We start from the raw sequence: 57,671 nt of genomic DNA on the forward strand, positions 1-57,671 counted from the left end.
CGTCACAGTTACACCGATGGCGATTCTCCGGTAGAGTTCGAAAAGAAGTATTTCAACCGGCTCGAAAGTGTCTAGTGGAGCGGGGCGATTCATTCCCACTCCATGCGCAGGCCAACATCTTTGTTCACGTTGTACTGCACGCCCAGACCGTAAGTAGAATCAAAGCCATCAGCACCATTGGTAGCACCTACGCCACTTCTGGTAGTGGCATCATTCACGCCCCAACGATGCATACCCAACTTCCCTAACAGGGAAAAGCTTTCATTGAAGTCGTAGTTGCCGACCAGATCAAAGAGGTACGCCGTGCTGGTCGCTTTGGAGGAGGCGGTAGCGCTACTTATGGTTTGATCACCCAGCTTTGCATAGCCAAGTTCCAGGCCCAGATATTTGTTAAACGGGATACCCAGATATATTTTCCAGGCGCTATCGGAGTTTTCTGTTGATGTAGCGCTAGTAATTCCACTGAGGGTGTTGCTGGAGTTGAAATTGTTGTTGCCGTTGCTGAACCGGGTATTGCCGACCGAAACACCAATCCAGTTGGGCACATCCTGGGCTACTGTGGTAGTGACTGCTCCGGCAGTCAGACTGGCAGCAAGCGCTGCTATGGCAAGGCCCTTGATCTTAACAACATCCTCCAAGTAGGTTAAATTTAAAGCAATTTTATTAATTATTTTGCCACGACAGATTTGCGGTGAAACCCGTGCGCAGAATGGGTAATGCTTTCGGAAAAAGCCTGCCTGTCAAGAAGAATCAATCCCAGTCCCAATCCTGGAATATTTATCCACCTATAACAACTTCCAGCGGCCCACCACTTCGTAGGACGACCCGCTCTCGCCCGGCACCGACCTGACAAGGACAAAATCCTCGGCGCGCCATTCGATTTCCCCGACCAGGAGCTGGCTTTTCCTGCAATCGGCCTTACGTAGCAGAGTGATGTGAGGCACAAAGGGCTTGGTGTCGAAGTGGAACCCCGCGCCAAGTAACTTTTCCCGCAACGCATCGACCAGCTGCATCAGTTCCACAGGCGTCTCACCGGGTGCAGCCCAGACTATCCGGTTGTGGGGCCACCAGCCGATGCGCGTAAAGCAGACACTGAACGCGGGAACCCTAATCTCCCCGGCCAGTTCGAGCAGATCGCCAATCCGCTCAGGCCCGACCTCGCCGAGAAACACCAAGGTAAGGTGGATCGTTTCCATACGGGTAAGCCGCCCGCCACAAATCCCGTGCAAACGCTGCCCCGCCATGACCAACTCGGCAGAGGCCGCCGCACTGGGCCAGAGGGCGAAAAACAGGCGCGCCGAAGCGGGAGCGGCCTGATTCTGTTTTATCTCCATGATTCAGCGCTGAGGTTCCTCAAAGGTGATCCAAGGGACTTTCCACCCCCTGCCGCCATGATTGAGAAAGTGGTTATAAATCATCGTCGTGCATACATCCGAATGGCCGAGCAACTCATGCACGGTGCGGATATCGTAGCTGATCTCCAACTACATCACCACAGAAAACAATATTATTAGGTATATTAAAAGATGCTAATATTATATTAAATAAAATGCATTTAAACTGCGTCTAGCTTTCACAGACCCAACCATGTGAAAATTGACCTCGGCAACAACGATTGGATAACAGACCCCACCCATGAGCCAAACCGTAAAATGCTTGGGCTCTGTAGCGTGCGAAGGCCTCTTTTAGTCCAAAAACCACACAATATATAATGGAGACACCATGTCGCCTAAAGTCAAATCCGTTCTTTATGTACGTCTACCCTGCTGGAAAATCTATCCTGGCGGCGTCATCTATGTCGCCGACTATGTTCACAAGCAACGCCCGGACATTCATCAGCATCTCCTAGATCTGGCGTTGGTTGAGCCATCCGACCGCAAGCGTATCTTAATGGAACATCTGCGCACGCTGCGTCCGGACGTGGTGGCTTTTTCATGGCGCAACATGCAGTCCTTCGGCCCCCACCCTGAAGACGATGCACTCGGCGTGGTGATGAACTTCGACCATTCCCCGAAGTTGTATCGAAGACTGAAAGCGGCCAAAGATTCGTTGACCATCATCTATGACTATGTGGCCAGCCGGCTGCGCAACTTCGGCTACATGAAGCTGGTCAAGCGGATGCTGCCTGACACGCGTGTTGTGGTAGGGGGGACGGCCGTGTCGATATTCGGCAAGTATGTCGCCGAGAAATGCCCGCCCGATACGGTGATCGTCATTGGTGAAGGCGAGGACACCATGCTGTCGATTGTCGATGGTTTCACCCAGCCGGTCGGCGAGTATTACTACAAGAACCGCTCCGGCCAGGTCGATCATCGCGTCCGCACAGAAACCTTCGATTTGCGCCAGCTTACGGCAGTCGATTTCACTTATGTCGAATCAATTTTTCCCGACTTCCACCGTTACATCGGCGATGACATCGGCGTGCATACCAAGCGGGGATGCCCTCTTCAATGTCATTTCTGCCTGTACAACAAAATCGAGGGCGCCATGCAACGCTACCGCGAGCCGGCCGAGATCGCCAATGAGGTGGAAGCACTGCAAAAGCGATACGGCGTCAAGCGAATCTGGTTCACCGATGCGCAGTTCTGTTCGACGAAAAGGAGCACCCAGCATGTCGAACATATTCTGGACGAATTGCTGGCAAGAAAAATCGATATCAACTGGTCGGGGTATCTGCGGCTGAACCATCTGACACCCGAAATCGCGCGGAAAATGCTGGCAACGGGAATGAGCAGCGTTGATCTATCTTTCGCCGGATCGCAGGAGATCATCGACAAGCTGACCCTGGGCTATTCGCTGGAGCAGCAGATGGATGCCTTCCGCATGTTCCAGGCGAACGGGCACACCGATCAAAAGATCAAACTTTACATGCCCTTGAACGCCCCCGGTGAAACAGTCCAAACCCTGCTGAAGACCGTCGAGAAGATCAAGGAACTGTATGAGATGTTCGGCCGTGACAACGTGCTGCCTTTCATTTTTTTCATCGGCGTTCAACCCGGTACACCGGTGGAACGTCTGCTGATCAGCGAGGGCTATCTCAAGCCGGGCTACAACCCGCTCACCTTCAATCCATTTCTCATCAAAAAGCTGCTATACAATCCGCAACCGCTCGGCCGCCTGATCGGTCGCGCCTACCTCGAAGCAATCGAAACATCCGATCCGAACAGCGAGTATATTGGCCGTGCCACGATGGATATCATCGAACGGGAGTTGTCCAAGCCGGAGGTGGTGGCAGCTTGCGGGGGTGATTCTTCACGCCATCCCACCGATGAGCTTGCTTCATGTTCATGCAAGGCATAAATATGCGCGCCTATCGCCTCTGAAAAAAACGCTGTGTTGCCTGTTGCGCTGGTGCCGATTTTTGTCAACAATGGTGCCATGCTCAACACGGTAACTTCCATGCTCGACCGACCCGTTTCAAATTTTGAACTTCCCTCGACCGGAGGCAAGCCATTCCGCTTATCCACGGCCAAAGGAAACCCCGTAGTACTGTACTTCTATCCCAAAGACTCCACTCCCGGCTGCACTACCGAAGCGCAACAGTTCCGCGATCTTTACCCGGAACTCCAAGCCCTCGGCTGCCAAATTTATGGCATCTCGCGCGACAGTCTGAAGTCCCACGAGAATTTCAAGTCGAAACAGAATCTGCCGTTCGAGTTGCTCAGCGACAAGGAAGAAACCGCCTGCAATCTGTTCGGCGTCATCAAAATGAAAAATATGTATGGTAAACAGGTCAGGGGCATCGAACGCAGCACCTTTGTCATCGATGGCGAAGGCGTGCTGCGGCGCGAGTGGCGCGGCGTAAAGGTCGCCGGCCATGCCCAGGAAGTGATTGATTTCATCGAGACGCTTAAATAAGGGGTTCCCAATGGCACGAAAGTCACACATCCATTCCAAGATATTTGTTCTCGATACCAACGTGCTGATGCACGATCCGTCTAGCCTGTTCCATTTCGAGGAACACGACATCTTCCTGCCGATGATCACCCTGGAAGAACTGGACAACAACAAGAAGGGCATGACCGAGGTTGCTCGCAATGCACGCCAGGCCAGCCGCTTCCTGGATGAAATCGTCACCGGCGCCCAGACCGCGATGGAGGATGGCTTCCCCCTCTCCATCAACGATCGCAATTGTAGCGGGCGCCTGTTTCTGCAAACCAAGCAGATGAACGGCGAGCTACCCGCTGGCATGCCGACCAGCAAAGCAGACAACCAGATCATCAGCGTGGTGATGCACCTGCAGCAGCAATATCCCAAACGCGAGGTTATCCTGGTGTCGAAGGACATCAACATGCGCATCAAAGCCCGCGCCTTGGGCTATGCCGCGGAGGATTACTTCAACGACAAGGTGCTGGAAGACACCGATCTGCTTTATACCGGGCTCAAGGCGCTACCGCAGGATTTCTGGGAACACCACGGCAAGGGCATGGAATCCTGGCAGGAAGCCGGCCATACCTTTTACCGCATCAAGGGGCCACTTTGTTCCAGCCTGATGATCAACGAATTTGTCTATTTTGAATACGACAACCCGTTCCACGCCATCGTCAGGGAATTAAACGGCAACACTGCCGTGCTGGAAACGGTCAAGGATTTTACTCATCTCAAACACAGCGTCTGGGGCATCACCGCGCGCAACCGCGAACAGAATTTCGCCCTTAACCTGCTGATGAACCCGGATGTGGATTTCATCACCCTGCTCGGCCAGGCTGGTACCGGCAAGACACTGCTCACCCTGGCCTCCGCCCTGACACAGACGCTGGACCATAAGCTTTACAGCGAAATCATCATGACCCGTGTCACCGTCCCGGTCGGGGAGGACATCGGTTTCCTGCCCGGCACCGAGGAAGAAAAAATGGCGCCGTGGATGGGCGCGCTGGAAGACAACCTGGACGTGCTCAACAAGACCGACGACAATGCCGGCGACTGGGGACGTGCCGCGACGCAGGACCTGATTCGCTCGCGGGTCAAAATCAAGTCGCTCAACTTCATGCGTGGCCGCACCTTCCTGAACAAATTCCTGATCATCGACGAGGCGCAGAACCTGACGCCCAAGCAGATGAAAACCCTGGTCACCCGCGCAGGGCCCGGCACCAAGGTGGTCTGTCTGGGCAATATCGCGCAGATCGACACACCCTACCTGACCGAGGGCAGTTCCGGGCTGACTTACGTAGTGGACCGCTTCAAGGGGTGGGAACACTCCGGCCACGTCACGCTGATGCGTGGTGAACGTTCAAGGCTGGCGGATTATGCAGCGGAGGTACTTTAACCACAATCCGGTCTTGAATGCTTGGGTCTGTTGGGTTACGCGATAAGGCCGCTAACCCAACCTACATTTTGTGCGATTCATAATACCGGGCAAACAAGGCTTCCAGTTCGTCGATCGCCTCGACGGCTGGCTTGCCGTGCATAACATGCTTCATCATGAAACTTGAAGCTTCGTGCAGCAGCTTGTCAGTATTCAGCATTGGATAGGTTTCCCGCAGACGCTTGATCGCCTTGACCACAGACTCTTCAGCAGGGCGGGGAATAGCCAGGGGTTCCTGGGGAACAGAAACATCGACAGCCGGATTACGGGCGGCAAGAAATTCGACGAAGGCAAACACGGTATCCTGCTGCTCTGCGGAAAGCGTCTCTAACAGGCGCAGCAGTTTCTTCTCTTCAGGTTTCATGGATAAAGTTATTTCAGTGCTGCGGTCGTGAAGTCCAGGAAAGACTGCAACAATTTGGAGCGGAATTTTTCCGTGGCATAAACCACCGACAGCGGCCGGATCAGGCGCGGTTCCAATGGCACTGCGACCAGATCGCCAAGTTTGACTTCCTTGAGGATGGTGACACGCGAAACAATCGCAATACCCAGCCCTGCCTCAACCGCCCCCTTGATCGCTTCCGGGCTACCCAGTTCCATCGCGATATTCAGGTCATCCGGCGAGATGCCGGCGCGCTTGAAATAATCGTCCACCACCTCGCGCGTGCCTGAACCGGCTTCGCGGCTGATGTAGGGCTGAACGGCAAGTTTCTCGGCCGATACCGAGGAAAGCTTGGACAGTTCGTGCTGAGCCGAGCAGATTAGCACCAGTTCATCTTCGCAGCAGACCTCCGATTTCAGGCTGGGATGATGGGAAGGCGCCTCGATTAGGCCGATATCGAGGGTATGGTCAGCGACCTTGGATTCGACTGTTTCCGAGTTTGCAACAGTGAGCCGTGCCTGGACTTGGGGGTAGCGCGCCTTGAAATCTCCCAGCATGCGCGGCAGCATGTATTCCGCGATGGTCGTGCTGGCACCGATCATCAGCGTGCCACCGACCTCCCCCGTCATTTCCGTCAAACGGGTTTCCATTTCCGCAGTCAGGCTCAGGATGCGCTCGGCGTATTCCATCGCCAGACGCCCTGCCGGCGTCAGAGTAATCTTGCTGTGACTGCGCTCGAACAAACGGGTATTGAAATGCTCTTCCAGCTGCTTGACTTGGAACGTGACTGCAGGCTGGGTCATGAACAATATCTCGGCCGCTTTGGTGAAACTCAATTGTTTAGCAACGGTGTAAAACACCTGAAGTCGTCGGTCTGCCATAGGTGCTCATAAAGGAATTTAATGGATGCATATTCAATCACAAATTGAGTAGCAAAGATAGGGCAAACCCTAACTTTGATTGGCCGCATGGCACCCCGCATGGTTTCATGGTATAAAGCGGAGGGCTTACTTTCTGTCCCTGAAAAACGAACGGAAACTCACCAAAAAAAGCAGATGAAGCGCGGCTTTTATACAATTCTGTCGGCACAGTTTTTTTCCGCATTGGCCGATAACGCTCTGCTGATCGTCGCCATCTTCGCCCTGCGCGACATGCATGCCCCGCAGGAATACGAACCCCTGCTCAAGCTGTTTTTCACCGTTTCCTACGTCTTGCTCGCCGCATTTGTCGGCGCTTTTGCCGACTCGATGCCCAAAGGCAGGGTGATGCTGATCAGCAACGGCGTCAAAATCATCGGCTGCCTGATGATGTTCTCCGGCGTGCACCCGCTGGCCGCCTACGCGGTCGTCGGCCTGGGCGCCGCCGCTTATTCCCCCGCCAAGTACGGCATCCTCACTGAACTGCTGCCGCATCGCCTGCTGGTGGTCGCCAACGGCTGGATCGAAGGGCTGACGGTGATGGCTATCATACTCGGCACCGTGGTAGGGGGTCTGCTGGTCAAAACAGACATCGCTCTAACCCTGTTGAACTTCGATTTCCCGATGATTGACACCGGCATCGACACGATCCCGGAAATGAGTATAGGCATCATCGGCAGCATTTACCTGATTGCCGCAGCTTTCAACCTGTACATCCCAGATACCGGAGTGGACCACCGGATCCTGAAAAAAAACCCGCTCTTTCTGTTACACGATTTCAACCACTGCCTGAAGTTGCTGTGGCGCGACAAGCTGGGCCAGGTGTCGCTTGGTGTCACCACCCTGTTCTGGGGCGCAGGCGCAACCCTGCAATTCATCGTCCTGAAGTGGGCAGAGGTGGCGCTGAATATGGACCTGTCCAAAGCCAGCATGCTACAGGGTGTGGTGGCAGTAGGTGTCGCAATTGGTGCGGTACTGGCAGCAAAAATGGTCACGATGCGCAAATCGGTGAAAGTCATTCCACTTGGCATCGCCATGGGACTGATCGTTCTCGGCATGAATTTCGTACACGACCTGTGGATTGCCGTGCCGCTCCTGGTTCTCATCGGTGCTCTGTCGGGCTTTTTTGTGGTGCCGATGAATGCACTATTGCAACATCGCGGCCACATCCTGATGGGCGCAGGCCATTCGATTGCGGTGCAGAATTTCAACGAAAATCTGTCGATCCTCGCCATGACCGGCCTCTATGCGTTGCTGATCCATTTGAATTTGTCAGTCTATGCAATCATCGCACTATTTGGACTATTCGTGAGCGGCATGATGTATTACCTGAAAAAGCGGCACGAGAACAATCAGCGCCAGTTTGATGATGTCGCGCTGCTCGACAACACCCGGAACTAAAGACCTGTTCTTTATAGCACGATGGGCTTGTCCGGCAGTTCGTTCTCATTGACCCCGCTCGCCGGATAATGACGAACCAGATGGCTGGCCACTGCACGAATCCCCTCCACCACGCCTTGCTCGAAAAGCCCCTGACGGAACGAATGCTCCATCTCCCGACAAATCGCTTCCCAGCCCGGCTGCCCCACATCGCGATGGATGCCTCTGTCGGCAACAATTTCCACGCGGTGGTCAGCAAGCAGAAGATAAATCAGCACGCCATTATTACGCTCGGTATCCCACACCCGTAGCTGCGAAAACACCTCGACGGCGCGCTCTCGGGCGCTGCGACCATAAAGAAGCGCCATTGGGTCGAGCGCCGCCTCGACGGCGAAGCGAATCTCCCCATAATGGGTCGTTTCGGATTCCCTGATCGCCGCTTCGATGGCTCGCATCGTGTCCGGAGGAAATGCCCGCTTCATCCGCCATGGGGGTGTCAACAAATGCCTGACTAGCCGTTTGATCTTCATTTTTTCACCAATTTCCCGATGCGCCGCCGCCACCAAAACCACCGCCGCCGCTAAAACCTCCACCGCCACCACCCGACCAGCCGCCACCGCCGCTGGACCAACCCCCGCCACCGTGACGACCGAGTAGTGTAAAGATGAAAACGAACAAACCGGCCACAAGCGCCATCATCAGCGAGGCGAACAATAGCCAGGCGATGACGACTGCGATCGAACCGGCAACAAGCCCACCGACAAACGGGCCGAGCAGGGCGCGCATTGCGCCCCCCACAACAACTGCAAGAACGAAACCGATGGCCAGCCAATCTCCCCCGCTTCCGTCTTGTGACCGAGAAGGTTTCTTCTCCGGCAAAGGCTCGCCTTCGATGACCTTGATGATGCGATCTACCCCGGCCTGGATGCCGCCAAAGTAGTCTTCCTGCTTGAAGTGGGGCGTGATGATTTCACTGACGATGCGCTTCGCCACCGCATCGGGAATCGCCCCCTCCAGACCGTACCCCACTTCGACGCGCAATTTTCGATCGTTCCTGGCGATCAGGAGCAGCACACCATCATCCACGCCCTTGCGCCCGAGCTTCCAGGCATCGGCCACGCGGATGGCGTATTGCTCGATGGTTTCAGGCTGGGTAGTGGGAACGATCAGAACGGCAATCTGGCTGCCTTTGCTATTTTCAAAGGCTTGCAGGGTTTGCTCCAGTGCTGCCTGCTGGCCGGGTTGAAGTGTTCCGGTCAGATCGGTGACACGCGCCTTGAGGGGCGGCACCGCCACCTCTGCCGCCGCCCATGGTGCGCAAAGCAGCCACAGGACGGCGAGCAGGCCGATCAGCCAGGTTTTACTTGACGGCCGGTGCAGCACCAAAATCCACCTTGGGTGCGGTGGAAATTTCTTTCTCATTTTCCACGCTGAAGTTGGGCTTGGTCTTGAAACCGAACATCATCGCTGTGAGATTGCTGGGGAAGGAGCGCACCGTCACGTTGTACTCCTGCACCGCCTTGATATAGCGGTTGCGTGCGACGGTGATGCGGTTTTCCGTGCCCTCGAGCTGAGCCTGCAAGTCGCGGAACACCCCATCGGCCTTGAGCTGCGGGTAGTTCTCCGACACCGCCAGCAGGCGGGATAAGGCGCTCGTCATCTGGGCCTGCACCTGCTGGAATTTGGCAAAAGCCTGCTCGTCGTTAATCAACTCGGGTGTCGCCTGAATCGAACCCACCCTGGCACGCGCCTCGGTCACCTGAGTCAGCACCTCTTTCTCGTGCGCGGCATAGCCCTTGACCACGTTCACCAGGTTGGGCACCAGATCCGCTCGGCGTTGGTACTGGTTGACCACCTCGGACCAGCTCGCCTTGATCTGCTCGTCAGTGGATTGCAGCGTGTTGTAGCCGCAACCGCTCAGGGACATGGACAGCAACAGCATCACGATTAACAGCCAGTTACGCATAACGATCTCCTGAGTGGACAACAATGCTTATTTATATAGTAGCTGATTCCTTGGAGCACAAGTCCTGCATGGTCTGTTTCGCCAGGCACAAATCTTCCCACGCCTTGGCCTTGTCTTGCAGTGTACGCAGCAAGTACGCGGGATGATAGGTCACGATCAACGGAATTCCCTGGTAGGCGTGCACCTTGCCGCGCAGGCTGGCGATTGTCGCCTCGCGCCCGAGCAGCGTTTCGGAGGCGACTTTCCCCAGTGTAATAATCAGCTTCGGCTGAATCAGTTCGATCTGGCGCCGCAGGTAGGGCAAGCATGCAGCAATCTCATCGGGTAGAGGATTACGGTTGTTGGGCGGGCGAGACTTCACCACGTTGGCGATATACACGTTATCGCCCCGCTTCAGTCCAATGCTTCTCAGCATGTTATCGAGCAGCTTGCCCGCCTGGCCGACGAAGGGTTCCCCCTGGGCATCCTCGTCCACGCCGGGCGCCTCGCCGATAAACAGCCAGTCGGCATTCTCGTCGCCGACGCCGAACACGCCCTGAGTGCGGCTCTTGTGGAGTTCACAGGCGGTGCAGCCTGCCACTGCGGCTTTAAGCTCGGCCCAATCCATGGCTCCTGCATCACCCAGGCCAGGCGCATCTGCCGGCACCCCGCGAGCACGCCACACCGGCCCCAATCCCATTTCCTGAAGATAGAGCTCGCGCCTGCTCGTCATAACGACAACTCCATCAGAACCGCATCCTCGCGCCCATCTTCAGCCGGATAGTATTTCTTGCGCACGGCGATTTCGGAGAAACCCGTGCTCAGATAAAGCCGACGCGCCGCAGTATTGGAAGGGCGCACCTCCAGCAACATGATTTCGGCATGATAATCGCGCGCCCGATTGATCAGTTGGTGAAGGAAGCGCCTCCCCAGCCCTCTGCCCTGCCAATCCGGTGCAATGCCCAGGTTGAGCAGATGCGCTTCGCCCACGGCCACCATCATCACGCTGTAGCCGATCACGAACCCGCTGAGTTCGTACACCCAGCAACTGTAGCCGGCATTGAGCGAATCGCGAAAGTTGCCATAGGTCCACGGGAAAGGATAAATCTCGTATTCGATAGCAACCACCGCCTCGAGATCTTCGTGGCACATTGGGCGGATAGAGACGATTTCCTGCAGTTGGGCGCTCATCGTTCGCTCGTCTTCAACGCGACTTTATTGCGAATATATAGTGGAGCAGCTTCAGCCGCATCCATGCCCAAGCCGCGTTTGAACTGCGCGGCACCCAGCACAGCGATCTGCGCCGCATGGGGCAAGACATCGGGCATCACCTCGACAAGCTGCCCGGCATAACGACTGCGCAATATCTCGCCATGAGCCGCAAAGCCATTCCCGCAACCGGTCCAGTGTTCGCCTGCGACGTCCGGCGTCTGCTGCGGTAAGCTCAATCCGGGCGCACTCAAGGTACGCCACTCGCCTTCTATTTTTTCGTACACACCATGGTAAACCTCACCCATGCGCGCATCCAGGCAGGCGATCACGCGGCTTGCGCCCGAAGCTTCGGCCAGCGCCAGCAGGGTACACACCCCCGCCACCGACAAATCCGCACCGAACGCCAAACCCTGCGCCACCCCACAACCGATGCGCAGACCTGTGAACGACCCTGGCCCCTCGCCAAAAGCGATACCATCCAGAGCCTTCAAATCCAGCCCCGCCTCAGTGAGCAATTCCTGCACCATCGGCAGCAGCAGCTCGGAGTGGCGTTGACCGGCCAATTCCTCGCGCACGAGCGTATCGCCGTCGAGCCACAAGGCGACGGAACACAGTTCGGTAGAAGTATCCAGAGAGAGGAGTTTCATGGGCACATTATATCCCAAGGCCGGGGCTGCAATCTTGCCCGCATTACACCAGTGGCCTCAAGATGGTAGGGTCTGTTCTAGAATATCGCGCTGCTCAGCAAGACCTGCGCCCGATGCACTGGCATCCGAATAGCTGCGATCCTGATGTGAAGAAACCCACTGCTTAGAAAGCCTTACGATCCTTGCGCTATAGTGGATAGCAGCTGTTCAAGTTGTTTAATTATCTCTCTGCTACAAAGAGGAAACCATGAGCAAAACGCAAACACACCAACACATCTGCACCGTATGCGGCAAAAGCTTTCCGGCAAAAGAGGCCATCTCCGGCGCAACCGTCCGTGATACGCTCTCAGAACTGATTTTACGCGATCATCCTGACTGGTCTCCTGATGCGTTTATTTGCCGGGCCGATCTATCGCGATACAACACGGACTACGTCGAATCGATCCTCGAATCGGAGCGAGGCGAACTGACCTCACTAGAGAAAGAAGTGGTCGATAGCCTGCGGCAGCACGAAATCCTTTCGACGAACGTGGATGCGGAGTCGGAAAAAACCTGGACATTCGGTGAGCGGCTTGCGGACAAGGTAGCGACGTTCGGTGGAAGCTGGACCTTCCTCATTTGCTTTGCTGCATTCCTGGCAGCTTGGGTAGTTATGAACTCCGCAGTTCTCTATTGGCATCCCATCGATCCGTACCCCTTCATTTTTCTCAACCTCATGCTTTCTTGCCTTGCCGCCATTCAGGCGCCAATTATCATGATGAGCCAGAACCGACAGGAAGCAAAAGACCGCCTCAGGTCTGAACACGACTATCAGGTAAACCTGAAGGCAGAACTGGAAATCCGCCACCTGAATGAAAAACTCGACCATCTGCTATCGCACCAGTGGGAGCGTCTGGTGCAGATTCAGCAAGTGCAGATTCAGATGCTCGCGCAACTGGAAAGGCGGTAGCGCCGTTATACTGATGCAAACTAACCACACATTTCCGTGAACGAACCACAAGTCAAGAATATAGCGCTGCTTAGCCAGATCCCGATGCTCCACTCTTCACGGTAATCAGCTCCTGTCACCGCTTTCCTGCCCTACAAATCCAGATACACCTCAAACTCGATCCGCTGCCATGGGTTGCGGCTTTTCTTCAGGCGGGTGATGCGCGCTTCCGCCTTCGAGCCGCGATCCATGAAACGCGCCAGCGCCTCGTTGTCGGCGCGTGGCACGTAGCCGAGCTTGTGGCCTTGCCACTCGACGCGCACGGCTTTGGTGTCGTGGGAATTGTCTGGTTCACGGACGAGTTGAAGGGTGTCGCCCACCTTCATTTCACTCCATAATTGCTTGCCTTCGTAGTAGCGGAAGCCGGCCAGGGGCGAATTTTGCAGCAGGATTTTGGCGTTTGTGGCGGGCTCGGCGGCACTTGCCGGTAGGGAGAAAGTAAGCGCAAGCAACAGCGCCGCGATCAAACGTAACTGCATGAATTTTACCCCTCTCCCCAACCCTCTCCCCGAAGGGGCGAGGGGGTTATACCGCTCGCTGTTCGAAAAATTTCTCCACATCCACCACTTCACGCGTCCGTTTCATCGGCGGCAGGCTCTGCCAGATGCGCTTGCCGTATTGCTTGGTCAGCAGGCGCGGGTCGCAGATCATCAGCACGCCGCGATCGGTTTCGTCGCGGATCAGGCGCCCTGCGCCCTGCTTGAGGGTGATGACGGCGTGGGGAAGCTGGTATTCCATGAAGGCATTGCGCCCTTCCTGGTTGATCTTCTCGATGCGCGCCGCCAGCACCGGATCGTCCGGCGGAGAAAACGGGAGTTTGTCGATGATCACCAGCGACAGGGCCGAGCCGCGCACGTCGACGCCTTCCCAGAAGCTCTGGCTGGCCACCAGCACAGCGTTGCCGAGGCGGCGAAAGCGCTCCAGCAGTTCGGTGCGGGTGCCCTCCCCTTGCAGCAGCAGGGGGAATTCCAGCCCTTCTTTATCGAAGGCCTCCTTCAGCAGTTCGTGCGCCTCGCGCATGGCGCGCAGGCTGGTGCAGAGCAGGAAAGCGCGGCCGCCGCTAGCGCGGATCACCGGCAGTGCTGCCGCCACTACCGCCTCGGTGTAGCCACGGCTGTTTGGCTCCGGCATGCCCTGGGGCGAGTAGAGCACCGCCTGGTTTTCGTAGTCGAACGGGCTGTCCCAGAAGGCTGTGGTGGCTTCGAGCAGACCCATCTGGCTTTGGTAGTGGCTGAAATCTTTTTTCACGGCGAGCGTGGCGGAGGTGAAAATCCAGGCGCGGGTATGATCGTCGATCTGCTTGCGAAAAATCTCGGCGATGGAAAGCGGCGTGGCGTTGAGCTGCATCGCGCGGTTGAACACTTCCACCCAGCGCACGCTGCCGTTGTTCTCCTCGTCCATCCAGCGCTTCAGTTGCGCCGCGAACTGGGTGCCTCGCTGCCAGCAGTTTTCCAGGCCGGGGCTGCGCGCGGCTTGGGATTCGAGCAGTTTGTTCAGTGCGTCAAGCATGGTCTTGACTTCGGTCAGGGCGTCCGCGAAGCCACGCATCCCCTGCGCACCGGTCAGCGGCAGGCGTACGCTATCCTGCGGGAACACCAGACGCAGGTCGCGTGCTGCCTTCTCCAGAGCCGCAGCGCCCTCGGGCAACTGGGCGAAATCCTTGGCCGAAACCATGCCTTCGGCGTGGGCGTCGTGAGCCAGTTCGAGTAGTTGCGAAGTACTCAGGTTCTCGCCGAAGAACAGACTGGCGGTTTCCGGCAGCTGGTGCGCCTCGTCGAAAATCACCGTGTTGCTGGCCGGCAGGAGTTCGGCCACTCCCTCGTCGCGCAGCATCACGTCGGCGAAGAACAGATGATGGTTAACCACCACCACGTCCGCACCTTGCGCGCGCTTGCGCGCCTCCATCACGAAACACTCCTTGTGCTGCGGGCAATCCTGTCCAAGGCAGTTTTCCCGCGTCGAGGTGACATAAGACCAGATGCCGGCATTCTCCGGCACCTCACTCAAAGCGCTCTTGTCGCCGCTATCGCTAGCCTTGGCGAACATCTCGATTTTCGCCAGGTAAACCGAATCGTCGCGGGTCATGAAGCGCCCTTCGTTCTTGGCGCGTTCGAGGTGGAAATGACAGACGTAATTGGCGCGGCCCTTGAGCATCGCTATCGTCACCGGCACCCTCAGCGCCTCGCGCATCGCCGGGATGTCACGAAAAAAAAGCTGATCCTGCAGGGTCTTGGTGCCGGTGGAAATGATCACCTTGCCGCCGGCGAGCAGTGCCGGAGCCAGATAGGCGTAGGTCTTGCCGGTACCGGTACCCGCTTCAGCCACCAGGATTTCGTGCTTTTCGATTGCCGCAGAAATGGTCCGCGCCATCTCAAGCTGCTGACTGCGAACGCGGTAATCCTTGAAGGAGCGCGCAAGAATGCCGCCTTCGGCGAAAATGGAATCAAGATCAAGCATGAAGAAGCAGGGTTTGCCAAACGTTGAGGTTAGGTTGAGAACACAATTGTACCAGCAACGCCAAAGCGGCATCCCGGTTCTCAACCGCCGCTGGGCTCAGCGGTTCGCCCAGGTTGAAACTTTCCCCACGCACCGACAGCAGGAATGAAGGAGGGGCAGGCCGTTGGTAAACCTGCTCGAACACATGCAGCACGGCTTGCGGCGACATTTCGTGAGTAGTGTATCGGGCATCCTGCGCCGACTGAAGAGGGTAAAACAGAAATGGGCGCGGACAAGACACGCTGCCGTCGATGAACAGGACGAGATCGCGCCCGTCCATATCCACCGAGTGCTCAACCTGGAGCTGAAAATCAGTGACCAGCTCGAATTCGGGCCACTCTGGATGCATCGCCCGGTTCTCGGCAAGCAGATCAAGCAACTGCGGCCCAAGGGCATCGTCGCCCCGGCTCGGATTGCCGTAAGCGAAGATGAGCAGCGGCGCCGTCAAGCGTCGCACCGGCCGTCTGAGTTCTTGTTCAAGCGGTCGATTACGTTGCCTCCCGCATCCACCAGTTCCACTTCCAGCGGCATTTTTCCCACGGCGTGGGTGGCGCAGGACAGGCACGGATCGAAGGCGCGGATCGCCACTTCGATGTGGTTGAGCAGGCCTTCGGTCAGTTGCTGGCCATCCAGGTACTGCAGGGCCACTTGCCGCACCGCTTCATTCATGGCGTGGTTGTTGTGGGTGGTGGAAACGATCAGGTTGGCGCGGACTATCAGTTCGTCTTCGTTGATGCGGTAGTGGTGGATCAGAGTACCGCGCGGCGCCTCGATCACGCCAACGCCCCGCAATGCCCGCTCGCCGCGGTTGACCAGGTCGCTGCCCAGTAAATCATTGTCGTGCAGCAGTTCCTGAATACCCTCGGCGCAGTGCAGCATCTCGATCATGCGCGCCCAGTGGTACGCCAGCGTGGCTTGGGTAGCGCTGCCGCCGCCAAATGCCTTGAAAACCTTCCTTTCGGTCTCGGCCAGAGGCGTCGGGATGAAGTCGCAATTATTGATCCGTGCAAGCGGACCGACCCGGTACCAGCCTTCTTCCCTGCCCCTCGAGCGGATGAACGGGAATTTCATGTAGGACCAGGATTTCACTTCCTCGTGGACATAATCCCAGTAATGACTGTAATCCAGATGGTCGAATATCGCCTGCCCATGCTCGTCCCTGGCCCTTAAACCGCCGTGGTAAAGATCCAGGGCGCCGTCGTCCCGAACCAGGCTCATGAAGCAGGATTTGAAGTAGCCGAATCCGTTATAGAAATCCGGCCGATCACAGTAGATCTTCTTGATCAGTTCCACCGCATCGCGGCTCCAGGCAATCATCTGGTCGATGTCCTTCAGCAGGGAGTCCCGCTCTTCCATCGACAGGTTTTTGTTCACGCCGCCGGGGATTGCCCCGGTGCCGTGAATCCGCTTGCCGGACGTGAGCCGGATCACTTCCTGCCCGTACTTGCGCAGGGCCACGCCCTGTCGGGCGACATCCGGATAGGCGGCAGCCACGCCGACAATATTGCGTTTGGCCACGTCGCTGTCGAAACCGAACAGCAGGTCGGGCGAAGCCAGATAATAAAAATGCAGCGCATGGGACTGGAGTACCTGGCCAAGGTGCATGAGACGGCGCAGCTTCTCGGCGCTAGGCGTCAACTGCGCACCAACGATCATGTCCATCGCCTTGGCAGCCCCCAGGTTATGGCTCACCGGGCAGATACCACACAAGCGCTGCACGATCACCGGCACTTCCCAGTAAGGCCGGCCCTGAATGAATTTCTCGAAGCCGCGGAATTCGACAATATGGAACCGCGCCTGGTGCACGCGATTGTCATCGTCGAGCAAGAGCGTGACCTTGCCGTGGCCTTCCACCCGGGAGACCGGCTCGATCACCACACGCTTGAGCCCTTCAGGATTTGCGGCGGTTTCAAGTTCAAAAGTCATGTAATCAAAACCTCATTAACCGCGAAGGACGCAAAGGTACGCGAAGGAAAGACAAAAAAAGGGTTTACCTTGCGATCCTTTGCGTCCTTTGTGGTAAAGAAATCAATCAAAATGCAGCATCTCATAATCCAGTTTCGGCTCCCTACCGCTCAACAAATCGGTCAGGAAATTCCAGATCGCGTCGCCTGACGGCGGGCAGCCAGGCAGGAAATAGTCCACCTTCACCACCTCGTAAATCGGGTGGACCTTGTCGAAAGGCAGAGGCAGTTCGGGATCGTTGGGTATCTGGCCGCACTCCAGCCCGCCCTCGTAGCAGTACACTTCCTGGAAGCAATCCCACAGGTCAATGTTGTTGCGCATCGCGGGAACACCGCCGTTGATGGCGCACGCGCCGATCGCCACCAGCACCTTGCAGTTCTTGCGGAACTCCTTGAGCACGTGGACGTTTTCAGCATTGCACACGCCCCCTTCTACAAGGCCGATGTCGCACGGTCCGCAGTGCTTGATATCGGTCAGCGGTGAGCGGTCGAATTCGACCAACTCGATCAGGCCGAACAGGCGCTCGTCGATGTCGAGAAACGACATGTGGCAGCCGAAGCAGCCAGCCAAGGAGCAGGTGGCGATGCGAGTCTTTTTTAAAGCGTCGCAAGCAGGCGACACCGCAGCCCCCTCGCCCGCTTGCGGGAGAGGGTTGGGGAGAGGGGAACGATCGCTGTTCTCACTCATCGCTGCCTCCAGTCTGCACTTCCTTGATGGTGATGTGGTCAAAAACACGCTGGCCAATCGGTACGGCGTAGCCATGGCGTTTGATCAGAATCGCCCCGGTCGGGCACACATGGGCAGCCTTGTCGGTGACGGCGAGATCGGTATCGCCCAGCAGGCCACTAGCCGAATTGACCACCAGAAGAGTTTTAATTCCGCGTCCGGAAAGACCAAACACATTCTTGCCGTCAACCTCGCGGCTGGCGCGCACACAGAGTTCGCAGTAAATGCAGCGGTTGCGGTCGAGCATCACGTCGGGATGGGAAGCGTCCGCCTCGCGCTGGGGATAGAAATGGTTGTAATGCGGACTCATCATGCCGAGATAGTAGGCTACGGCCTGGAGCTGGCAGTTGCCGGTTTTCTCGCAAGCCGGGCAGAGGTGGTTGCCCTCGACAAACAGCATTTGCGTCAGGGCAAGCCGGTCCGCATTGAGTTCCGCGATGTCGCTCAGCACTTGTTGTCCTTCCACCGCAGGCATGGTGCAGGATGCGACATTGCGCCCATTGACGTTGACGGTGCACAGTTTGCAGCTACCGTGGGGCTTGAATTCCGGGTTGTGACACAAGTGCGGGATATAGACCCCGGATACCAGCGCCGCGTCCATGATAGTCTGGCCTTCCTGGAACGGCACCGCTAGTCCGTCTATCGTAATCGTTTTGCTCATAGGTGCGCCCAATCGTCATCCCGCCCGGTGATCGTACGCGCCGTCGCCAGCGCCCCATCCAGGTCGAAGGCCGGTTTGAAGGCAAATGCCTTGAGTTTGCTCTCGACCATATCGGGAAATTTTTCCAGGATATCCAGCACCGGGTTGGCGGCGCTGCTGCCCAGCCCGCAATGGCTCATGGTCTTGAGAATATGGCCGAGACGCTTCAGTTCTTCCAGATCGGAAGCGGTGCCGTACCCGCTCGCGATCTTGCTCATGATCTTCTTCTGCAGTTCGGTGCCAACTCGGCACGGGGTGCAGAAGCCACAGCTCTCGTGGGCGAAAAAATCCGCAAAATTCTGCGCTGCCTGAAACAGGTCGCGCTTGCGCCGAAACACCATTAAAGCGCCCGCCGTAGGCAAATCTTCGAAGGCGATTTTGCGCTCGAACTCCTTCCACGAGATGGTGGTGCCGGAAGGGCCGCTTACCTGCACTGCGTAGGAACGCCCCTCTGCACCGCAATCGTCAAGAATCTGGCTCACCGTGACACCGAACGGGTATTCGTAGATACCTGGACGGGCAACATCGCCGGAAACGGAAATCAACTTGGTGCCGGTCGACTGCGCCGTACCTATTGCCGCGAACCAGGCACCGCCTTTTTCCGCGATTTTAGCAGCACAGGCGAAAGTTTCGACGTTGTCCACCACGGTCGGCCTCCCCTTGTAACCGTACGTCACCGGGAACGGCGGACGGTTGCGCGGGCGGCCGCGTTTGCCTTCGAGCGATTCGATCAGCGCCGACTCTTCGCCGCAAATGTAGGCGCCGGCACCCAGGTGGATTTCGATATCGAATGAAAAATCCGTCTGACCGAGGATATTCTCACCCAACAGCCCGGCCTCGCGGCGGCGTTTCAGCACTGCTTCCAGCTGCTGCAGCAGGTAACGATACTCGCCGCGCAGGTAGAGAAAGCCCTTGCTGGCCCCGACCACCCGCGCACCCACGGTCATGCCCTCGAACACCAGATCGGCGTAGCTGTTAAGCAGGACGCGGTCCTTGAAAGTACCCGGTTCACCTTCGTCGGCATTGCAGACGATGAAGCGCTCTGGGTGGCCGCCGACGTCGCAGATTATGCCGCCTTCTTCCTCGGCGATGGCGGCATGACAGAATGACCATTTCGAAGCGGTCTTGAAACCCGCGCCACCGCGGCCACGCAGGTTGGATTTATCCACCTCGGCCAGGGTTTCCTTTGCACCGCGCGCCAGCGTGGCGCGAATCGCCGCTCCCGGCTCGGACGGCTGCCCCAGCAGGACGTCGCCGCGGTGGATATTGTCCGCCACTTCGAACAGCATGGCCGGCCAATCCGCCACCGGCTTGCGCGAGCGGATCAGTTCCGCAATCAAATCCAGCCGGTTGTGATCCAGTTTGGTCAGTGGCCAGCCGTTGATCAGCGCTGCCGGTCCCTGGTCGCACATTCCCGTGCAGGAAGTACTGGCTATGCTGACAAGGCCATCCTCCGACACCTTGCCCGGCTCGACCCAGAGCTTGTTGCACAAATACTGCATAAGCTCGTCCTTGCCGAGCATCTGGTCAGTGATGTTGCCGGAGAAAAGAAGCCGGTATTCTCCGACCGGGTGAGTGGAAAGGAATGAATAGAAACCGACCACGCCTTCCACGTTGACCCGTGGCACGCCAAAATGCGCGGCGATGAGATCGATGGCCTTGGAGGGAATAAAATGGCAGACATCCTGAACTTCGAGCAAAACCTGCAGAAGACGAGATGCATCGCCCCCATGCCGTGCAAGAATCGGCGTCAAAATTCGGGAAATGTCAGAGAACTCGAACTGTTGCATGTGGACGATCCTCCTGCTTGTAACTCATCTCAAACTAATCGCGGCCGGAATGCCAGATCGAAAGTATCAGCCAGAGACTGTTGAAGAACGCCACCATGAAGCCGATCAGGCCGAACAACGGTAAGCCGAACAGGGTAGGCCCGCCTTGCACCGTCATCACGATCGAAGAGCCGATCACCAGCGAGGCAGTCAGGATGCCCAGGGTCAACCGGTTGACACTCGAATCCAGCTGGTGGGAAAAACGTTCCAGGCGCTTGAGATCAAGGTCGATCTTGAACTTTCCGCGCCGCGCTTCCTTGATCAGGTGAGCCACCTCACGCGGCAGTGTGGAGACGATGGAAAAAATGTCATGGAGGTTGCGCTTACCGCGTTTGAATAGTGCATCCGGCATGTAGCGCTCGGCGATCACCCGCCGCACGAATGGATCGAGGTGCGCCACCATATCGAAATCCGGGTCGAGCTGACGGCCCAGACCTTCCAGGGTAATCAGCGCCTTGAATAGCATGGCCAAGTCAGCGGGCATCACCAGAAAGTGGTCGCGCATGATCACGGTCAGGTCGCCCAGCAGCTTGCCGAGGCGCAGATCCTTGAGCGGCACGTTGGCATAATTGAAGACGAATTCGTTTACGTCCGCCGCCAGCTTCGACTCATCCACCGTCGCATCGCCGGTCCATTCCAATAATACGTCGAGCATCCCTTCATCATCCTTGCCCGCCAAGGCGGCGAGCAGGTCGACAATCTGGTTGCGGCGCCCATCCATCAACCGGCCCACCATGCCAAAATCGATCATGGCGATGCGGTTGCCAGGCAGGTAGAACACGTTGCCGGGATGCGGATCGGCATGATAAAAGCCATCGACCATGATCATCTTGAGCACCGCATCGGCCCCATGTGCAGCGAGCACTTTGCGGTTCAGCCCGGCAGCTTCGACCGCCGCCAGATTGTTGCCGGGGATGCCATCCACCCACTGCTGCACGTTCATGACTTCGCTGGTCCACTCCCAGTACACCCTGGGGATCACGACAGTATCGGAGCCGGCAAAATTCTCGGCGAATCGGTCGATGTTGCGCGCCTCGGCCACAAAATCGAGTTCACGCCGCAGAGAGCGAGCGAATTGCATGACGATCTGAATAGGCTGATAGCGACGCATTTCCGGCATCTCGAACTCGATCAGGCGTGCGAGGTGCATCAGGATACGCAGATCGGCCTCGATCTTGGTGCGAATGCCGGGACGGCGAATTTTCAGGATCACCGGAGTGCCATCCTGAAGCTTGGCATGGTGTACCTGGGCGATGGAGGCAGCAGCGACCGCCTCGGTCTGCAACTCCTGGAAAATTTCGTGAGGGGAGCAACCCAGGGCAGCTTCAAGCTGCGGCATCAGGCTTTCGAAAGGGACCGGAGGTACGCCGCTTTGAAGCTTTTCAAACTCGGCGATCCAGTTAGGCGGAAACACGTCCACCCGGGTCGCCATCACCTGCCCGAGCTTGACGAACGTCGGCCCCAGATCCTCAAGCGCACATCGCACCCTCACTGGCGTATCGAGGTGCATGGCATCACCCTGTTCCTTCCAGTGGAGGATGCGCCCCGCCCGTTCGAGCAGGGTGGCGATTCCCAGCTTGCGCACGAGATCCGCCATGCCATAGCGGATCAGGGTAGTGGTAATTTCATGCAGGCGCGGCAGGTCACGCACGACGTTGATGGTTTCCCAGATCATTGTCTGTTTTCTTATTATCCTAGAAAAAGCATTGAACCGCAGAGGACGCGGAGGAATTCAAAAGCACTTGTCCGCGGGTGATTTGGCGAGGGTACGCACCGTCAAGCGCACACCCAAACAGAGTTCCTGTGCAAGCCGATAAACTCTTGCCTTTCCTCTGTGTCATCCGTGTCCTCTGCGGTGAATTGCTGCTTTTATTTCTATTTGACCTTTTTCAGTTTTTCGGCCTTTTCGTGCAGCGCGTCCGCCATGCCGGCGAGAATGCCGCTTGCCAGCGACGCCAGGCGCGCACTCATCTCGCGTGCCGCGTCCTTGCCGGCAGCTTTGCCTTCATGCAGCGTTGCGGAAACCTTGTTGTTGAGGGTGCCTACCGTTTCGGCGACCTTGGCGCCGGTATCCGTACCGGCGCGCCGGGCATGACCAATCAAATCCTTCATTTCCTGCTTGATTTTGCCTGCAGCAGAATCGGCTACCAGGCTGACGGTGTCGAGAAATTCCTCCTCCAGTCGCTTAAGGTTGACCAGTGCCCAGTTCAGGTCGGTTTGGGAAAAATCCTTGGCCTGCGAAGTCAGTTGCTCCAGCGCCAGGCGCGTCGCCTCGGCCGCCTTGGTCAACGCCTCGTCCAACCCGGCCAGACCCTCCGAAAGCGCAGCTTTCACTTCGCCAGCATGCTTCGCCGCGCCCATACTGATACCCTCGCTCACTGCGGTAATCACCGGTTTGATCTCATCGTAGTCGAGCCTGCGTGTTCTCAGCGCCTGCAGCGTCAAATCACGAACCCTGGCGCGAACATCCACGCCAGCCTCAACCGACGAGCTTACTGCTTGTTTGATTTCTTCGGAGGAAAGCATATTCGGGCTGTTGTCACTCATGACGATCTCCTTCTCATTATTCGAATTGTCTTACTCTAAAATCTAGCAGAAATTGCTTTATAATGCGTGGTTTTCGTTGCCATTCCATGCTATCAGGCCAACCCCTTCCCGCTCCAGGATCGCGCAAGCGCTACGCTAGCCTTCAAGGTTCTAGCGATGCCCTTGCGCTGGCGCAACTGGCGATACAAAAACGGCCTCTGATCATCCTGACAGAAACGGCTGCGGATGCCCAGCGCCTGCACGATGAAATCCCTTATTTCGCGCCGGATCTTTCGGTTCACCTGCTGCCGGACTGGGAAACCCTGCCCTATGACCAGCTGTCCCCGCATCAGGACCTGATTTCGGAGCGTCTGGCCACACTCTACCAGATTTCGCAAAACGCCTGCGATGTCGCCATCATACCCGCCACCACTGCACTTTACCGCCTGCCACCGCGCGAATTTCTGGCGGCGCACACTTTTTTCCTGAAGCAGGGCACCCAGCTCGATCTGGATGCTCTGCGCGGCCAGTTGACCCTGGCTGGCTATACCCACGTCACCCAGGTAATAAGCCCCGGCGAATACAGCGTGCGCGGCGGCATCGTCGACCTGTTCCCGATGGGCAGTCCGCTACCCTACCGCATCGACCTGTTCGACAACGAGATCGAGAGCATACGTACCTTCGACGCGGACACTCAGCGCAGCATCTACCCGGTCAAGGATGTCCGCCTGCTGCCGGCGCGAGAGTTTCCACTGGACAAAATCGGCCAGGACACTTTCCGCCGCAACTTCCGCGAAAAATTCGAGGGCGACCCTTCCAAGAGCCGCCTCTACAAGGATGTCAGCCAAGGTTTGGCTCCACACGGCATCGAATATTATTTACCACTGTTTTTCGAGCGCACCGCCACGCTGTTCGATTACCTGCCGCAGGATGCCCTGATCTGCCAGTACCATGGGCTTGAAATAGCAGCACAGAATTTCTGGCGCGACACCCAGTCGCGCTATCAACTGCTGCGCGGCGACCGCGACCGGCCACTGTTGCCGCCGCAGGAGCTGTTCCTCACGGTGGAAGCTCTTTTCGCGGCGCTCAAGCCCTACCCTCGCATCGAGCTGGGTACTGAAGAAGTCACAACCAAACCCGTCAGCGAGCCGCTGCCCTCGGTTCAGGTGGACCGCCGCGCCGATAACCCGGTCAGCAAGCTGCAGCAGTTCGTTGCCGAGTTCGACGGCCGCATCCTGATCCTGGCAGAAAGCCTGGGGCGGCGCGAAACCATGTTGCAATACCTGATGGAGCATGGCCTCAAGCCGGTGCCCTGCGAAACCTATGCCGATTTCCTGGGAAGCCAGGAAAAGTTCATGCTCGGCACGGGTCCATTGAGCACCGGTTTTGTTCTTCCCGCCTCACCGACTCACCCCTCACTCGCTTTCATCACGGAAAGCGAGCTGTATGCCACCCAGGTGCGCCAGATCCGGCGCCGCGATGCAGCGCGCAAATCGACCGTGGAAAACATGCTGCGCGACCTGTCCGAGGTCAAGGTGGGCGATCCGGTGGTGCATGAACAACACGGCATCGGCCGCTACCTGGGGCTGGTCAGCCTGGATCTGGGCGAAGGCGAGACCGAGTTCCTGCTCCTCGAGTATGCCGCTGGCGACAAACTTTACGTGCCGGTTTCCCATCTCTACCTGATCGGCCGCTACAGCGGCGCATCGCCGGAATCCGCGCCGCTGCACAAACTAGGCAGCGGCCAGTGGGAAAAAGCCAAGAAGAAGGCGCTCAAGCAGGCACGCGATACTGCCGCCGAACTGCTCAATCTCTACGCCCAGCGCGCCGCACGACAGGGACATGTGTTCCAGATCAAGCCGCAGGATTACGAGGCGTTCTCCGCCAGTTTCGAGTTCGAGGAAACCCCGGACCAGGCCGCCGCGATCCTGGCCGTGATCGAGGACATGACCTCCGGCAAACCGATGGACCGGCTGGTCTGCGGCGACGTCGGCTTCGGCAAGACCGAGGTTGCCCTGCGCGCCGCCTTCGTTGCCGTGGCCGACGGCAAGCAGGTGGCTATCCTGGTGCCCACCACCCTGCTCGCCGAGCAGCACTTCCAGAACTTTTCCGACCGCTTCGCCGAGTGGCCGATCAAAATCGCCGAACTGTCGCGCTTCCGTTCCGCCAAAGAACAGACCGAAGCTCTCAAGGGCATGGCAGAAGGCAAGATCGACATCGTCATCGGCACCCACAAGCTGATCCAGAAAGACATCAAATTCAAAAACCTGGGCCTGGTGATCGTCGACGAGGAGCACCGCTTCGGCGTGCGCCAGAAGGAGCAACTCAAAGCCCTGCGCGCCGAGGTCGACGTGCTGACCCTGACCGCCACGCCCATCCCTCGCTCCCTGTCGATGTCGCTGGAAGGACTGCGCGATTTTTCCGTCATCGCCACCGCGCCGCAGCGGCGCCTGTCCATCAAGACCTTCGTCAGCCCCGACAGCGACGGCATCATCCGCGAGGCAGTGCTACGCGAACTCAAGCGCGGCGGGCAAATATATTTCCTCCACAACGAGGTCGAAACCATCCTCAACGTGCAGGAAAAACTCACCCAGCTCTTGCCCGAAGCGCGCATCGCAGTGGCTCACGGCCAACTGCGCGAGCGCGAGCTGGAACATGTGATGCGCGACTTCTACCAGCAGCGCTTCAACCTGCTGCTGTGCACCACTATCATCGAAACCGGCATCGACATTCCCACCGCAAACACCATCATCATCCACCGCGCCGACAAGTTTGGCCTCGCCCAGCTTCACCAGTTGCGCGGGCGCGTCGGGCGCTCCCACCATCAGGCCTACGCCTATCTGCTCACGCCTCCCGGCGAGGATGGCATCACGCCGCAGGCGAGAAAGCGCCTGGACGCGATCCAGTCTCTGGAAGACCTGGGCGCGGGCTTCTATCTTTCCATGCACGACCTGGAAATCCGCGGCGCGGGCGAAATTCTGGGCGAATCGCAGAGCGGGGATATGCAGGAGATCGGCTTCAACCTCTACGCCGACATGCTCAACAGGGCGGTAAAAGCGCTCAAGGCGGGCAAGGAACCGGACATTGCCGAGCCGCTCGGCATCACCACCGAAATCAACCTGCACAGCCCGGCATTGCTGCCCAACGACTATTGCGGCGACGTCAACGAGCGCCTGACCCTGTACAAGCGCCTGGCGAACTGCGCCACCCTCGATGAACTGGATCAGCTCCACGAGGAACTGATCGATCGCTTCGGTCTGTTGCCGTCGCAGGCCAGCGCCTTGCTCGACACCCACCGCCTGCGCATCCTCGCCAAACCGCTCGGCATTGCCAAGATCGATGCGAGCAGCAACGGCATCCTGCTGCAATTCATCCCCAATCCGCCGATCGACCCGGTTAAAATCATCCAGATGATCCAGACCAAGCCCGGCTGCAAACTGGCCGGACCGGACCGGCTTAAAGTCAGCCGCGAAATGCCGGAAGTGAAAAACAGGGTGGAAGAGGTTGTGCGGTTGCTGAAGGAGCTGGGGTAATCTGTAGAAATTCAGACTTGATCTTACCTGCTACGCAGGACCAAGTCTGAATCTGTAAGGTCTGCCTCGCGCCACAAGCGACCAGATGAACGCCTAAAATGACCGGCAGAAATATCGCGAACAGCGTTCATTCAGTGATGTGATTGGCGGGGATTTTCTACAGCGTCAACGTTTGAGTTGAGCCGCCGCTGATGAGCCTACGCCTTTGGCAGTGAAATATCTAACGGTGATAAGTTAAGTTTGGTTGTCACGTTTCTTCCAAAAGCTTTTGCATTTTGGACATTGAAAGCCAATATAAACTCCATCGCGCGCCGTGACTTGGCCTATGCCACCACACTTCAGACAAGTGCTATTGATTTCATTACCTTGAATATATTCACCATCCTTTTGGTTTATGGCTAGATATACAAATAATCCCGAAGAAACAACGGCGCAAGCTATGGTTAGAAGCCATCCACCACCAAACGCAAAGTATCCAACAATGAGTCCGATGAACCCACCAGCGATGATGGCATTAGGAACGCTCAAATATGATGAGTTTTTATAATATCTATAAGTTGGTGTTCCGTAATATGGTTTTTCGTATCTGGTATTGATGCGGGGACCCTTATCCGCAACTGGCTCACCATCTGAAATGAACATGATCGTGAGAGCACGTGGTCGACCATCATTTCCTTCGCTTAGCTCGAATGTGACCAAATCTCCTGGCATAGGGCGCCGACCACCTTGCACTTGGGTGATGTGGAAGAAGTAGTCCTTGTCTTCGGGCACGTGGATGAATCCATAGCTGTGCTCAGCCTTGAAGAACTTGATGTAGCCAGCTTGACGGCGTGCCATGGTTTTTGTGATGCCTAACGTTTGACATGAGCGGCGGTCAGCGGGCGCAGCCCGTTGAACAGAATCTTCCCCTGATTTAATTGACACCTGATTAAGCCAACTGATTTTCATACTTTGCTGGCGACACGTAATTTAATGATGAATGGATTCTACTGTGATTATAGAAAGGAATATAGCTCCTCAGGACTGAAAGCATTTGGCTGTCTTCGGTAAAAACACAGCCATGAATCACATCGGACTTCATGGAATGGAAGAAGGACTCCATGAATGCATTGTCAGTCACCTTGCCCGGGCGATTCATGCTCTGGGTAATCCGTAGTTGTGACAGCCGTTCACGGAAAGCATTAGCCGCATATTCAATGCCGCGATCTGTGTGGAAGATCAGTCCTGGTGGAGGGCGTCGCTTACCCACTGCGTGGTTGAGCGCACGCAATGTCAGCGCAACATTCTTCTGCTGGCCAAAGGCCCAGCCAATAACCCGCCGTGAGCACCGATCCATTACCACCGCCAGATAGCGGTAGATCGTCCCCACCTTGAGATAAGTGATATCGCCCACCCAGACCTGATTGAGCGCATCAGCCGGGTGCTCATGCTGTTGATTGGGCAGGCTGCCGAAGAATCGTTTGAGATTGGGAGAGGTGTATCGCAGTGTCGCCACTCGTGCCTTGATTCCGCAACGACGCATCAGCCTGGCCACGCGGTTCTTGCTCACCGCCACGCCTTGTTCCTGCAACTGGCGATACACCCTGGGGCTCCCATAAAGGCCACGGCTGGCCTGATGAACTTGCCTGATTTGCTGGGTTAAAGTTGCGTTCTCCCGTACCCGTGAGCTGGGACTACGGCTGAGCCAGGCATAGTAACCGGCACGGGTGACGCCATACACACGGCACATCAGCGCGATGGTGTTGTTTTCCCGGTTTGCTTCGATGAACTCGAAGATTTCCGTTTTTGATCGGAAGCAAACCGGATGGCTTTTTTTAGGAGTTCATGCTCCTGCTGCAACACTTTGTACTTCTTCTCCAGTTCACGCAGACGCTTGAGTTCGGCAGTAGTCTCGTCATCCAGCTTGATCCCTTTAGTCACAATCAATCCCTCCCTGGCTTGTTTACGCCAGCGTGACAGCATGAAGGGGTGGATGTCCAGCGCTCCGGCAACATCCTGAATCAGGACGTCGGGAAGCTCGCTTAAACGTACTGCGGTAGCCTTGAATTGCATGCTGTAGCGATGCACTTTTGGCGACTTTGATTTGCCCATGAAACACCTCCGTTTTGTTAGGTGGAGGTGTCAACTATTTTGGGGGAAGGTTAACATCCGCTCGATGGATTGGTTAGGCTTCCCTCGCACTCGGATGCACTTGCGCGTTCAAGATAGTTGCTAGTTCACCTATAGATAGGGATCGGAAACCAAGGCCCTTTCGAATCGGCTCGAACACTTCCAGCATCCGCCGATGCATTTCAATCGAGGGATGGTGGCAGTTGAAGCTGCGTCCCTTGAATTCCTCAAACCGTTCGAGTTCGTTGACCAAGAAAAGGGCTGTTCCCATGTACTCCCCCTCATTGTTTCCGTCAAATCCGTGAAACTTCGGGTCTTTGCCGAAGTGCGGCACATGAGTTGCAAGCTCTGCTTTCTGCGCCTCGTTCAGTTCGGCATAGGACCTTTCGATAAAGCTCCACATGTCAAGGATGTCCACGACCACCCTGACGACAGCGGGATCGTCGGCCTCTGAAAATGGTATGCCTGTGTACTTCCATCTGATGCCCCAAAGCTTGTCATTAAAAATAGCAGACCGGAGAAAGTCTGGGTCCATCTCGCCATCAATACCAAGCTTCTCGTACAACTCAGTCAACATCAGAACAATAATCTTCTCGCCATCGGACAGCTTCATTTCTTACCTCTCATAGATCTTTGGGTGTTTGTTCGCGCCGGTCGTCGGCATGTTGCTTCGCTATCGGCATGAAAGCTTGAATCTTGTAGTAAATGCTCTTGCCGTGCGCTTTCATGTCCTCTGGCGTGACAGCCTCCGCTAAAGCCTCTATGTCCGACCTGAGATCGTCGCAAAGCGAACGTGCCTCATTGCCAAAGATGTCGGTGAAGTTACTGCTCTGTTCAAGTAGTGATCGAGCGTACTCTTCAATCTCCCTGGCGATCTTTGCGCAGTTGACGCCTCGTAGGAGCTTAGCGTTAGATGAAGGCCCCACCTCGGATGCGACGGCAAGAATTCGCTTGGTGTCTGCGTAGACCTGCGACACCTCGAGCATCTTTCTGCGATGGACTATTTCATCTCGAAGCGATTCTGCCTTCGTCGCCGCTTGAGCGGACTTCCTTGCCTCATAGAGTGCCCAGACAGCGCCGGCTATAGAGGCTACGGAGCCAAGTATTGAGAGTGTGCTATCCATGTGGGCGCAAATGTGGGTTCTTGGGAAGCCAAACAGTTATTATACGGACACACAGGTCAGTTCTATTGTTAATAATTAAGACGTGCTGTTTTTTTGTAAGCTGTTGATTCATAGCAACTCGATAAATCCACCTGTCCGCATATGATGTAATAATACTGCACATCAATTGTGCTGGCGCATATGACAATTAATTTAAATGGTTTTGCCAAGCTGGATAGCCGTTATATGGCATTGAGCAGACCGTAACTAGGGAGGTGGCGACCGGCTAATTTGGGTCGGGAGCGCGACCGTTCGGGATGATTCCCGCACCTTATGGCCGGTGACGATTTCATACCAGCCGTTGGCGCCTCTGGATGCCACCGGCAGCAATGGCCGAGGAGAGGTCATACACATCGGATAATCTGAGCGACTGCTCATGGCACGGTCCCGCGCAAGGCAGGCACACGAGCTACCACATCAAGTCGTCCGGGATCTGGAAGGCGGCATACGGATCGTTCGCATCGATCTCGGTGCTGGCCTTGTTCACCCGAACGACGAGCGAGGCATCGCGCTCGGCGATCTTGTCGGCGATAACCCTGGGTACCAATTCGGTGGCGCCGCCCTGGCAGACGATCACCAGGCGACCGGCCGTTAAATGCGCCTGGACCGTGGCCGACACATACAGCCGTTCGATCTTATTGTCGCGGGTAAAATTGTAGGCAATATCGCCATTGCCCTTGCTCTGGCGATTCTCTTGCACCATCTGTGCAATTTGAGCCACGATCGCCTTTTGGGTGGCGGCCGCATCGCGCTGGGCATTGAGTTCGCGGGCCCGCTCGGCATTCTTGCGTTGCGTTTCGAGTGCAGCCAGGCGCACTTCATCGACACTCTGCGTACCGGTCCGGCGCTCGACCTTATTCTGCTTGCTCTTGTCATGATTGGCCTGTTTGACTTTGTTTTTGTCGACCAGGCCGGCTTTCAAAAACTGATCTTGGAAGGAAGCCATATGTGCTACTCCGTAGAGGGTCCGCTGGCCCAGGCAGCGGCGCCGGCCTGGTCAGTGAAAAGACGCTATCATAGCAAAAGTCGACTCCGCATACCCGCGATCAAAACCTTGCAGGCGCTCATGGCCAATATCCGGCAAGGCCCTGGGTGCAGACAACCCGAAAGTGGGCTAGGGGCACCTCCGGCATGTAGCGTTGATGAAAGCAACCGCTTCACTCCTCCAGGATATAAACCCCTCAGGATTTTGAACGAAAAAAATCCCGCCTCCTGCTGAGTGGACAGGCATTCCGCCTTGTTGCGGTGATTGGGTGAAACAGCGACATGGATGTCGGTATAATTCATGTATTCAGCGCAGTCCGTCTCGCTCAATTGTTCACTATGGAGTTTTCACCTTGTTTAAGTTCATCGGCGTCATTGCAGGTTTTCTCTTGTTCGGATTTTTCGGTTCGGTTCTTGGTTATATCGTCGGGGCTATTATTGATCGCGCGAGAGCCCTGGGCGCCGGCGGGATGAACCCCCTGACGAATGCACTTCGCCAAGCCGTATTCCTGGAAACAGTGTTCCTTTTGATGGGCAAACTGGCCAAGGCTGACGGGCAGATCTCACAAGTCGAGATCGACCATGTCGAGCAGTTCATACAGAAACTGGGCATGACAACAGATCACCGCACGCAGGCGATCACATGGTTCAACAAGGGGGCTGACCAGGCATTCGAAATTGAGCCGACGTGCAGGCGTTTCATGTCTATTTGCGGCCAGACCAGGGATCTGAAGCAAGTACTGCTAGTTTATCTCATCGTCATCGCACTGGCGGATGGGGATTTCCATCCGGCTGAAGAAGCTCTGCTCACTGCGACCGCAAGTCGCCTTGGCTACGACCAGGCCGCGTTCAAGCAGTTGATGGACATGGTGCTGAATCAATCCCGCTTCGGCAGTCATCAAATCAATCCAGCAGAAGCATTAGATGATGCCTATAAAGCGTTGGGGGTTACCAAAGACAGTACGGATCAGGAAATCAAGCGCGCCTATCGCAAGTTGATGAGTCAATACCACCCCGACAAATTGATGGGGCAGGGTGTGCCGGAAGATATGATCGCCGTTGCAACTGAGCAAGCAAAAGAGATTCAGCTTGCGTACGACTTGATCAAGAAGATCAGAAATATCTGACCTGCCGAATATCGAACCTATGGCACGCACAGCACTCATACAGCAGATTGCATCCAGGCATTCCCAACTTACAACCCAGGACTTAGTTAAAATAATTGGTGCATGCCCCGTTTATCAATCGATTTTTTTCGAAGATGAGGCCGGATGAGAAAAATTAATATAGGTATGGTCGCGAAAGCGGCCACATTATTGTTTGCGCTGACAACCTTCGGTTGTGCGACAAATGTGCGAGAGGTCGACACATCCGCCGCCCAAAGCCAGCCCCAGATGACCGGGCCATGTGTCAGCTGTGATTTGAGTGGTGCGGATTTGACGGAAGCAAAGCCGGAGGTTGAGCGCTTTTCCGATTGGCTTACCGGTTTTCGTGTCCGGTTGATCCATTCCGGCGCCAAGGCTGAGACGATCGCGTCCATGCTTGATGGTCTTAAGCCCGATGTGCGCATTATCGAACGTGACCAAAGTCAGCCGGAATTTGTCCGCCCGATCTGGTCCTATCTCGACATTGCCGCATCCGATTTGCGAATATCTAACGGGCAGAAGGCCTATGCAGCGCGTCGTAAAACCATAGACGCGATTGCTGAGCGCTATGGCGTACGCGCTGAAATTCTGCTCGCCGTCTGGGGTCTGGAAAGCTCCTACGGTGCGATCATCGGTAAAAATGATATCGTTCGATCCTTGGCAACTTTGGCTTGGGAAGGCCGCCGCCGAGATTGGGCGGAGCGCCAGCTAATCGCTGCCGCGCAAATGATCGACCGCGGCTTTGCCACACGCGATCAGCTGATCGGTTCCTGGGCCGGCGCAATGGGACAGACACAGTTTATTCCGACGACTTATCTGGAATGGTCCGCTGACTGGGATGGCGATGGTCGCCACAACATCTGGACTAATGAGTTTGATGCCCTGGCATCTGCTGCCAATTTGCTCGGGCAGGCAGGCTGGGAGGTCGGCGCTCCGGTGGTTCTGGAAGTGGTGATACCCGAAACATTTGAACTGGATCTGTGGGACCCCGAGCGCAGCCGTCCGGTCAGCGAATGGGTGAAGTGCGGGCTTCGCCTTGTTGGCAATGCGCCCTGGTCGGCCGATGATCTGATACGATCTGCAAAGCTGGAACTGCCTGCAGGTCGATCCGGGCCGGGGTTTTTGACTTTCCCGAACTTTCGGGTGATCAAGCGCTATAACAATTCCACCTCGTATGCGCTCGGTGTTGCGCTTCTCGCTGAGCGTATTGCCGGTGGCAAGGGCTTTGTCGGGCCTTGGCCGAAAGACAATGTGCCGTTGAGCCGCTCACAAACCCATGAATTGCAGGCTGCGCTTAATGCGCTTGGGCATAATTCAGGCCAGCCAGACGGCTTGGCCGGACCCAATACCCGCCGCGCCTTACGTGATTTCCAGCATGCCCATGATCTCGATGCCGATGGTTATGTCGGCTCATCGGCGTATGACGCAGTGATGGCGGCTGGCGCGCGTAAGTTATGAATGACCTCTTTGGCGCTACCTGATGGACCGCTGGAATGGAATCCGTCCATTGTAACCAGCAGATTCAAGCCCGGTTAATGCTGCAAGTTGCGTAACAGCGAAAACCTGACTCCTGTCATGCAGATCATTGCAGTCACACCTCATTCCACGATTGACCCTCGATAATTAATGGACTAGACTGTCCAGTCCATTAATTAAATATTAGAGAAACACCATGGGCCACCCTGCCGAATCCGCCATCACCGAGACCCGCAACCGCCTGATCCAGGCGGCCAGGGAAGCCTTCATGGAGGAAGGTTACCGAGCCAGCGTGGATAGCATCGCATCCCGTGCCGGCGTGGCCAAACAGACTCTCTACAACCATTTCCCCAGCAAGGACGAGTTGTTCAGCGAGTCAGCCGGCCAAGTTTCAGATGCCATTGTGGTTTCGCTGGATGGTCAGACCGACGACGTGCGTGCCACGCTCATCCGCTTTGGCACGACCTTCCGCCAGAAGGTACTCGGAGCCGAGGGGCTAGCCATGTTCCGCACCCTCATGGCCGAAGCGGTACGCTTCCCTACCCTGGCTCAGGCCTTCTTCGCCAAGGGACCGGAGCAGACCACCACCCGGCTGGCGAATTTCCTCGGCCGCGCCATGGCTGCCAGCCAGCTGCGCCAGGACGACCCACGCTTTGCCGCCGAAATGCTGATAGGCATGCTCAAGAACATTGAACATTTCCGCCACATCAGCGGCAATACCGAGTTGTCTGAACCCCACGAAAAAGCTCGAATCGAGAAGATTACCGACTGCTTCCTGCGCGCCTACGCCCCGAATCACTAACAAGGAACCGAACATGAACCGAATTTTCCCGTTGATGCTTCTGCTGACAGCCGCGCTTGCGGGTTGCGGTGGTGAGGGCGACAAAAAAACCGCTTCTGGCCCCGGTAGTCCGGCCATGCCGCCGCCGGAAGTCGATGTCGTCACCGTCACGCCGGGTTCGGCCACTCTCACCCAAGAATTGCCTGGCCGGTTGCAGGCATTTCGCACCGCGCAGGTGCGGGCGCAGGTGGACGGCATTCTGGAGAAGCGCCTGTTTGCCGAAGGCACCGATGTCAAGGAAGGAGCCGCCTTGTTTCGCATCGACCCACGCAACTACCTGGCGTCTTTCGATGCGGCCAAGGCGGATCTGGCCGTCGCCCGCCTGACGCTGGATCGCTACCGGCCCCTGCTCGAAATCAAGGCGGTGAGCCAACAGGAAGTCGATCTGGCCGAGGCCAAGGTAAAGCAGGCGGAAGTGGCTCTGACACGCGCTCGCATCGATCAGGAAAACACCACCGTGCCGGCACCCATTTCCGGCCGCATCGGTCGCGCACTGGTAACCGAGGGGGCGCTGGTGAGCAAGGGCACGGCGACGCATCTGGCCACCATCGAGCAGGTTGACCCCATCTATGCCAACTTTACCCAGCCCGGCGCCGATCTGCTGCGACTCCGGCAGGCCATGAAGGCGGGCAAACTCAAGGCGGCGGAACAAGCCACGGTGGAATTGATACTGGAAGACGGCAGTATCTATCCGCAACCGGGAAAGCTGCTGTTCTCGGACCTTGCCGTCGATCCGGCAACCGGCAGTGTTTCTCTGCGCGCCGTGTTTCCCAATACCGGACATGAATTGCTGCCCGGCGCCTTTGTACGCATCCGCTTCCCGGAAGCCCAGCTCAATCAGGCCATCCGGGTGCCCCAGCGCGCCGTGCAGCCGAGTCCCCAGGGACAGCTTGTCATGATCGTGGATCACGAAGGCAAGGCCGCGCCCAGGCCGGTGAAAACCGGCGGCATGAGCGGCGGCGATTTCATCATCGCCGAAGGCCTGAAAGGCGGCGAACAGGTGATCGTCAACGGCCTGCAAAAAGCGCGCCCCGGCACACCGGTAAAGCCCGTTCCGTGGAATCCGAACACCTCCCCTGCCGCGCAGCTGCCGGCGGGTGAAAAGAGATAGGGGTTCGCCATGTTCGCCAAATTCTTCATCGACCGTCCGGTCTTCGCCTGGGTGATCGCCCTGGTGATCATGCTCGCCGGAGGCCTCGCCATCAGGGGTCTGCCGCTGTCCCAGTATCCCGCGGTTGCCCCCCCTTCGATCGCCTTCAACATCATCTACCCGGGCGCATCGGCCAAGGTGGTCGAAGATACGGTCACGGCCCTGATCGAACAGGAAATGAACGGCATCGAACACCTGCTCTACATGGAGTCGGCTTCGGAACTGGGCACAGGCACGGTAACCCTGACCTTCGAGCCCGGCACCAACATCGACATCGCCTCGGTGGAAGCGCAAAACCGCTACAAGCGCATCGAAGCGCGCCTGCCCGATGACGTGCGTCGGGTGGGCGTGCCAGTGACCAAGCCATCGCGCAACTATGTGATGTTCGTCGCCCTGCATTCGCCGGACAACAGCCTGAAGGCCGTCGACCTCGGCAGTTTCGCCGCCGCCAGCGTGCTCGACCCGCTACGGCGCGTCAAGGGCGTGGGCGAAGCCCTTCTGTTCGGGACCGAGTATTCGATGCGCCTGTGGCTCCAGCCGGAAAAGCTCCATGCCTACAATCTATCGCCCGCCGACGTGACCCGTGCGGTGCGCGCCCAGAACGTGGAACTCGCCACCGGCGAGCTTGGACAGGCTCCTGCGGCAGCCGGCCAGCAACTGAACGCGGTAATCGTCACGCGTAGCAGGTTGTCGACGCCCGAGGAGTTCGGCAATATTCTCGTCCGTACCCAGCCGGACGGCTCAGCCGTGCGGGTTAAGGACGTTGCCCGGGTGGAACTGGGTTCGCAGGACTACAACATCTTCGCCCGCCTCAACGGACAGCCGGCCGCAGCCATCGCCATCCGTGTGGCGCCCAACGGCAACGCGCTGGATGTGGTCAAGGCGGTGCGCGCAAAAATGGCTGAGATGGCACCCTACTTTCCCAAGGGCGTGAGCTGGGACGTGCCCTACGACACCTCCCGCTTCGTCGACATTTCCATCAAGGAGGTGTTGCTGACCCTGGTACAGGCGGTGGTGCTGGTATTCCTGGTGATGTTTCTGTTCCTGGAGAATTTCCGCGCCACCCTGATTCCCACCATCGTCGTGCCGGTCGCCCTGACGGGCGCCTTGGCCGGACTGTATGTCTTCGGCTACTCGATCAACGTGCTTACCCTGTTCGCCATGGTGCTGGCCATCGGTATTGTGGTGGACGATGCCATCGTGGTGGTGGAGGCAGTGGAGCGCATCATGCGTTCGGAAGGGCTGGCGCCTCGGGAAGCGGCGCGTAAGGCGATGGACCAGATCTTCAATGCCATCGTCGGCATCACCCTGGTGTTGTCGGCGGTATTCGCGCCGATGATTTTTTTCGGCGGCTCGGTTGGCGTGATCTACCGCCAGTTTGCCGTCACCCTGATCCTCACCATGCTGTTCTCGGCCCTGATGGCGCTGACGCTGACGCCAGCCCTGTGCGCCACGCTGCTCAAGCACGAACCGGGCAAGGAATATCGGCCCAGCAAGGGCTTCTTCGGCTGGTTCAACCGCTTTTTCGACCGCACCACTCAGGGCTATCAATCCTGGGTCGCACGCGCGATCGGAAAAACCGGGCGCTACCTGGTGCTTTACGCCGCCATCATCGGCGCCACCGGCTGGCTGTTCATGCACCTGCCCGGCAGTTTCCTGCCCGACGAAGACCAGGGCTATTTCATCAACATGGTACAACTGCCACCGGGTGCCTCGCAGGAACGCACCATCGAGGTGCTCACCCAAGTCGAGCAGTATTACCTCAAGCAGCCGGAAGTGGCCAAAGTCATCGGTGTGGTCGGCTTCTCCTTCTTTGGTCGTGGCCAGAACGCAGCCCTCGCTTTCGTGCGGCTCAAGGACTGGGATGAGCGCAAGGGCCTGGAGCATTCCTCCACGGCGCTGGTGCAGCGCGCCAACATGGCGCTATTCCAGATCAAGCAGGCGATGATTTTTGCGGTTAACCCGCCACCCATTCCTGAACTCGCCTCCACCGGCGGCTTCGACTTTCGCCTGCAGGACCGCGCCGGTCTCGGCCGCGAAAAATTGCTGGAAGCGCGCAACATGGCGCTGGGGCTGGCCGGGCAGAATCATAACCTGGCCGGTGTGCGGCCGGAAGGTCAGGAGGCAGGACCGCAGCTGTTGCTAGACATCGACCGGCGCAAAGCTGAGACCCTCGGCGTTTCCATTGCCGACCTCAACGAAACTCTGCAATCCACCCTGGGGGTCGCCTACATCAACGACTTTGAGCGCCAAGGCCGGATATTGCGGGTGCAGATGCAAGCCGAGGCAGATTTGCGCACCACGCCGGAAATGCTCCTGCGTCTGTCGGTCAAGAACAAGGCGGGGGGAATGGTGCCGCTGGCCGAACTGGTCACGCCCCGCTGGATCGTCGGTTCACCCAAGCTGGATCGTTTCAACGGGCTGCCCGCCATGAAAATCGCCGGTAACCCGGCGCCCGGTCACAGCACCGGCGAGGCGATGCAGACCATGGAGGAACTGGCCAAAAATCTGCCTCCAGGATTCGGCTTCGAGTGGTCCGGCACCTCGTTCGAGGAGAAACTCTCCGGCAGCCAGGCACCCTTCCTGTTTGCACTGTCGCTGCTGGTGGTTTTCCTCGCGCTGGCCGCGCTGTATGAAAGCTGGTCGATTCCCTTTGCCGTGCTTCTGGTAGTACCACTGGGGATCTTCGGCGCAACCCTGGCGGTAACGTTGCGCGGCTTGCCCAACGACGTCTATTTCAAGGTGGGCCTAATCGCCATCATCGGACTATCCAGCAAGAACGCCATTCTGATCATCGAGTTCGCCCGTGACTTGCAGGAGAAAGGCATGGGGCTGGTCGAGGCCACTCTGGAGGCCTGCCGACTGCGTTTCAGGCCGATCCTGATGACCTCCTTCGCCTTCATTCTGGGCGTGCTGCCACTGGCGATTTCAACCGGGGCCGGGGCCAACAGTCGTCACGCCATCGGAACCGGCGTAATCGGCGGCATGCTCGCGGCCACCTTCCTGGCAATATTCCTGGTGCCGGTGTTTTTCGTCGTGGTGCGAAAGATCTTCCCCGGCCATGCCCGCCGACACGAGGAGAACGATCATGTATAAGTCACTCATCATCGCCCTGGGCACCGCTTTGGCAGGCTGTTCGCTGATGCCCGATTACCAGCGGCCCGAGCCGCCGGTTGCCGCACAATGGCCGCAAACTGCCCAGCCGGACGGCGTGCGCAAGGCAGCCGAAATCGACTGGCGCAGCTTCTTCCCCGACCAAAGGCTGCAAGCCCTGATCGCGGCTGCTCTCGAACACAACCGCGATATGCGCATCGCCGCCGCGCGCGTCGAAGAAGCCCGCGCCCTCCATGGCATCACTCGCGCCGACCGGTTGCCCGGCGTCGATGCCGCCGCCGGGGGGCAATCGGTGCGCACGCCGGGCGACCTCTCCTCCACCGGAAAAGCAAATACCACCCGTCGCTACGACATCGGGCTCTCCATGCTGTCTTTCGAGCTGGATTTCTGGGGCCGGGTAAAAAGTCTGGATGAAGCAGCACTGTCTAGCTTCCTTGCCACCGAGGAGGCCCAGCGCGCCCTGCGCCTGTCGCTCATTTCCGAGGTCGCCAACGCCTATTTCAGCCTGCTGGAGATGGACGAGCGCACACGGCTTGCACAAGAAACCGTGAAGAGCCGCGAGGAAACCCGCACTATGATCGGCCACCGGCGGGAAGTGGGGCTGGCTGGCGACCTCGACTACCTGCAGGCGGATGGCGCACTGGAGCTAGTGCGCGCGGAGCTCGCCAGCCTGCAACGCCAGCAGGCCGCCGCCGCGAATGCGCTGGTGCTGCTCGTCGGCCAGCAACCGTCCAGCCTGCCCGAGGGACGAACGCTACTGAATCAGGACATCGTTGCCGACCTAGCCGCGGACCTGCCTGCGGAAGTACTGCTCCAGCGCCCTGACGTGCTGGCTGCGGAAAAAAGACTGATTGCCGCCAATGCCAACATCGGTGCCGCACGCGCTGCTTTCCTGCCGCGCATTAGCCTGACCGCCGGCCTGGGGACGGCGAGCAGCGCGCTTTCAGGGCTATTCGGAGGCGGCAGCGAGAGCTGGAATTTCCAGCCGGCGTTGCGCCTGCCGCTGTTCGATGGCGGCCGCAGCGCCGCCGGGGTGGATCTCGCCGAGGCCCGCAAGGTCATCGCCGTGGCCGAGTACGAGAAGGCCATCCAGCAGGCTTTCCGCGAAGTCGCCGACCTCCTCTCAGCCCGTACCTATCTGGTTGAGCAACTGCGCGCGCAGCAGGCTGCAGAAAAGGCCCAGAACGAGCGCCTGCGCCTGGCGGAAGCCCGCTACAAGGCAGGTGTCACCAGCCACCTCGAAGTGCTGGATGCGCAGCGTGAATCCTTTTCCGCCCAGCAAGCCACGGTGCAAACCCGGCACGCATGGCTCACCGCTGCCGCCCAGCTTTACAAGGCTCTGGGCGGCGGTGGGCTGTGAAATGACTGGAGTGGGAGAGGAAAACGGTGAGCATGTTTGACATGACAGAAACGACGAAGCTGGCTGGCATGGCACTGGCGTTGCTGCTCGCCGGCTGCGCGGTCGGGCCCGACTATCGGAAGCCCGAAGCATCTGTCCCGGCGGCTTGGCACAGCGCCATGAAAGGCGGCTTGAAATCCGTCTCACCCGAAGCTGCGCAACTCGCCCAGTGGTGGAACGGTCTCGACGACCCGCAGCTGTCGCGGCTGATCGAGCAAGCGACGGCCAACAACCTGGACCTGAAACTGGCGCAGGCGCGACTACGCGAGGCGCGCGCCCGCCGCGGGGTATCCGCAGCCGACCGTTTTCCAACCTTGAATGCCGCTGCCGGCGCCAATCGCAGCCGTTCCAGCGAGGAAATGGGCTTCGGCGGCGGCAACGTCAACGAGACTTGGTCCGCGCAGTTCGATGCCAGCTGGGAGCTCGACGTCTTTGGCGGCAAGCGCCGCGCCTTGGAGGCGGCCACAGCTAACCTTGAGGCTTCCCAAGAAGACCTGCGCGATGTGCAGGTGAGCCTGCTGGCGGAAGTGGCACTGAATTATGTCGAGGTGCGCGCCTATCAGGCGCGGCTAGCCATTGCACTATCCAATCTCGCCAGCCAGAGGGAAACCTGGCAGATCGCCCGCTGGCGTTATGAGGCTGGTCTCACCACGCAACTGGACGAGGATCAGGCCCGGCTCAATCTGGAACAGACCCGCGCCCAGCTTCCCGTGTTGCAAACGGGACTGGAACAGTCCAAAAACCGGCTCGCCGTACTGCTGGGACGCAAGGCCGGCGAACTCGCGGAACTGGAGACAACGACGGCGATTCCGCAAACACCAACCGAAGTGGCCGTGGGCATCCCCGCCGACACCCTGCGCAACCGTCCGGATCTGCGCCGCGCCGAGCGCCAGTTGGCGGCAGCGACCGCACAGGTGGGCGCGGCGACCGCCGCCTTGTATCCCAATTTCTCGCTTTCCGGCACCCTCGGCCTGCAAGCGCTTTCCAGCACCAACCTGTTGCAGGCCAGCGCTCGCATGTTCTCCGTCGCAGCCAATGCCGGCTGGGTGCTGTTCGATGCCGGACGCATCCGGCAGAACATCGAAGTGCAGAACGCCTTACAGGAGCAGGCGTTGATTCGCTACGAGTCGGCCGTGCTCGGGGCATTGCGCGATGTGGAAAACGCGCTGGTCGCCTACGCCGAGGAGCTGAACCGACGCGCCGCACTGAAAGACGCCGTGCAATCGGCACAAAGTGCGGCGGGGCTTGCCGCCAGCCAGTATGCCGCCGGCCTGATTGACTTTCTGACGGTGCTGGATACCCAGCGCTCGCTCTTATCCCTGCAAGACCAGTTGAGCCTGAGCGAGGCCGCAGTCACCTCCAACCTGGCACGCCTTTTTAAAGCCTTGGGCGGCGGCTGGAGCATCGAATCCTCAGGAGAAAAATCATGAGCACCCCCGCCAACGATGTGGCCAAAACACTCGGCCTCGACCGACAGTCCAAAGTAACTTCGCGACTGAAACCCTACTTGGTCTGGGGTGGTATCGCCCTGGCCGTCGTGCTTTTGGCGTTGTTCTGGTTCGGCCGTCAATCCAGTGGCCTGGTACAGTACCAGACACAGGAAATCAAACGCGGCGGCCTCACCGTGATGGTTTCCGCCACCGGTACGCTCCAGCCCACCAACCAGGTGGACGTGGGTAGTGAAATTTCCGGCACCATCAAGACAGTAGAAGTCGATTACAACGACCAAGTCACTCGCGGCCAGGTGCTGGCGAAAATCGAGACCACCAAGCTGGAAGCGCAGGTGAAGCAAACAGCCGCATCAACAGAAGCCGCACGTGCCCGCGTGCTGCAAACCCAGGCGACCGTCAGCGAGGCGAAGGCCAAACTGGCGCGGCTGGTGCAGGTACAGGATGCCAGCGGCGGCAAAGTGCCGTCGAAAGCCGAGATGGATACGGCAAAGGCCAACCTCGACCGCGCCATCGCCGACGAGGCCAATGCCCGTGCCACCGTCGCCCAGGCGGAAGCCACCCTGGAAGCACAGCGCACTGATCTTGCCAAGGCCGTGATCCGCTCGCCGATCAAGGGCGTGGTATTGAAGCGCGCCGCCGAACCTGGCCAGACCGTCGCCGCCACGTTCCAGACCCCGGTGCTGTTCACCTTGGCCGAAGACCTGACGCAAATGGAACTGCACGTGGACGTGGATGAGGCCGATGTGGGCAAGGTGCGCGAAGCCCAGACGGCGACCTTCACCGTCGATGCCTATCCCGACCGCAGCTTTCCGGCGCGCATCACCCAGGTGCGATTCGGTTCCAAGACCGTGGCCGGTGTGGTCACTTATGAAACCGTGCTCAAGGTGAACAATACCGATCTGCTGCTGCGGCCGGGTATGACCGGCACCGCCAACATCACGGTGCAGCAGGCCAAGGACGTTCTACTTGTGGCCAACGCCGCACTGCGCTTCACACCGCCGCAAGCCGCACCCAAACCCAAGGGTGGGGGCGGTCTGGTTAGCAGCATGCTACCGCGCCCCCCCAGTTCAGCGCCCAAAGCAGCGGATAGCGCCGAGGACAAGCAGCCCCACGTGTGGGTGCTGCGCGATGGCAAGCCGGAAAAGGTGATGCTCAAGATCGGCATGACCGACGGCATCATGACCGAGGTTAAGGAAGGCAAGTTCGAACCAGGCATGGCGGTGGTGGTGGATGTGATTGAAGCGAATAAGTAACCATGGACACCACCAGCGTTCCCGTCATCGAACTGCGCCAGGTCACCAAGACCTTCGGCCGTGGCACGGCGGCGATGCAGGCGCTGCGCGGCGTCGACCTCGTCATTCAGTCCGGCGAGTTCGTCGCTGTGATGGGTCCCTCCGGCTCGGGTAAGAGCACCTGCATGAACATCCTCGGCTGCCTCGACACGCCTACTACCGGCAGCTATTTGTTCCAGGGTGTGACGGTGGGCAGCCTCAGCCGCGACCAGCGCGCAATATTGCGGCGTCATTACCTGGGCTTCATATTCCAGGGTTATAACCTGCTCAATCGCACCACGGCACTGGAAAACGTCGAACTGCCGCTTATCTATCGCGGTGACCCAGTCGAAGTGCGTCACCAGCGTGCCCAGGAGGCGCTGGCGGCGGTGGGCTTGAGTGGCTGGGAGCATCACACCCCGGGCGAACTGTCCGGCGGCCAGCAGCAGCGCGTAGCCATCGCCCGCGCCATCGTCACCCAACCTGCCGTACTGCTCGCCGACGAGCCGACGGGCAACCTGGATACCGCGCGCAGTCAGGAGATCATGGACATCCTCACCCGGCTCAACTTTGATCAGGGCATCACCATCGTCATGGTCACCCACGAGCCGGACATGGCGGCCTATGCCCGGCGCACCGTGCATTTCCGCGACGGCCTGGTCGTACCCGAGCACGAGATCCAACACGAAGGGGGTGCGTGATGCTCTGGAATGCTTTGTTACTAGCCATGCGCGAGATCCGGCGCAATGTGCTGCGTTCTTTCCTCACCATCCTCGGCATCGTCATAGGGGTGGCCGCGGTCATCATCATGGTAACCCTGGGCGGCGGTGCGACCGTGCAGGTGACCCAGCAGATCGCCAGCCTCGGCAGCAATCTGCTCATCATCAGCCCTGGCAAACGTATGGGCCCGGGGCAGACTGTGGGCGCTGCACCATTCAGCGTGGATGATACGGTTGCGCTGGCGCGCGACATTCCGCAACTGGTGGCTGTAGCGCCGACGACCTCGCGTTCCATGACGGTGGTATACGGCAACGCCAACTGGTCCACCCAGATCACCGGCAGCACCGACGACTACTTCAAGGCGCGCAACTGGGTGGCCAAGTCCGGTCGGCTGTTCACGGACAGCGAACAACGCGCGGGCGCGGCAGCGTGTGTGATCGGGCAGACCGTGCGGCAGAAGCTATTCGGTAACCAGGATCCGATCGGGGCGCGCATCCGCCTGCAGAAAATCGCCTGTGAAGTGATCGGCCTCCTGGAGTCCAAGGGCCAGTCCACCATGGGCACCGATCAGGACGACCTGGTCATCATCCCGCTGCGCGCCTTCCAGCGCCGCATCGCCGGCAACCAGGACGTCAACATCATCCAGGTATCGGTGCGCGATGGCGTGTCCACTACCCGTGTACAGCAGGATATCGAGCACCTGATGCGTGAACGGCGCCATCTGTCCGAGAACGAGGAGAACAACTTCAACGTCATGGACATGAAGGAAATCACCAAAATGCTCACCGCCACCACCCAGGTGCTCACCGCCCTGCTCGGTGCGGTGGCGGCGGTGAGCCTGCTGGTAGGCGGCATCGGCATCATGAACATCATGCTGGTGTCAGTCACCGAACGCACGCGCGAGATCGGCATCCGGCTCGCCATCGGCGCGCTGGAACGCGAAGTCCTGCTGCAATTTCTGGTTGAGGCGGCGGTGCTGTCGTCCTTCGGCGGACTGGTGGGCATCGTGCTGGCGCTAGCTGCCTCGGTGGGACTGGCCTCGGTGTTGAACGTGCCGTTCGTGTTCAATGCTGGCATCGTCGTCATTGCGTTTGTCTTCTCCGCGGCGGTGGGGCTGGTGTTTGGCTATTTCCCAGCTAAGAAGGCGGCGCAACTGGATCCGATCGAGGCACTACGACATGAATAGCATTACAAATACGGGCAATGACGAATATTTATACAGTTCTCTGGTCAAGTATATACCAGCGTTCTTTCTTGGCAGCATAGCCCCATAAAGTTGCATTACCGCGCTTTTTTATAGTTGACGACGTCAATGGCGGTTAAAATAGGCGGATTAAAAAACCAAGGAATTCTTCATGCACCTGATCCGCCCCTTTACAGGTCTCAGACCCGCCCCATCCCGCGCCACCGATGTCGCAGCCCCACCTTACGACGTACTTTCCACCGACGAGGCGCGGGTGCGTGCCGAAGGCCATCCGTGGAGCTTCCTGCACATTTCCAAGCCGGAAATCGATCTGCCGGCGGGCACCAATCCTTATGCACCCGAGGTCTACGCCAAGGCAGCAGAGAACCTGAAAAAAATGCTGGCTGAAGGCATACTGGCGCGCGACACTGCGCCCTGCTATTACGCCTACCGCCTGATCATGGGCGGCCACAGCCAGATCGGCCTGGTCGCAGCTGCTTCGGTAGCGGATTACGACACCAACCGCATCCGCAAGCACGAATTCACCCGGCCCGACAAGGAAGACGACCGAGTACGCCAGATCGACGCGCTGAATGCCCAGACCGGCCCGGTGCTGCTGGCCTACCCCAATGCGCCGGAAGTGGACGAGATCCTGGCGCTCGCCGCATCCGCCGCGCCGGATGCCGACGTGACTGCCGACGACGTTATCCGCCATACAATCTGGGTGATACGCGACAGCGCAACGCTGGCCAGACTTTCTGCCGCCTTCGACGCCATGCCTGCGATTTACATCGCCGACGGCCACCACCGCTCGGCTGCTGCCTCGCGCGTCTGCGCCGCCCGCAAGACCGCCAACCCGCAGCACAGCGGCGAGGAAAGCTACAACTATTTCCTGTCCGTGATCTTCCCCCATCACCAGATGAAAATCATGGACTACAACCGTGTCGTCATCGACCTGAATGGCCTGGACAAGGACGCATTTCTCAAGCGCATTAGCGAACAGTTCTCGGTGCAGGCGAGCGCCTCTCAGGTCAAGCCGGCGAAACCCAATGAGTTCGGTCTCTATCTGCCCGGCCAGTGGTACCGCCTGGAAATACGCACCGACTTGATTCCGCAAAGTGATCCAGTCGGCCGCCTCGATGTCAGCCTGCTGCAGAATCACCTTATCGCGCCGGTGCTCGGCATCAACGACCCGCGCCGCGACAAGCGCATCGACTTCGTCGGTGGCATCCGTGGCTTGGAGGAACTGGAAAAACGCGTCGACAGCGGAGAAATGGCCGCAGCCTTCGCCCTGTTCGCAACCCGCATGGAAGACCTGATGGCGGTCGCCGATGCGGGCGAGGTGATGCCGCCCAAATCCACCTGGTTCGAGCCCAAGCTGGCTGACGGACTGGTATCGCACGTACTGGATTGATGCCGGAGAAACGCCGCCTCGCCGAATTCGGCTTGGTGGCCTTGGACATGGATTCCACCCTGATCACGGTGGAGACTCTGGATGAAATCGCCGACCTCGCCGGCATCAGGGAACAGGTGGCACCGATCACGGCAGCCGCCATGCGAGGCGAGATCGACTTCAGCGAGAGCCTGACCCGTCGTGTTGCGCTGTTCAAGGGCCTGGATCAAAGCATATTGCAGCGCGTCTACGACGAGTGGGTGAGTCTCAGCCCCGGCGCGGAACAGTTGATCGCCGAGCTCAAGCGTCTGGGCATTAAAACCCTGCTCATTTCCGGTGGCTTCAATTTTTTTACAGAGCGACTGAAAATCCGGCTGGGACTCGATTACGCGGTATCAAACCAAGTTGAAATCAGGGATGGTAAGCTGACCGGAAGGATTTCGGGCAAGATTCTCGACGGCCAGGGCAAGGCTGAGTGCCTGGACAAAATTCGAATAAAGCTTGGATTAACGAAGGAACAGACTATCGCCATCGGCGATGGTGCCAACGACCTGAAAATGCTGGCTGCTGCTGGAATTGGCATCGCCTATTGCGCAAAACCCGTGGTCAAGTCACAGACTCATTACGCGCTGGAAAACCCTGGCCTGGATGGAGTACTTAAGCTGTTCTCCGCGTCGTAACAAAGACACCTACATATAACTGAACAGGGAGAGACCCTGAACTTTCGTGAAAGACTTCTGTGCCGCTTCCAGCATAGTCTGCTGGCGTGTCAGATCGGTAATCGCCTTGGCGTAATCCAGATCCTGCAAGCTTGAAATGGTCTGCTGGTACTGCAACTGCAAATCCTCGCCCGTGCTTTTAACCGAATCAACTTCCTTCATGCGCGCACCAACCGAGGCCCGCACTGTCAGGATATTTTGCAGCGACTGGTCAAAATTCTGTATGGCCGTATTGATGCCATTGTTGAGCTTGGCAGAGGCCCCTGCACTACCCTGAACAGGAGTTTCGAGCTGGGTAATCAAGTCACCGAGTGTCTTGAACATATCCACATTGGTACTGGGCTGCACAGCGAAGGCATCTCCCGACACCGGAGTTCCCTTGATGTTCATGCTCCAGCCGTTGTAGCTGATCGTCGAACCTGACGTATAGGGCACACCTACTAAAGCTATGGGAGGGGCGGATGACGGACTGGAAACGTCAAAAGTGGTAGGGCTGGTGAAAGTAATGGTAACAGGCTGACGCAGATTGGTATCTGCCAGGTTGGTCACCGTCGCCGGATCAATGATGCCTGTGCCGGTATTTACCGCTGCCGCTACGCTTGTGATCGTGCCATTCCCGTTCTTGATGCGCTGAAAAACATCCGCGCCGGAATCGCTCACCGCCATCTGCCGTGACGGGCTGATCTGGATCAGGCGCTGCCCCTGATCCCCCTGATAGGTCACATTGCCCAACGAGGTTTCCACAAACGGCTTGGTTATCCCTTTGTAGCCTGAGAACATATACTGGCCATTGCCATCTGTGCTGTTCGCCAACCCAAGCAGCTCCTGATAGCGACTACGCAGATCAGTCGCGATACTGGCACGGTCCTGGTCATTCAAGGACGCATTGGCCGCCTGGAGCGCGGAAGTCCGCACATCCTGGATCAGGTTGCCAACGCTGCTCAGCATGCTTTCTTCCAGGCCAAGGCTGCTGGTTGCCGATCCCGCATTGGTGTCGTACTGCTTGTTAAGCGATTGCGATTGTGAAAGATCAAGCACTCGTGCGGATGCCACCGGATCATCTGAAGGAGACAAAATCCGACGGCCGGAAGAAACCTGTTGCTGGGTCTTGATCAAATCGGAGGTCGACTGCTGAATGCCAGCGACACCCAGATCGTATATTGTATTAGTGCTGATGCGCATGATTCACCCCTTATTTACCCAGGCCGAGCAAAACATCAAACAAACTAGTGGAAATCTGCAGCATTTTTCCAGCGGCCTGATAAGCCTGCTGGTAACGCATCAGATTTGCCGCTTCCTCATCGAGATTGACACCGGACATGGCCTGCTGCGCCTGCTGAGTTTGCGACACCAAGTTTGTCTGTGCCTTGGCCGTCACCTCGACCTCACGAGTCTTGTTGCCCACGAAGCTGACTAGCTGGCTGTAAGCCCCCTGGTAAGTCGTTGTCCCACCGGCAAGGGTATTTTGAGTTTGCAAACCCGCCAACAGCAGGGAATTGCGGTTGTCGGACACACCACCGGCGTTGGTTCCGACAATGAACGTATCGCCCGTTGCCGGGGTGCCGTTCAGCTGCGTCGTCCAGCCATTATAGGTCAGCGTAGCGCCAGAAACGGGGTTGTACACGACACTGGCCGCAAGCACGGTAGAGGTTGTGTTGTCGGTCACGCTAAAGTGGGTCGCATCGATGAATGCGATCCTGACGTTATCTAGCAGATTGGCGTTGGGAGGGGGCGGCAAGTTTACGCTGCCGGCACTGATCGTGCCCGAACCAATATTACCCAGCGTAGCTGAGGTCATGATTGGAGCGGCTGCGGCAATTTTTGCCGTATCGCTTATCGCTACGCCAATATCCCTTGCTCCATTACGAGTGGGCTGCAACAGCCAGCTATCTCCTGCCGTCACGACCCCTGGCGCGACGATGGACAGACCATCTGCCGTCTGCGGCAGAGCAGCGCCGGAAAACAGCGAGGCATTGTCAGAAAGCCGGGTTAATGAATAACCCGCAGCACTGTAGCTGAGACGGTAGTCACTCGTCGTCACGCTGGCAACATTGCTCAGCGTCACGGTCGGATTGCCGGAAGCGGCATTGTTATTGGTGTTGGGAACCACCTTGGCATAGGGAACCGCATTCTGCCCTGACACACCCGTCGAACCTGTCACATTGAAAAAATATCCACCCGGCTGACCTTGCAGGTCCATGCCAAGTCGGTGCTGATCATTGAATGTCTGCGCAAGTCCGATTGCAGTTCGTCCCAATGCATTCTGGGCAGAATCCAGCGTCTCATCGCGAAACGCCAGCAGCCCCCCTAAAGTGCCGCCCGTCAGGCTTCCCTTGGGGAGCAGAATGGTGCTCCCACCATAACTCACTCCTACGTCCAACCTCTCCGGATCTTCCAGAGAAGGGGCTGCCCCCATGGTAAAAGACTGTGCGCCGAGAACCAGAGTCTGCCCATTCCCAATAAAGACATTCAAACTGCCGTCGTTCTGCTTGACCGTCGACACCTTGATAATCTTGTTAAGCTCCCCGATCAACTGGTCACGCTGATCCAGCAGATCATTAGCCGGTTGTTGGCTACCCGCCGCGCCCTGAGCAATCCCGATTTGCTGGTTGAGGTTGGCAATCTGCTGAGCATAGGAATTGACGACTCCAACGCTGCTCCTTACCTCGCTATTCACGCCATCGCGGATCTCCGTGAAGCGCTGGTTAATGGCCTGGAAACGAGCAACCATCGTCTGGGCACCACTTAGCATCGCCTGGCGTGACGGAATCGAGGCCGGGCTGGTCGCCACATCATGTACGCCATTGAAGAACTCCTGCAATGCCGGAGACACCCCGGCGCTGGGATCGGCAAGCATATTATCCAGCTGTTTGATCTGAGCGTAGTAGGATTCCAGCTGGCTGGACTGGGTTTGCGCCTGCATCAGCTGACCGTCCAGCATTTGGCTGTAAATGCGTTTTACTGTATCCACATGCACGCCCTGACCGAGGAAGCCGATGCCGGTATATTGTGGGATATTGGTGCTCTGGACGATCTCCTGGCGATGAAAGCCTGCGGTGTTTACGTTACTGATATTGTGTTCGGTCGTCAGCAAGCCTGCCTGGGCTGTCGACAATGCACTTACACCGATTGAAAAGGTACTCATCTGCCATCTCCTTTCCGCCCTGCCACCTCGAAAGCGGCTTTTCAGGTGGAACCAATTGTTTAATTATCGGCAAAAACCAGCAAAACTTGAGACTATCCAGCCAATGCCTGCCGCATGGTTTCGCTGTTTACCACGCGCGCAAGTTTGCTGGCATACATCGGGTCAGTCGCGTAACCCGCCTGCTGCATCACACGGGCAAAACCTGCCGCATCTATATCCTGCCCAAACGCTCCCTGATAGCGCGGATTGTTTCGTAACAGCGCCGCATAGTCGCGAAAGCTTTCCGCATAGGAGCCGTAGGCGCGAAACCCTTCACGCCTGGCCTGAGGCACGCCATTAACGTATTCGGTGGTAGCCGCAGCCACCACCTCTCCGCCCCATTTCGCGCCAGCCTTAATGCCAAACAGATTGAGACTGTCCTGTCCGTCCTGACCGCGAATTGCGCGCTTTCCCCAGCCACTCTCCAGTGCCGCCTGGCCGAGCAGGAAATGGGGTGGGATACCCAGTTCTTTGCCCGCTTCGACCGCATGCGGCCACAACTTGTCGACAAACTCCTTGGGGTTCTTGAAGGCGGGTGTAGCGCTCTCCACACGCTCAGTCCACTGCTGCAGCGGCTTGGGCGAATCAATTTGTTTGGATTTTTCCAGAACCATCGGGGGCTGCGCTATTTTTTCCTGAGCTGCTTTTTCCAGATTGGGGTTGGAAGCAACCAGTCCGGAACGGGCCAACTGTTTTACCAACATATCCGCCACGCCGAGGCCCTTGCCCGTGGACAGCTTCTGCGCCAGTTGCTGGTCGAACAGTTGGGTATAAAGGTTCCCCTGCTCGCTATCTAACATCCCATCCTTCGGGGTCGCTTCACGCATGCTCTTCAACATCATGTTCATGAAAATACCTTCGAACTGCTGGGCGACAGCCTTAAGTGCGGCATCGGGATCCTGTTTTACCTGCAAGCGAAGCTTGTCCACGCTTTGGACGTCAAGCGCGAACCGGGATGAAATGTCCTGCGTCCCTATCATTATTTTTCCTAAATGACTTCTAGTTCAGCGCGCAGTGCTCCCGCAGCCTTCATCGCCTGAAGAATCGCGAGCAGGTCCTGTGGTGTCGCGCCTACCGCGTTCAACGCCTTCACGACATCATTTAGCGAAGTACTGCGCGGCAGCATCACCAGCCCACCCTTTTCCGCTTTAATTTCGATCTGCGCCTGCTGGGTGACCACCGTTTCTCCCTTGGCTAAAGGAGCTGGCTGGCTAACCTGAGGTTCGCTGGAGATGGAAACGGTCAGATTACCATGTGCGACGGCGCAAGCCTCCACCATGACCGACTTGTTCATCACCACCGAACCGGTACGTGCGTTCATGATGACCTTGGCCAGGGATTCACCCGGAGTCACTGTCAGATTTTCCATGCGCGCCAGAAAAGAAACTCGCTGGTTGATGTCGCGCGGCGCCAATACCCTGATCACACGGCCGTTCTCTGCATTGGCAGAACCCTCCCCGAAGGAACGGTTAATCGAGGTCACGACCCGGCTGGCGGTGGTATAGTCGGAATCCTTCAACTCCAGCGTAATGTAGTCGCCCTGCCCCAGAGGCATGTCTACGGCCCGCTCCACTGTAGCGCCATCGGTGATGCGGCCAACACTCAACTGGTTCACCTGAGCGCTACTGCCACCGGATGAGGCGCCCACGCCGCCGACCAGCAAATTCCCTTGCGCCATGGCATAAACCTGGCTGTCCGCACCCTTCAACGGCGTCATCAGCAAAGTGCCGCCGCGCAGGCTCTTGGCATTACCGATGGAAGACACGGTGATATCCAGGGTCTGACCCGGCTTGGCGAAGGGAGGAAGCGAGGAGGTTACCGTCACCGCCGCCACATTTTTCAGTTGCAAGCTGGTTCCCGGAGGCAAGTTCACACCGAGTTGGCCCAGCATGCTGATGACGCTCTGCACTGTGAATGGCGTCTGGGTCGTCTGGTCGCCACTGCCATCCAGCCCCACCACCAAGCCGTAGCCTATCAGCTGGTTGTTACGCACGCCCTGGATCGATGCCAAATCCTTGATGCGCTCCGCCTGGGCAGGCAGCGCAATAAGCACTGTCGTCACAAGCACGATAATTTTTAAAGATAGTTTCATTTCGACTCCCGGCCATCAGCACAACAACCTGTTGCTCGCTGCACAATTAAACTTAACCACCAACAAGCATGAAGCGTGCCAATTCATAATAATCACCTTACATGATTACCCCCTCTCCTGCTTGCGGGAGAGGGTTGGGGAGAGGGATTGCCCCTTTTGAGAGTAGCCTGTATAGGGATTAAAGACGGGGCTTCATGGCGCAGAACAATCCCAGCCAAAACGAGAAGTTACAAATATGGAGCGGAAAAAAGCAGCGGCAAGAATTGCCGCTTGCGGCAAGATTATCTGGAGAACTCCATAGAAGCAGGATTATTCCTTAACTACGAAGCTCTCTCTCCTACAAGCAGGGGAGAGAGCAAATGTGAAAGACGCTTGTTTTGTTTTATCAGAAAGGCAGCACCGACAGGAAAAATTTGGTCATCCAGCCCATGACTTGGGCGGAATCCATCTCACCCCGACCCTTAAACTCGATCCGTGCGTCCGCTACCTGAGTCGAAGTAACCACATTCGCCGAGGAAATCGTGCTCGGATTCACCACGCCTGAGAACCGGACATATTCGGTTCCCTCATTAATCCCCATCTGCTTCTCGCCGCTAACCAGCAAATTACCATTCGGCAGTACGTCTATAACCGTCACAGTGAGCATTCCCAGCAAAGCATTCTTCTGGGATGAATCACCTTTACCCTCGAACTTCTGGGAGCCAGACGCCGTGACACTAGTATCAAAATTAGCCGCTCCACCCAAAATTCCAGCAACGCCCAGTTTCGATGGTGAGGGGGTATAGCCAAAAATTGTGGGGGTAGCCGCCGTTTCAGCGACGCTACTTGTTTTCCCTGCTGTAGAACTGACATTTTTGCTGGCGCTGGTTGATTCGACGATGTTAATGGTGAGCACATCCCCAACATTGCGGGCACGCCGGTCTTCGAACAAGGGCCTTGAGTAACTGGCTTGGTAGATCGCTCCGCCCGATGCAGCGCGTTCCGGCGCAGGCGCAGGTCTGACGCTCATCGGCTGGTGCACGTTGGTCGAGGGCACTGTGGAACAGCCCACCAAAGCTGTCAGGCTCAACATCAGCATCATGCCGAATTGAATTTTTAAGGCTTTCATGACCTCACCTCCCTCCCATCTTCATCACAACTGCGTCAGCTTCTGCAGCATCTGATCGGAAACAGTAACCGCCTTGGAATTTATTTCATAAGCGCGCTGCGCCTGAATCATGTTAACCATCTCCTCCACCACGTTGACGTTGGAAGTTTCCAGATAGTTCTGGTTGAGAAACCCCAAACCGTTGGTACCGGGCGTATTCGCTGACGGCGCGCCTGAAGCAGCCGTTTCCTGAAACAGATTCTCGCCGAGACTCTGCAAGCCGGCCGGATTGATGAAGCCCGCCAATTGCAGGGTACCAACCTGTGTCGGTGCGGGAGAGCCCGACTGCAACACGGTCACGGTGCCATCCTTGCCTATAGTCACACTGATTGCATTCGAGGGAATGGTAATCGCGGGTTGCAACGGATACCCGCTGGAGGTCACCATCTGCCCTTGGCTGTCGACCTGAAACGAACCATCACGGGTATAGGCGGTGGTTCCATCAGGCATCAGTATCTGGAGGAATCCTTTACCATTGATGGCCACGTCCAGACTGTTGCCGGTCTGTTGGAGGCTACCCTGGGTGTGTATCTTTTCCACAGCCACCGGGCGCACACCGGTACCCAACTGCAAACCGGTGGGCAGCTGCGTCTGCTGCGAAGACTGGGCTCCCGGCTGACGCAATGTCTGGTAAAGCAAATCCTCGAACACCGGTCGTGCCCGCTTGAAGCCATTGGTGCTGACGTTCGCCAAGTTGTTGGAGATCACGTCGATATTGGTTTGCTGGGCATCCAGGCCGGTTTTGGCAATCCACAGGGAGCGTATCATGGTTGTTTATCCTTATGCATTCAGATTCATAATTTGGTTGGCTTTTTGCGAGTTGCTCTCCGCGTTTTGCAGCAGCTTCACCTGCATGTCGTACTGACGTGCCAGGCTGATCATGCCGACCAGCGCATCGACCGCATTGACATTGCTGGTTTCGAGCGCCTTCTGGGCCAATACCACGTTGGCATCCGCCGGTGCTGGCATGCCGCTATTCAGGCGGAACAGGCCGTCGCCACTCTTGACCAGATCTGCCTCCGGAGGATTGACCAGCTTGACTCTGCCGACCGTCGCAACGGTATTGGGGGCTTGCCCCATCGGAATGATCGAGACAGTGCCATCCTTGGCAATCGTTACTTCCGCATCTGGCGGCACTGCCAGCGGGCCGCCGTCACCCATTACCGTCAGACCATTGCGGGTTTGCAGCAAGCCATTGGCGCCAACCAGCAAACTGCCGTTGCGGGTATAAGCCTCGCTGCCATCCGCTGACTGCACCGCAATCCAGCCCTTGCCCTGCACCGCAATGTCCAGGTCACGATCGGTGTTCTGGATCGTGCCCGTTGAAAAATCCGCCCCAATGGTCGAATCCACGACGAAGGTTCGCGTCTGCGCACCTTCGCCCAGCACCGGCAAGGCGCGGAATGAATTGGCTTCAGCCTTGTAGCCGGTGGTGGAGGCATTCGCCAGGTTGTGCGCCACCTGCGCCTGCTGGTGCATGGTGTGCTTGGCGCCATTCATCGCGATGTAGATCAGACGATCCATGTTTTTTTAGTCCTGGTTACGAGTCCTGAGTCCTGAGTCCTGAGTCCTGAGTCCTGAGTCCTGAGTCCTGAGTCCTGAGTCCTGAGTCCTGAGTCCTGAGTCCTGAGTCCTGAGTCCTGAATGATTTTACTCAGGACTTTTAACCCAGCACTAAGGACTGTTTTTATTACCTGAGATTAACCAGGGTCTGCATAATGGAATCCTGGGTTTTAATCGTCTGGGCGTTGGCCTGGTAAACCCGCTGAGCGGTGATCATGTTTACCAGTTCCGCCGTCAGGTCAACATTGGAGTCTTCCACTGCGGAAGACTGCAACACCCCCAGACTCCCCGACCCAGGCACGCCGGCCACGGGAACCGCGTTACCCGAAGAGGAGGTCTCACCCCACTGGTTGTTTCCCAGGGGTTGCAAGCCCTGTGGATTCTGGAAATTAGTTACAGTGACCTGCCCCAGAGTCTTCGTCTGTCCATTGGTATACCGGCCTTTGATAAAGCCATCCGGACTAATCGAGGTGCCGGTCAATTTGCCTGAAGAGTAGCCGTCTTGACTGAGCGCATTCACCCCGAAACTCGCACCATACTGGCTAGTGCCGGAAAAGCTGACCGGAAAGACAATATTCGCGCCAGACAGTGTAATAAAGTTAGCTGGCGAACCGGCCCCAGGCGCAGCCAGTACAGTCAGACTCCCCGCGCCCAATGAAGAAGATGTAAGCGTACCATTGGTGCCAAATGTCAGCGTAGTAATTGGTGTCGTCGGAGCCGGAACGCTAATGGTGTTCCCCTGAGGATTTGTAACGGTGCTATAAACGTCCCAAATATTTGTAGCTGATTTTTTGAAATACAGAGTTTGGCTATACGGATTACCTTGCGAGTCATAAATCGCCAACGAGGTGGACTGATTAAAAGTGGTGGGATCCTGATAGTTGAAGGCGGTTGCAATAATGGGATTGCGCGAATCCAGGTTTAGTTGAGCGAGCACACCTGGGGCGGTGGTAGCAGCTCCGGTCGCAAGAGGAGGCTGATCACCGGTGTTAAGCTGTATAGGCACCGGGGTGCTGGTGTCGAGAACACCTGTTGTGGCATTCAACGCAAAACCCGTGAGCTGGAGTCCGCGAGCGTCAACAATATAATTGTTCTTGTCCATTTGAAACTGGCCATTGCGGGTATAGCTGATTGCCCCGCCCTGGCTCATGCGGAAAAAACCCCGGCCATTAATGGCCACGTCCATGGGGTTGTTGCTGGCGGTGATGTTTCCCTGGGTAAACTGCTGCGTCACCGTCGACACCTGGGTGCCCAAGCCGATATTCGAGGAGCCCGCGCCCGACAAGGATGCCGCATAAACATCCGAGAATTCGGCACGAGATTGCTTATAGCCAACCGTGTTGGTATTGGCCACGTTATTGCCGATGACATCCAGGCTCTTGGAAGCCGCGTTCAGTCCACTTAATCCCTGTTGAAAGCTCATGATTTACTCCCGCCTAAAAAATCTGCTTAACTGTGGCAACATCCAGACTACCCAGCACATCGGTGTTGAGCATCACCCCTGAAGCACCCAGGGAAACACTGCCCACCCTGCCGAGGGCCAGGTTCACTGCATCCACCTTCTGACCGCCCTGAGACGCACTCACTTCAAAGGTATACGTCCCGTTGGCCGCATTGGCACCGCTATCCGTCATCCCGTCCCACTGGAACATCACATTCCCCGCTTGCTGCGCGCCCAAATCCACGCTGTGCAGCGTGTTGCCCGCCGCGCCCTTAATCGTGACCACGGCATGATCCACAGACTGCGCCAGATTGAAACCACCGGCAGCCGCGCCACCTTGCAACAGCAAGCTGGAACCGGGCGCCAGCACGCTACGTCCGATCATGCCAGCAGCCTGTAGTGACTGGCTAGCCGCAAAGGAACTCGACATTGCCTGCAACGACGTATTCAACTTCTCGATCCCGCTAACCGTGCTCAGTTGCGCCATTTGCGAGGTCACCTGGGCATTATCCAGAGGGTTAAGTGGATCCTGGTTTTTCATCTGGGTAACCAGCAGCTTGAGAAATCGATCTTCAGATTCCTGAGCAGCGCTTTTGGTTGTGGTCGTTGCACCACTGGTTCCGCTCGTTACCGCATCAACTGTGCTCATGGTTCTTTACTCCTTATTGACCCAAGGTCAGGGTTTTCATCAGCAGCGTCTTCGCTGTATTCATCATGTCCGCATTATTCTGGTAAGAGCGCGAGGCCGAGATCATGTTGACCATTTCCTCCACCACATTGACATTGGGCATGGTGACAAAACCCTGGGCGTCCGCCAGTGGATGTTTCGGGTCGTACATGCGCTTCATTGGCGATGGGTCCTCGATCACCCCCGCCACTTTCACGCCGGCACTTCCGGAGCCGCTTCCGCCAAGCGGCATCGCGCTAAACACGACCTGCTTTGCCCGATAGGGTTGGCCGGTCGAACTGGTTGCACTGTCCGCATTGGCGAGATTGCTCGCCACCGCATTGAGGCGCTGAGATTGCGCCGTCATGGCAGAACCCGCGATACTGAACACATTAGATAAGGACATTATTCACCTCGAACCGCAGACTATTTTTCTCTGAATTCATCACGCACCTGCAGATATTGCAGATTGCATTTTTCTGAACCCATCACGCAGATATTCCACTGCAAACTGGTAGTGGATGGCGTTATCGGCGAACTGGGCCCGCTCCACATCCATATCCACGGTATTCCCATCGATACTGGGTTGCACGGCGGCACGATAAAGCGCTTGTGCATTCAATGTCCCGACGGAAGCCTGCAAGTGCCGGGATGAGGTCGCGCTCAGGTCAAGGTTCCCCACCTGCACGCCTTGGGCGCGCTGCAATTCCTTGGAGAAATCGATGTCCCGTGCTTTGTAATTAGGAGTATCCGCATTGGCGATGTTGGATGCCAGCACTTGCTGCCGGTACGCACGCAGGTTCAGCGCATCCTCCATGAACTTGAAGCCATTGTTAATGCCGTTGATCACTTGCCATTCTCCGAATCGAATTCACTCAATCGGTTAAAAGCATAAAACGTGCCAACAC

Annotated in this window: 54 protein-coding genes; 18 read left to right on the plus strand and 36 right to left on the minus strand. The window is 57.5% G+C overall.

Translation table 11 applies throughout. The features are described 5' to 3' along the window. Window positions 1-89: 89 nt before the first annotated feature. Window positions 90-638, minus strand: a complete 549-nt coding sequence (locus SCT_RS08745) for an outer membrane beta-barrel protein (RefSeq protein ID WP_059421770.1) — start codon at window positions 636-638, stop codon at window positions 90-92. 147 nt (window positions 639-785) lie between these two features. After that, window positions 786-1,334, minus strand: coding sequence for an RNA 2',3'-cyclic phosphodiesterase (thpR, locus tag SCT_RS08750; RefSeq protein WP_059421773.1), 549 nt, complete (start codon window positions 1,332-1,334; stop codon window positions 786-788). A gap of 388 nt (window positions 1,335-1,722) precedes the next feature. Between thpR and SCT_RS08755 the strand changes: the two genes are divergently transcribed. The 3 genes from SCT_RS08755 (at window position 1,723) to SCT_RS08765 (ending at window position 5,266) form a co-directional block, all read left to right on the plus strand. Further along, a complete protein-coding gene (locus SCT_RS08755; protein WP_059421775.1) occupies window positions 1,723-3,300 on the plus strand; it encodes a radical SAM protein in 1,578 nt (525 codons plus the stop codon). Window positions 3,301-3,399: 99 nt separating this feature from the next. Further along, window positions 3,400-3,858, plus strand: a complete 459-nt coding sequence (locus tag SCT_RS08760) for a peroxiredoxin (RefSeq protein WP_059421922.1) — start codon at window positions 3,400-3,402, stop codon at window positions 3,856-3,858. A 10-nt stretch (window positions 3,859-3,868) separates the two neighbouring features. Next, window positions 3,869-5,266: a PhoH family protein gene (locus tag SCT_RS08765; protein ID WP_059421777.1), complete on the plus strand. Its 1,398-nt coding sequence runs from the start codon at window positions 3,869-3,871 to the stop codon at window positions 5,264-5,266. 61 nt (window positions 5,267-5,327) lie between these two features. Here SCT_RS08765 and SCT_RS08770 read toward each other — a convergent pair whose 3' ends face one another. Next, complete coding sequence (locus SCT_RS08770) at window positions 5,328-5,669, minus strand: hypothetical protein (RefSeq protein WP_059421784.1); 342 nt, start codon at window positions 5,667-5,669, stop codon at window positions 5,328-5,330. 8 nt (window positions 5,670-5,677) lie between these two features. Then, window positions 5,678-6,568, minus strand: a complete 891-nt coding sequence (locus tag SCT_RS08775) for a selenium metabolism-associated LysR family transcriptional regulator (protein WP_059421787.1) — start codon at window positions 6,566-6,568, stop codon at window positions 5,678-5,680. A 174-nt stretch (window positions 6,569-6,742) separates the two neighbouring features. Here SCT_RS08775 and lplT point away from each other — a divergent pair, with 174 nt between their 5' ends. Continuing rightward, window positions 6,743-8,005, plus strand: a complete 1,263-nt coding sequence (lplT, locus tag SCT_RS08780; protein WP_059421790.1) for a lysophospholipid transporter LplT — start codon at window positions 6,743-6,745, stop codon at window positions 8,003-8,005. A gap of 11 nt (window positions 8,006-8,016) precedes the next feature. On the opposite strand, the gene SCT_RS08785 is transcribed toward lplT, so the two are convergent. From SCT_RS08785 to tsaB, 6 genes are read right to left on the minus strand one after another with little or no spacing between them, the layout of a single operon-like run. Then, window positions 8,017-8,514 carry a TPM domain-containing protein gene (locus tag SCT_RS08785; RefSeq protein WP_059421925.1) on the minus strand — a complete coding sequence of 166 codons (498 nt, stop codon included), beginning with the start codon at window positions 8,512-8,514 and terminating at the stop codon, window positions 8,017-8,019. A 4-nt stretch (window positions 8,515-8,518) separates the two neighbouring features. Next, the gene (locus SCT_RS08790) at window positions 8,519-9,367 is read right to left on the minus strand and encodes a YgcG family protein (protein ID WP_082098263.1); all 849 of its coding nucleotides are present in this window, start codon (window positions 9,365-9,367) and stop codon (window positions 8,519-8,521) included. Further along, window positions 9,345-9,950, minus strand: a complete 606-nt coding sequence (locus tag SCT_RS08795; protein WP_059421797.1) for a LemA family protein — start codon at window positions 9,948-9,950, stop codon at window positions 9,345-9,347. The genes SCT_RS08790 and SCT_RS08795 overlap by 23 nt, the downstream gene beginning before the upstream one ends. Window positions 9,951-9,981: 31 nt before the next feature. Continuing rightward, complete coding sequence (locus tag SCT_RS08800) at window positions 9,982-10,662, minus strand: uracil-DNA glycosylase family protein (RefSeq protein ID WP_059421803.1); 681 nt, start codon at window positions 10,660-10,662, stop codon at window positions 9,982-9,984. Next, window positions 10,659-11,120 carry a ribosomal protein S18-alanine N-acetyltransferase gene (gene rimI / locus SCT_RS08805; protein ID WP_059421807.1) on the minus strand — a complete coding sequence of 154 codons (462 nt, stop codon included), beginning with the start codon at window positions 11,118-11,120 and terminating at the stop codon, window positions 10,659-10,661. Before rimI ends, SCT_RS08800 begins: the two co-directional genes overlap by 4 nt. After that, complete coding sequence (tsaB, locus tag SCT_RS08810) at window positions 11,117-11,788, minus strand: tRNA (adenosine(37)-N6)-threonylcarbamoyltransferase complex dimerization subunit type 1 TsaB (protein ID WP_059421808.1); 672 nt, start codon at window positions 11,786-11,788, stop codon at window positions 11,117-11,119. The genes rimI and tsaB overlap by 4 nt, the downstream gene beginning before the upstream one ends. A gap of 247 nt (window positions 11,789-12,035) precedes the next feature. On the opposite strand from tsaB, the gene SCT_RS08815 reads away from it, so the two are divergent. Then, on the plus strand, window positions 12,036-12,737 hold the full coding sequence (locus SCT_RS08815; protein ID WP_059421814.1) for a DUF1003 domain-containing protein: 702 nt from the start codon (window positions 12,036-12,038) through the stop codon (window positions 12,735-12,737). A gap of 131 nt (window positions 12,738-12,868) precedes the next feature. Here SCT_RS08815 and SCT_RS08820 read toward each other — a convergent pair whose 3' ends face one another. From SCT_RS08820 to SCT_RS08860, 9 genes are all read right to left on the minus strand, one after another. Then, the gene (locus SCT_RS08820; RefSeq protein WP_059421819.1) at window positions 12,869-13,255 is read right to left on the minus strand and encodes an HIRAN domain-containing protein; all 387 of its coding nucleotides are present in this window, start codon (window positions 13,253-13,255) and stop codon (window positions 12,869-12,871) included. 46 nt (window positions 13,256-13,301) lie between these two features. Further along, window positions 13,302-15,233, minus strand: coding sequence for an ATP-dependent DNA helicase (locus tag SCT_RS08825; protein ID WP_059421829.1), 1,932 nt, complete (start codon window positions 15,231-15,233; stop codon window positions 13,302-13,304). Beyond that, window positions 15,226-15,729, minus strand: coding sequence for a hydrogenase maturation protease (locus tag SCT_RS08830; protein WP_237759643.1), 504 nt, complete (start codon window positions 15,727-15,729; stop codon window positions 15,226-15,228). Before SCT_RS08830 ends, SCT_RS08825 begins: the two co-directional genes overlap by 8 nt. Then, the gene (locus tag SCT_RS08835; protein ID WP_059421833.1) at window positions 15,717-17,198 is read right to left on the minus strand and encodes a Ni/Fe hydrogenase subunit alpha; all 1,482 of its coding nucleotides are present in this window, start codon (window positions 17,196-17,198) and stop codon (window positions 15,717-15,719) included. The genes SCT_RS08830 and SCT_RS08835 overlap by 13 nt, the downstream gene beginning before the upstream one ends. 102 nt (window positions 17,199-17,300) lie before the next feature. After that, window positions 17,301-17,858: an NADP oxidoreductase gene (locus SCT_RS08840; RefSeq protein WP_059421931.1), complete on the minus strand. Its 558-nt coding sequence runs from the start codon at window positions 17,856-17,858 to the stop codon at window positions 17,301-17,303. A gap of 58 nt (window positions 17,859-17,916) precedes the next feature. Continuing rightward, window positions 17,917-18,624: a 2Fe-2S iron-sulfur cluster-binding protein gene (locus SCT_RS08845; protein ID WP_059421835.1), complete on the minus strand. Its 708-nt coding sequence runs from the start codon at window positions 18,622-18,624 to the stop codon at window positions 17,917-17,919. Then, window positions 18,621-20,453 carry an NAD(P)H-dependent oxidoreductase subunit E gene (locus SCT_RS08850; protein WP_059421837.1) on the minus strand — a complete coding sequence of 611 codons (1,833 nt, stop codon included), beginning with the start codon at window positions 20,451-20,453 and terminating at the stop codon, window positions 18,621-18,623. Before SCT_RS08850 ends, SCT_RS08845 begins: the two co-directional genes overlap by 4 nt. Before the next feature lie 34 nt (window positions 20,454-20,487). Then, a complete protein-coding gene (locus SCT_RS08855) occupies window positions 20,488-22,167 on the minus strand; it encodes an AarF/ABC1/UbiB kinase family protein (RefSeq protein WP_059421840.1) in 1,680 nt (559 codons plus the stop codon). A 200-nt stretch (window positions 22,168-22,367) separates the two neighbouring features. Then, window positions 22,368-23,039: a DUF6781 family protein gene (locus tag SCT_RS08860; RefSeq protein WP_059421841.1), complete on the minus strand. Its 672-nt coding sequence runs from the start codon at window positions 23,037-23,039 to the stop codon at window positions 22,368-22,370. Between the two features lie 86 nt (window positions 23,040-23,125). Between SCT_RS08860 and mfd the strand changes: the two genes are divergently transcribed. Further along, window positions 23,126-26,551, plus strand: a complete 3,426-nt coding sequence (mfd, locus tag SCT_RS08865; RefSeq protein WP_059421934.1) for a transcription-repair coupling factor — start codon at window positions 23,126-23,128, stop codon at window positions 26,549-26,551. 234 nt (window positions 26,552-26,785) lie between these two features. On the opposite strand, the gene SCT_RS08870 is transcribed toward mfd, so the two are convergent. The 6 genes from SCT_RS08870 to SCT_RS08895 form a co-directional block, all read right to left on the minus strand. Continuing rightward, a complete protein-coding gene (locus tag SCT_RS08870; RefSeq protein WP_082098261.1) occupies window positions 26,786-27,499 on the minus strand; it encodes a cold-shock protein in 714 nt (237 codons plus the stop codon). Beyond that, window positions 27,480-28,328 (minus strand): IS3 family transposase, encoded by an 849-nt coding sequence (locus SCT_RS08875; RefSeq protein ID WP_144408255.1) that lies wholly within the window; start codon window positions 28,326-28,328, stop codon window positions 27,480-27,482. Before SCT_RS08875 ends, SCT_RS08870 begins: the two co-directional genes overlap by 20 nt. Further along, complete coding sequence (locus tag SCT_RS08880; RefSeq protein ID WP_059421849.1) at window positions 28,280-28,642, minus strand: transposase; 363 nt, start codon at window positions 28,640-28,642, stop codon at window positions 28,280-28,282. Before SCT_RS08880 ends, SCT_RS08875 begins: the two co-directional genes overlap by 49 nt. Window positions 28,643-28,715: 73 nt before the next feature. Continuing rightward, window positions 28,716-29,273: a YfbU family protein gene (locus tag SCT_RS08885; protein ID WP_059421850.1), complete on the minus strand. Its 558-nt coding sequence runs from the start codon at window positions 29,271-29,273 to the stop codon at window positions 28,716-28,718. 10 nt (window positions 29,274-29,283) lie between these two features. Continuing rightward, window positions 29,284-29,784 carry a hypothetical protein gene (locus SCT_RS08890; protein ID WP_059421852.1) on the minus strand — a complete coding sequence of 167 codons (501 nt, stop codon included), beginning with the start codon at window positions 29,782-29,784 and terminating at the stop codon, window positions 29,284-29,286. Window positions 29,785-30,232: 448 nt separating this feature from the next. After that, on the minus strand, window positions 30,233-30,769 hold the full coding sequence (locus SCT_RS08895) for a DUF2058 domain-containing protein (RefSeq protein WP_059421856.1): 537 nt from the start codon (window positions 30,767-30,769) through the stop codon (window positions 30,233-30,235). A 391-nt stretch (window positions 30,770-31,160) separates the two neighbouring features. Here SCT_RS08895 and djlA point away from each other — a divergent pair, with 391 nt between their 5' ends. From djlA to serB, 12 genes are all read left to right on the plus strand, one after another. Then, the gene (gene djlA, locus SCT_RS08900) at window positions 31,161-31,934 is read left to right on the plus strand and encodes a co-chaperone DjlA (RefSeq protein ID WP_059421859.1); all 774 of its coding nucleotides are present in this window, start codon (window positions 31,161-31,163) and stop codon (window positions 31,932-31,934) included. Between the two features lie 144 nt (window positions 31,935-32,078). Then, on the plus strand, window positions 32,079-33,410 hold the full coding sequence (locus SCT_RS08905; RefSeq protein ID WP_059421861.1) for a lytic murein transglycosylase: 1,332 nt from the start codon (window positions 32,079-32,081) through the stop codon (window positions 33,408-33,410). Between the two features lie 214 nt (window positions 33,411-33,624). Continuing rightward, window positions 33,625-34,230, plus strand: coding sequence for a TetR/AcrR family transcriptional regulator (locus tag SCT_RS08910; protein WP_059421863.1), 606 nt, complete (start codon window positions 33,625-33,627; stop codon window positions 34,228-34,230). Between the two features lie 13 nt (window positions 34,231-34,243). Further along, on the plus strand, window positions 34,244-35,380 hold the full coding sequence (locus SCT_RS08915) for an efflux RND transporter periplasmic adaptor subunit (RefSeq protein ID WP_059421864.1): 1,137 nt from the start codon (window positions 34,244-34,246) through the stop codon (window positions 35,378-35,380). A gap of 9 nt (window positions 35,381-35,389) precedes the next feature. Continuing rightward, window positions 35,390-38,515, plus strand: coding sequence for an efflux RND transporter permease subunit (locus SCT_RS08920; protein WP_059421866.1), 3,126 nt, complete (start codon window positions 35,390-35,392; stop codon window positions 38,513-38,515). Continuing rightward, complete coding sequence (locus SCT_RS08925; RefSeq protein WP_059421868.1) at window positions 38,508-39,893, plus strand: efflux transporter outer membrane subunit; 1,386 nt, start codon at window positions 38,508-38,510, stop codon at window positions 39,891-39,893. The genes SCT_RS08920 and SCT_RS08925 overlap by 8 nt, the downstream gene beginning before the upstream one ends. A gap of 32 nt (window positions 39,894-39,925) precedes the next feature. Then, window positions 39,926-41,362 carry an efflux transporter outer membrane subunit gene (locus SCT_RS08930; RefSeq protein ID WP_088178651.1) on the plus strand — a complete coding sequence of 479 codons (1,437 nt, stop codon included), beginning with the start codon at window positions 39,926-39,928 and terminating at the stop codon, window positions 41,360-41,362. After that, window positions 41,359-42,636 (plus strand): efflux RND transporter periplasmic adaptor subunit, encoded by a 1,278-nt coding sequence (locus SCT_RS08935; protein ID WP_059421870.1) that lies wholly within the window; start codon window positions 41,359-41,361, stop codon window positions 42,634-42,636. The genes SCT_RS08930 and SCT_RS08935 overlap by 4 nt, the downstream gene beginning before the upstream one ends. 2 nt (window positions 42,637-42,638) lie before the next feature. Continuing rightward, window positions 42,639-43,355, plus strand: a complete 717-nt coding sequence (locus tag SCT_RS08940) for an ABC transporter ATP-binding protein (protein ID WP_059421872.1) — start codon at window positions 42,639-42,641, stop codon at window positions 43,353-43,355. Continuing rightward, on the plus strand, window positions 43,355-44,560 hold the full coding sequence (locus SCT_RS08945; protein WP_059421874.1) for an ABC transporter permease: 1,206 nt from the start codon (window positions 43,355-43,357) through the stop codon (window positions 44,558-44,560). Before SCT_RS08940 ends, SCT_RS08945 begins: the two co-directional genes overlap by 1 nt. Window positions 44,561-44,729: 169 nt before the next feature. Next, window positions 44,730-45,971: a DUF1015 domain-containing protein gene (locus SCT_RS08950; protein ID WP_059421876.1), complete on the plus strand. Its 1,242-nt coding sequence runs from the start codon at window positions 44,730-44,732 to the stop codon at window positions 45,969-45,971. Then, the gene (serB, locus tag SCT_RS08955) at window positions 45,971-46,630 is read left to right on the plus strand and encodes a phosphoserine phosphatase SerB (protein ID WP_059421878.1); all 660 of its coding nucleotides are present in this window, start codon (window positions 45,971-45,973) and stop codon (window positions 46,628-46,630) included. The genes SCT_RS08950 and serB overlap by 1 nt, the downstream gene beginning before the upstream one ends. A 9-nt stretch (window positions 46,631-46,639) precedes the next feature. Here serB and flgL read toward each other — a convergent pair whose 3' ends face one another. The 11 genes from flgL to flgB all read right to left on the minus strand — a co-directional run bounded on the left by flgL (window position 46,640) and on the right by flgB (window position 57,613). After that, a complete protein-coding gene (gene flgL, locus SCT_RS08960) occupies window positions 46,640-47,851 on the minus strand; it encodes a flagellar hook-associated protein FlgL (RefSeq protein ID WP_059421879.1) in 1,212 nt (403 codons plus the stop codon). Window positions 47,852-47,861: 10 nt separating this feature from the next. Then, window positions 47,862-49,814 carry a flagellar hook-associated protein FlgK gene (gene flgK, locus SCT_RS08965; RefSeq protein WP_059421882.1) on the minus strand — a complete coding sequence of 651 codons (1,953 nt, stop codon included), beginning with the start codon at window positions 49,812-49,814 and terminating at the stop codon, window positions 47,862-47,864. Window positions 49,815-49,906: 92 nt separating this feature from the next. Beyond that, window positions 49,907-50,833 carry a flagellar assembly peptidoglycan hydrolase FlgJ gene (gene flgJ, locus SCT_RS08970; protein WP_059421888.1) on the minus strand — a complete coding sequence of 309 codons (927 nt, stop codon included), beginning with the start codon at window positions 50,831-50,833 and terminating at the stop codon, window positions 49,907-49,909. 8 nt (window positions 50,834-50,841) lie between these two features. Then, on the minus strand, window positions 50,842-51,945 hold the full coding sequence (locus SCT_RS08975; RefSeq protein WP_059421891.1) for a flagellar basal body P-ring protein FlgI: 1,104 nt from the start codon (window positions 51,943-51,945) through the stop codon (window positions 50,842-50,844). 385 nt (window positions 51,946-52,330) lie between these two features. Continuing rightward, window positions 52,331-53,053: a flagellar basal body L-ring protein FlgH gene (locus tag SCT_RS08980; protein WP_059421893.1), complete on the minus strand. Its 723-nt coding sequence runs from the start codon at window positions 53,051-53,053 to the stop codon at window positions 52,331-52,333. 24 nt (window positions 53,054-53,077) lie between these two features. Then, window positions 53,078-53,860, minus strand: coding sequence for a flagellar basal-body rod protein FlgG (gene flgG / locus SCT_RS08985; RefSeq protein ID WP_059421896.1), 783 nt, complete (start codon window positions 53,858-53,860; stop codon window positions 53,078-53,080). Between the two features lie 12 nt (window positions 53,861-53,872). Then, complete coding sequence (gene flgF / locus SCT_RS08990) at window positions 53,873-54,616, minus strand: flagellar basal-body rod protein FlgF (protein ID WP_059421899.1); 744 nt, start codon at window positions 54,614-54,616, stop codon at window positions 53,873-53,875. Between the two features lie 166 nt (window positions 54,617-54,782). Then, window positions 54,783-56,078, minus strand: a complete 1,296-nt coding sequence (gene flgE / locus SCT_RS08995; RefSeq protein ID WP_059421901.1) for a flagellar hook protein FlgE — start codon at window positions 56,076-56,078, stop codon at window positions 54,783-54,785. Window positions 56,079-56,091: 13 nt separating this feature from the next. Further along, window positions 56,092-56,745 carry a flagellar hook assembly protein FlgD gene (locus tag SCT_RS09000; protein WP_059421902.1) on the minus strand — a complete coding sequence of 218 codons (654 nt, stop codon included), beginning with the start codon at window positions 56,743-56,745 and terminating at the stop codon, window positions 56,092-56,094. Window positions 56,746-56,758: 13 nt separating this feature from the next. After that, a complete protein-coding gene (gene flgC, locus SCT_RS09005; protein WP_059421903.1) occupies window positions 56,759-57,169 on the minus strand; it encodes a flagellar basal body rod protein FlgC in 411 nt (136 codons plus the stop codon). 39 nt (window positions 57,170-57,208) lie between these two features. Further along, window positions 57,209-57,613: a flagellar basal body rod protein FlgB gene (flgB, locus tag SCT_RS09010; protein ID WP_059421905.1), complete on the minus strand. Its 405-nt coding sequence runs from the start codon at window positions 57,611-57,613 to the stop codon at window positions 57,209-57,211. Between the last annotated feature and the right edge of the window lie 58 nt (window positions 57,614-57,671).

It is taken from the genome of Sulfuricella sp. T08, from assembly GCF_000971475.1.
Lineage (GTDB): Bacteria > Pseudomonadota > Gammaproteobacteria > Burkholderiales > Sulfuricellaceae > Sulfuricella.

Bases quoted from the DNA above. Each gene is read 5' to 3' on its own strand.
- thpR (WP_059421773.1), bottom strand. From the start codon at position 1,334: ATGGAGATAAAACAGAATCAGGCCGCTCCCGCTTCGGCGCGCCTGTTT.
- SCT_RS08755 (WP_059421775.1), top strand. From the start codon at position 1,723: ATGTCGCCTAAAGTCAAATCCGTTCTTTATGTACGTCTACCCTGCTGG.
- SCT_RS08760 (WP_059421922.1), top strand. From the start codon at position 3,400: ATGCTCGACCGACCCGTTTCAAATTTTGAACTTCCCTCGACCGGAGGC.
- SCT_RS08765 (WP_059421777.1), top strand. From the start codon at position 3,869: ATGGCACGAAAGTCACACATCCATTCCAAGATATTTGTTCTCGATACC.
- SCT_RS08770 (WP_059421784.1), bottom strand. From the start codon at position 5,669: ATGAAACCTGAAGAGAAGAAACTGCTGCGCCTGTTAGAGACGCTTTCC.
- SCT_RS08775 (WP_059421787.1), bottom strand. From the start codon at position 6,568: ATGGCAGACCGACGACTTCAGGTGTTTTACACCGTTGCTAAACAATTG.
- lplT (WP_059421790.1), top strand. From the start codon at position 6,743: ATGAAGCGCGGCTTTTATACAATTCTGTCGGCACAGTTTTTTTCCGCA.
- SCT_RS08785 (WP_059421925.1), bottom strand. From the start codon at position 8,514: ATGAAGATCAAACGGCTAGTCAGGCATTTGTTGACACCCCCATGGCGG.
- SCT_RS08795 (WP_059421797.1), bottom strand. From the start codon at position 9,950: ATGCGTAACTGGCTGTTAATCGTGATGCTGTTGCTGTCCATGTCCCTG.
- SCT_RS08800 (WP_059421803.1), bottom strand. From the start codon at position 10,662: ATGACGAGCAGGCGCGAGCTCTATCTTCAGGAAATGGGATTGGGGCCG.
- rimI (WP_059421807.1), bottom strand. From the start codon at position 11,120: ATGAGCGCCCAACTGCAGGAAATCGTCTCTATCCGCCCAATGTGCCAC.
- tsaB (WP_059421808.1), bottom strand. From the start codon at position 11,788: ATGAAACTCCTCTCTCTGGATACTTCTACCGAACTGTGTTCCGTCGCC.
- SCT_RS08815 (WP_059421814.1), top strand. From the start codon at position 12,036: ATGAGCAAAACGCAAACACACCAACACATCTGCACCGTATGCGGCAAA.
- SCT_RS08820 (WP_059421819.1), bottom strand. From the start codon at position 13,255: ATGCAGTTACGTTTGATCGCGGCGCTGTTGCTTGCGCTTACTTTCTCC.
- SCT_RS08825 (WP_059421829.1), bottom strand. From the start codon at position 15,233: ATGCTTGATCTTGATTCCATTTTCGCCGAAGGCGGCATTCTTGCGCGC.
- SCT_RS08835 (WP_059421833.1), bottom strand. From the start codon at position 17,198: ATGACTTTTGAACTTGAAACCGCCGCAAATCCTGAAGGGCTCAAGCGT.
- SCT_RS08845 (WP_059421835.1), bottom strand. From the start codon at position 18,624: ATGAGCAAAACGATTACGATAGACGGACTAGCGGTGCCGTTCCAGGAA.
- SCT_RS08850 (WP_059421837.1), bottom strand. From the start codon at position 20,453: ATGCAACAGTTCGAGTTCTCTGACATTTCCCGAATTTTGACGCCGATT.
- SCT_RS08855 (WP_059421840.1), bottom strand. From the start codon at position 22,167: ATGATCTGGGAAACCATCAACGTCGTGCGTGACCTGCCGCGCCTGCAT.
- SCT_RS08860 (WP_059421841.1), bottom strand. From the start codon at position 23,039: ATGAGTGACAACAGCCCGAATATGCTTTCCTCCGAAGAAATCAAACAA.
- mfd (WP_059421934.1), top strand. From the start codon at position 23,126: ATGCTATCAGGCCAACCCCTTCCCGCTCCAGGATCGCGCAAGCGCTAC.
- SCT_RS08870 (WP_082098261.1), bottom strand. From the start codon at position 27,499: ATGAAAATCAGTTGGCTTAATCAGGTGTCAATTAAATCAGGGGAAGAT.
- SCT_RS08880 (WP_059421849.1), bottom strand. From the start codon at position 28,642: ATGGGCAAATCAAAGTCGCCAAAAGTGCATCGCTACAGCATGCAATTC.
- SCT_RS08885 (WP_059421850.1), bottom strand. From the start codon at position 29,273: ATGAAGCTGTCCGATGGCGAGAAGATTATTGTTCTGATGTTGACTGAG.
- SCT_RS08890 (WP_059421852.1), bottom strand. From the start codon at position 29,784: ATGGATAGCACACTCTCAATACTTGGCTCCGTAGCCTCTATAGCCGGC.
- SCT_RS08895 (WP_059421856.1), bottom strand. From the start codon at position 30,769: ATGGCTTCCTTCCAAGATCAGTTTTTGAAAGCCGGCCTGGTCGACAAA.
- SCT_RS08905 (WP_059421861.1), top strand. From the start codon at position 32,079: ATGAGAAAAATTAATATAGGTATGGTCGCGAAAGCGGCCACATTATTG.
- SCT_RS08910 (WP_059421863.1), top strand. From the start codon at position 33,625: ATGGGCCACCCTGCCGAATCCGCCATCACCGAGACCCGCAACCGCCTG.
- SCT_RS08915 (WP_059421864.1), top strand. From the start codon at position 34,244: ATGAACCGAATTTTCCCGTTGATGCTTCTGCTGACAGCCGCGCTTGCG.
- SCT_RS08920 (WP_059421866.1), top strand. From the start codon at position 35,390: ATGTTCGCCAAATTCTTCATCGACCGTCCGGTCTTCGCCTGGGTGATC.
- SCT_RS08925 (WP_059421868.1), top strand. From the start codon at position 38,508: ATGTATAAGTCACTCATCATCGCCCTGGGCACCGCTTTGGCAGGCTGT.
- SCT_RS08930 (WP_088178651.1), top strand. From the start codon at position 39,926: ATGTTTGACATGACAGAAACGACGAAGCTGGCTGGCATGGCACTGGCG.
- SCT_RS08935 (WP_059421870.1), top strand. From the start codon at position 41,359: ATGAGCACCCCCGCCAACGATGTGGCCAAAACACTCGGCCTCGACCGA.
- SCT_RS08940 (WP_059421872.1), top strand. From the start codon at position 42,639: ATGGACACCACCAGCGTTCCCGTCATCGAACTGCGCCAGGTCACCAAG.
- SCT_RS08945 (WP_059421874.1), top strand. From the start codon at position 43,355: ATGCTCTGGAATGCTTTGTTACTAGCCATGCGCGAGATCCGGCGCAAT.
- SCT_RS08950 (WP_059421876.1), top strand. From the start codon at position 44,730: ATGCACCTGATCCGCCCCTTTACAGGTCTCAGACCCGCCCCATCCCGC.
- serB (WP_059421878.1), top strand. From the start codon at position 45,971: ATGCCGGAGAAACGCCGCCTCGCCGAATTCGGCTTGGTGGCCTTGGAC.
- flgL (WP_059421879.1), bottom strand. From the start codon at position 47,851: ATGCGCATCAGCACTAATACAATATACGATCTGGGTGTCGCTGGCATT.
- flgK (WP_059421882.1), bottom strand. From the start codon at position 49,814: ATGAGTACCTTTTCAATCGGTGTAAGTGCATTGTCGACAGCCCAGGCA.
- flgJ (WP_059421888.1), bottom strand. From the start codon at position 50,833: ATGATAGGGACGCAGGACATTTCATCCCGGTTCGCGCTTGACGTCCAA.
- SCT_RS08975 (WP_059421891.1), bottom strand. From the start codon at position 51,945: ATGAAACTATCTTTAAAAATTATCGTGCTTGTGACGACAGTGCTTATT.
- SCT_RS08980 (WP_059421893.1), bottom strand. From the start codon at position 53,053: ATGAAAGCCTTAAAAATTCAATTCGGCATGATGCTGATGTTGAGCCTG.
- flgG (WP_059421896.1), bottom strand. From the start codon at position 53,860: ATGATACGCTCCCTGTGGATTGCCAAAACCGGCCTGGATGCCCAGCAA.
- flgF (WP_059421899.1), bottom strand. From the start codon at position 54,616: ATGGATCGTCTGATCTACATCGCGATGAATGGCGCCAAGCACACCATG.
- flgE (WP_059421901.1), bottom strand. From the start codon at position 56,078: ATGAGCTTTCAACAGGGATTAAGTGGACTGAACGCGGCTTCCAAGAGC.
- SCT_RS09000 (WP_059421902.1), bottom strand. From the start codon at position 56,745: ATGAGCACAGTTGATGCGGTAACGAGCGGAACCAGTGGTGCAACGACC.
- flgC (WP_059421903.1), bottom strand. From the start codon at position 57,169: ATGTCCTTATCTAATGTGTTCAGTATCGCGGGTTCTGCCATGACGGCG.